Origin of the sequence: Pseudomonas sp. Irchel s3a12 (assembly GCF_900187485.1) — a bacterium.
Classification (GTDB): domain Bacteria; phylum Pseudomonadota; class Gammaproteobacteria; order Pseudomonadales; family Pseudomonadaceae; genus Aquipseudomonas; species Aquipseudomonas neuropathica.
This window is the reverse complement of record NZ_FYDN01000005.1, coordinates 285,923-343,593: the sequence shown is the minus strand read 5'-3', so window position 1 is coordinate 343,593 and position 57,671 is coordinate 285,923. Positions and strand designations below refer to the sequence as shown.

Sequence of the window (57,671 nt, the reverse complement as noted above, 5' to 3'; positions counted from 1 at the left end):
CAGAACAACTCGCCGGTATTTGCCGGGATTCGTTATCGCGCTTCAAGCACACAACATTGGTCCAAAGGTAACTTTGCGCAACTGAGTGAATTACGCGAAATGTCACATGTGTTCGCCCTCAACAATTTGAGTGCCGACACCGAATATGAATATCAGACCGGCTGGTTCAGCCCGATGAATCCGGTACATACGCCAGACAGCGTTGCCGAGTTGCCGTTGCAATGGCCACGGGAAATCTATCGCCTGCGCACCCGCTCCAGCAAAGCCCTGCAACCCAGAGCCTACATCGTCGGCTCCTGCCGCTACTTGCGCATGACTGCTGGCATTGCCTCCCTGCCGCAACTGGGTGACCGGATCTTTGCATCCATCAATCAGCTCATCGAGGGCATACAACCCCCGATCAGCGCGGTATTGATGACCGGCGATCAAATTTATGTGGACGACTTGAACCTGGTCGCACCGGATCGCGAATACAAAGACATCCTCAACAAGTACCGCGCCGCGTTTTCCCAACCAAACATTCAACGGTTGATGTCTGGCACGTCGACTTACATGATTCTCGATGATCACGAAATCGAAGATAACTGGCCTGCCAATGCCAGCAAGTCCGACGGCGACTTGTACCGTAACGCAATGGCTGTCTATGAGTTGTATCAGGCCAGTCATAGCCCGGTACATCCGCTGACAACTAACGGTGAAATAGATCACTCGACACTTGAGCACTACTGGTATCAATTCAGCGACGGCGATATCGAATGGTTTGTCACCGATAGTCGCACCCGCCGCAACTTGTCAGCCGATGACCGACGCATCCTCGACGAGGCACAGGAACAGGCCCTGCTCAAATGGCTGAGCCACAGCACAGCGCGGGTCAAGTTCGTGGTCACCAGCGTGATGTTCTATCCCGATCGCAAACGCCACGGCGATGACGCCTGGAAAGCCTTTCCCGAGCAACGCCTGCGCCTGCTGGAAACCATCCGCACCCGGCGAATCAAGAATGTCGTGTTCATTTCCGGGGACGTGCATGGCTCGCTGGCGGCTCGTTTGACACACAGCGAAGACCCGGACTTCGAAATCCACACGGTGGTGTCCTCGCCGCTGTGCAACAGCAAACTGCTGCCATATGCCAAAGCGTCCACGTTCATCCTGGATCAGCCGCTGGTGCACACGGCGGCGGGCGATTATCGGCATGAACTGACCAGCACGGTGGTGAGTGAAGACAATTTCGCCCACTTGGTGGTCGAGGCTGATCAGATTATGGTCAATTACCATGATCGGGATGGAAAACGGCTGCAGTCGATCGCCATAAAGCTGCGCTAAGCCTTAAAGATCGCAGCCTTCGACAGCTGCTACAGAGGGCGCATTCCCCTGTAGACACTGCCCAAGGCTGCGATCTTTTACTCTTTTCAACGACGTGCTGGAGAAATGCCCGACGCAGCCGACATATTCTTATAGCACTTGGCCTTCATGTCTCTTGTCAGTCAGTGCCGCAATGATGCAACCTTGCCGCAGGCAACAGTAAAGAGGGCGAGAGCCCGGCGCGTTCAGCATATTTCCAAGCGAGTTCCCTTCATGAAGAGCCAACCCGATGCCGCCAGCCGTATGGCGGCCGAGGTAGTGACGCAGTTGCCTGTGCCCTCGCGGCTCGGCATGCTGCGTTTCGAGCGCTTGAATGAAGCCAGTTGGGCGATGCTGTTTCTCGATCCCAACTGTGAACGCCAGTTCGGTCAGCCAGCCGTCGAGCTTTGCGCGCTGGTCGGCTCACCCTACGCCAGCCTGATGGAACCCGAAGCGCGCTATCAACTGCACGACGCGATCCAGCAGCAACTGCGCGACAGCCCGCATTATCTGGTGCGCTATACCCTGCACACCGCCGCAGGCAAGCTGAACATCCTCGAATTGGGCGAAGCGTATAAACAGCACAATCGTCATCTGCTGCGCGGCTATCTATTGGCGGTCGATGATGTGTTCGACGAAGTGCCGCAGGTGCCCTGCGTCGACCTCGAAACCCAGAATTCACGCCTGCAAATCGCCCTTGAACTCAATCAACGCGCGCAGCAGGAACAACTGCAGCACCTGGAACGCGTGCGCGCCCAGCAGGACCTGATTCTGCTGCTCGCGCGCCAGCGCTACAGCACGCACAACTCCTTGCAGGAAGCCGCCGAGCTAATCACCCGCTGCGCCTGCGATATCTATGAAATCGACTGCGCCAGCTTGTGGAACCTCGAAGGCCAGCATCTGGTGCCGATCTCCGCGTACCACCGCGCGACCCAGGAATACATCCTTCCGGACGTGATCGACATCAGTAGCTTCCCGGATTACATGGACGCCCTGCATGGCAGTCGCGCCATCGATGCGCACAACGCGATGCGCGACCCGCGTACCCGGGAGATGGCCGAAGCCCTGCGCCCGCGCGACGTCAACGCCATGCTCGACGCCAGTATTCGCGTCGACGGGCAAGTGGTCGGCGTGCTGTGCCTGGAACAGACCGGCGTCACCCGCGCCTGGCAGTCCGATGAAATCGCCTTTGCCGGTGAGCTGGCCGACCAGTTCGCGCAAGTCATCAACAACCACAACCGCCGCACTGCCACCAGCGCCCTGCACCTGTTCCAGCGTGCAGTCGAGCAAAGCGCCAACGCGTTTTTGCTGGTCAATTGCGACGGCGTGGTCGAGTACGTCAACCCGAGTTTCACCGCGATCACCCAATACACCACCGAAGAAGTCCATGGCCAGCGTCTGTCCGAACTGCCGGCGCTGGAAAACCTCAGTGAACTGTTGTTCGACGCGCCCTCGGCGCTGGCCAAGAGCAACAGTTGGCAGGGCGAATTCAAAAGCCGCCGCAAGAACCTCGAACCGTACTGGGGTCAGCTGTCGATCTCCAAAGTCTACGGTGACAACCGTGAGCTGACGCATTACATCGGCATCTACGAAGACATCACCCAGACCAAACTCGCACAGCAGCGCATTGAGCGACTGGCGTACACCGACAACCTGACCAACCTCGGCAACCGGCCGGCGTTTATCCGCAATCTGGACGAACGCTTCGCCCGCGACAGCGATACGCCGATCAGCCTGTTGCTGGTCGACATCGACAACTTCAAGCGGATCAACGACAGCCTCGGCCACCAGACCGGCGACAAGCTGCTGATCAGTCTGGCCCGGCGTCTGCGCAACAGCCTGAGCCCAAGTGGCAGCCTCGCGCGGTTCGCCAGTAACGAATTTGCCGTGCTGCTCGACGACACCGACCTGGCGACCGGTCAGCAGATCGCCAACCAATTGCTGGCGACCCTCGACAAGCCGATGTTCGTCGACAACCAGTTGATCAGCGTCACCGGTTCGGTCGGCCTGGCCTGTGCACCGCTACACGGTCGCGATCCGCAAACGCTGATGCGTAACGCCGGCCTGGCGCTGCACAAAGCCAAGGCCAACGGTAAACATCAGGTGCAAGTCTTCACCGAAGCACTGAACGCCGAGGCCAGCTACAAACTGTTCGTCGAAAACAACCTGCGCCGCGCCCTGACCCAGAACGAGCTGGACGTGTTCTACCAGCCCAAGCTGTGCCTGCGCAGCGGTCGTCTGCTGGGCATGGAAGCGCTGCTGCGCTGGAACCACCCGGAACGCGGCATGATTCGCCCGGACCAGTTCATCAGCGTCGCCGAAGAAACCGGCCTGATCATTCCGATCGGCAAGTGGATCGCCCGTCAGGCCTGCCGCATGAGCAAAGCGCTGACCGCAGCAGGGATGGGCAATCTGCAAGTGGCGATCAATTTGTCGCCGAAACAGTTCTCCGACCCGGATCTGGTAGCCTCCATCGCCAACATCCTCAAGGAAGAAGCGCTGCCGGCCAATCTGCTCGAGCTGGAGCTGACCGAAGGCCTGCTGCTGGAAGCCACCGAAGACACGCATTTGCAGCTCGACCAGCTCAAGCGCCTTGGGTTGACGCTAGCCATGGACGACTTCGGCACCGGGTATTCATCGCTGAGTTATTTGAAGAAATTCCCGATCGACATCATCAAGATTGATCGCAGCTTCATCCACGAAATTCCCGACAACCAGGACGACATGGAAATCACCTCGGCGGTGATCGCCATGGCGCACAACCTGAAACTCAAGGTTGTGGCCGAAGGCATCGAAACCGCCGAACAACTGGCGTTCCTGCGCCGCCACCGTTGCGATGTCGGACAGGGTTACCTGTTTGACCGGCCGATTCCGGGCGCAGAACTCATCCAAGCGCTGAAACGCTACCCGCGCGGCCCGCTCTGCCTCTGACCTCGCCGCTCCTACATTGGATAGTGCGAAGTCGGGCATCATTCGGCACACTGGCGGTCTGACTTTTCACATCCAACCTGACTGAGAGGAACGATCATGGTTCTGCGCTCGGAAATTCTGGTGAACAAGAACGTGCTCCCGACTAAAGAACAAGCTCTGCCCGGCCGCGAAACCGCGATGACCCTGCCTGAAAAGCACTTCGTGTTTGAAGAAACCCCGCTGCTTGGCCCGTTTTTCCAGGACGTCGACTTTGCGATCTTCGGTCTGGGCTGCTTCTGGGGCGCCGAACGCCGCTTCTGGCAGCGCGAAGGCGTGGTCAGCACCGTGGTGGGTTATGCCGGCGGTTTCACGCCGAACCCGACTTACGAAGAAGTCTGCTCGGGCCTGACCGGCCACGCCGAAGTCGTGCTGGTTGTGTATGACAAGGCCAAAGTCAGCTACGAAGAGCTGCTGGCGATGTTCTGGGAACTGCACAACCCGACGCAGGGCATGCGTCAGGGCAACGACATCGGTACGCAGTACCGCTCGGTGATCTACGCAACCTCGCCTGAGCATCTGGACGCGGCGCTGAAAAGCAAAGCTGTGTATCAGGCGGAACTGTCGAAGGCGGGTCTGGGGGAAATCAGCACCGAGATCGAACAGGCGCCGACCGTGTACTTCGCCGAGGCGTATCACCAGCAGTATCTGGCGAAAAATCCTGAAGGGTATTGCGGGATCGGCGGCACCGGCGTGTGCATGCCAGCGAGCCTGGCGGGTAACTGACCCTTAAAAGCAAAAGATCGCAGCCTTCGGCAGCTCCTACAGGAGATCAGTGATCGTCCGCACATTGGTGGACGACACCGAACCGTGTAGGAGCTGCCGCAGGCTGCGATCTTTTGATCTTGCCGTTGATCAGCTCTCGGCAATCAACCAATCCATCTGCCACCCACCCTGAGTCTGCCCCAGCTTCTTCGACAACCACGGCAGCAGCTCACGCAATTCCTCCTCCAGCCCCCACGGCGGATTGGCAATCGCCATGCCCGAACCGTTCAGGCTGTTCGGCGTATCCAGCGGATGCACCAGCAATTCCACGCGCAACAACTTCGGCGCACCGGTGCCGGCCAGATCCTGATAGAAGCGCCGCAACGCACGCTGATCCTTCACCGGATACCAGATCGCCGCTACGGTTTGGCGCATACGGCCAATCGCCTCTTTCAACGACGCCGCACAACGCTGCATCTCGTCGAGCTGCTCGAACGGCGGATCAATCAACATCACCGCACGCTTTTCCTGCACCGGCAGCATCGCTCGTGCAACGTGCCAGCCCTCGCCGAGATGAACTTTTACACGGCGATCACCGGCCATGTTGTCCTTGAGCAACACGCCGTCTTCGGGGTGCTTCTCGTTGAGCATCACCCGGTCCTGCGGGCGAGTCAGGCGCCGCGCCAGCTCCGGCGAACCCGGGTAGTAGCGCAGTTGGCCATCCGGGTTCATCTCGTGCAGCACCTTCATATAGTCGGCGGTCAACGCCGGCAGGTCCTGCTGATCCCATAAGCGCGCGATGCCTTCCAGGTACTCACCGGTACGGTTGGCCTGATCGCCCTGCAAGTCATACAGACCGATGCCGGCATGCGTGTCGAGATAGGCAAACGGCTGCTCCTTGCGCGACATCAGGGCGATGAGGCGGGTCAAGGTCAGGTGTTTGAACACATCGGCGTGATTGCCGGCATGGAAGGCGTGACGATAATTCATGGCTGCTCCTGCGAAGGGCGCAAAGTTTACCTTTTACCGGGCGGCAAGTCAGGGGTTCGCAGCCGAGTGGACAAAAACCTGTCCATCACCCTAGCCCTCTCCCGGAGGGAGAGAGGACTGACGGTGGTGATCTTGCGGCTTATGTCGACCTGAAAGATCAGCGCGAACTCAAGCCTGGCGAAGCAAAGTGCGCCGCTGAAGTCGCAGGTCGGCGTACCTCACCCAGACAACTCGATCAGTCCCCTCTCCCTCTGGGAGAGGGTTAGGGTGAGGGTTTTTGCTTTTACGCAGTTACACTTGCGAAAAATCAGAGACAGGAAGTCAAAAACTCATGCGATACCCGTTCATTTTCCTACTCGTCGTGCTAAGCCCATATCTAGCACTTGCCGACGAAAACCACATCGATCAAGCCAGACAAACGCTGAAGAACTATGGATTGAGCGAGTGCATTCTCAAGCCATTCAATCAAAAGTCTGAGCTGGAGCATGACATCGAAATGTCCGCCGGCGCCTACTCGCATTTTGGCAAAGGCATGCACACCGTCATGGAAAATGAAGACACGCACAAGGTTTTACACGATCCCTATAAAGAAACCAGAAACTATATGTTTGCGGCGTCTGACCAGATCTCTGCCAACAGAGAATACTCGGACAAAAAAATGATATTCCATGGTTGCGTACAGGTGTACAACTCAGAAGCGTTCGACCGTTTTATCCGGACTCAGGATGCTTACATCGTTGATGATTGACATCTTTTGATGTTGCTTTTAAGCATCAGGAAGGCATCTCGCGCAACCGCCTGCCGATGACATCAAGCACATCACAGCCGTCACGCAAAGGGATCACGCAGAGCTGGGCGAAGTCGCTGAGGATGACGGAGTCGCATTCGACCGAGCCGCGCATGCACATGTTTTCCAGCACCTGGATCACGGCGCGCAGGCGATGGTTGGCGGCGTCCATGAGGATGTCGAGAGGCACGTGGGTGTCGATGAACAGGGTCGGCATGTCGCTGCAATTGCCGGTCAGGGCCATGAAGCGGTTGTCGGGATGGGGGATGATTTTTTCGTAGGGTGGATCGGGTTTAAGCATAGTCATATCAGTTGTACCTCAATAGGTTTAGAGAGGCTGCCAAGTGACCTTCCTACGGGTATAGGTGGCAGCCGTACGCGAGAGTAGGAAACTGAGAAACCCACCAAACTCAGTCACGCCGAAGCGTTCCCGCGCACAGCTGCCGCAAACGATGCTACGGACACGTATTAAGTGCCGCAATCAAACGACAGCGCTGGTGCGCGGTGAATTTCACAGGGGTCCTACGCCCTGTCACCGCTCTCGCAGTGACAACGAAAAGACTATCCCTGCAACCCACCGCCCACCAGTTCATGAAAACCGCCGCAACTCGAAGGAATCGTCCGAGTCCTTCGCCCCGAAAACTCACTCTGACTCTGCCAGCAAAAACGCCAGCAACGCCGATTGCGACGAATCTTCCGACATTGAAACCTGAAAAAACCGCCTCACCTTGCAACACAAAACCGCCTCGGGAAAGGCCTCGAAAAGAACCGGATATTCTTCGCTCAACCACTGCAACGCATTAGCCGTTCGAACGTCATTACCCTGCTGCGCCAGCACCGATTCCGGCACCTGCCACCAAGGAAATATCCGCCCCGAAACCTGCGCCCTGCCACCAATTTCCAGCGCCTGACCATTGATCAAACAACGCCCGATCAGCGGAAACAGTTGCGCCGCATCCACCTCATCGGCCTGAAGAATCGGCAACAGAAACCGCCCGTCCCAGAAACGAAAAAACACCGTTTTGCCGCCCGGCATCAGCACTTGGGTGAGGCTGCGAAAATGCGCCACCACCTCTTCAAGACTCGCCGAAGACACCGCCAGCCAACCCCAATCCAGCGACTCGGTAGTGGCGACCCAATGCAGAAACTTACTGTCGGCGGCGAAAACTCCCACGTGAGGCATCACCGCATCCCACTCGGCATAGATCGTCTCGGCCCAGATCGCACTGGCCGCTTCTGGCCAAGCCTCAAGCGGCTTCGCCTCGCTGGCATTGCTGAACACCGCGAATAATTGCTCGGACGCTTTCAACGGCTCCCGCGCCAACCAATCGGCAGGCAATAGAAAATCAGGCTGCACAGAGACCATCCTTGCAACGTTCACACTCTTCGCAGAATGGTGCATCACCCTTGAAGCTCATGATTTGTGCAGCAGTGAGCATCGCTGCCGGCGCAGCGACCAGTTTCTCCGGTAATCCCGGGACAACCGGCGCGGCACTCATCGCCGCCATCGGCGCACCACCCACAACAATCGGCACGCTGCTGAAAATCCCACCCGGGCCGATGTTGATCCACTGCCCGCCGGCCTGAATCGTCGCACTCGCGCCACCGTCGATGACCACTTGCTGACCGGCGCTGACGTGGAATTGCCCACTGGCGCTGATCGCCTGATTGCTCACGCGGATATGCCGGTCGCCGCTCACGCTCAGATGATCGTCCTGCTTCACTTCGGTTTGGCGCTGGCCGTGGGTGATGCGCTGCTCATCAGCCTTCAATTCATGCCGCGCGGTGCCGGTGACGACGATGCTGCGCTGGTTATCAACCTGCACCTGTTGATCGTTCAACACATGCTGCGTCCAGTTACGCTGGGCGCGCAGATAGATTTCCTCAGCGCCTTTCTTATCCTCGATGCGCAGTTCGTTGTAGCCGCCACCGCCGGGGCTGCTCTGACTACGAAAAATGCTACGGGTCTTGTCCGCCGGAAGATCCAGCGGGATCGGCGTCGCGGCGTTGGGCAGGCAGCCCACGACCAAAGGTTTGTCGGCGTCGGCATCGATGAAACCGACCAGCACTTCCATGCCGACTCGCGGAATCAGCACGCTGCCGTAACGGTCGTGCGCCCAGTTAGTAGCAACGCGTAGCCAGCAACTGGAATGCTCGTTCAATTCGCCGTCGCGATCCCAGGCCAGTTGCACCTTGACCCGGCCGTACTCGTCGCAGTGGATTTCCGTGTCTTTCGGCCCGGTCACAACCGCCGCTTGATAGCCGAGCATGCGTGGTTTTTCCGGCCCCAGCGCCGGGCGGAAGAACACGTCCCACGGCGTGGCTAGAAAGCTATTACGGTAACCCTGAAATCCCTCGCCATCGCTGGTCACCGATTCCTCCAGCACCTGCGGCTGGCGGCCATGATGCTCGATGGCGGTCAGCAACCAGAGGTCATTCCAGTCGTGGCGCGGATGCTCGGTCAGTTGCAGGAAATGCCCGCAAACCAGTGCGGATTCGTCGCTGACGCCCTCAGCCTGACGGTAATCGGCGACATGTCGCTCAAGTGCCCGCTGGGTCAGGTGCTTGCCGGTTTCCCGATCATTGAATTGGCCGGGGAAGTGATAGTCCTCCAGCACCGGGCGCTGCTCGCCGTCGACACGGCTTTGCAACTGCAGCCGCGGCTTTTCGAAGTTGTAGTCGCGCCGGGTGACCACGCTGGTACGGGTTTCGACGCGAACGTTAAAGCGCTGTATCGCCCGCGCGCCAGCGGACATGCCACTGCCCGGCAGATAAACCGTCGACTCGACCAGACGCGGGAACACAGTCTGGTCATCGCCAAAAACCAACAGGTGACCTTGGGGACTGTGTTGAAAATGGTAATGAATGCCGACTTCGGCACACAGGCGCTGGATAAAGGCCAGGTCACTCTCGGCGTACTGCACGCAATACTCACGCACCGGGTAATCGCTGCCGAGGCGAAATTCAAAAGCATCACGCAGGATCGAATGATCCTTGAGCACTCGCGCGACAATTTGCGGCACCGTCAGATGCTGGAAGATCCGCTGATTGATCCGCTGGCCGAGGTAGGTCAGACGCGGGACGAGGCTGATGTGATAACGCGTCAGACGTTTCCCGGAATCGCCCTGCCCGACCTGATAAATCTGACCGTGAATACCGGAACCCTGAGCATCCAGGCTCAGAAACGCCTGACAGTGCAGCAGGCTTTCGAGGTCCAGGTCCGGCCGTTCACTGACCAGTTCCAGCTCGAAGCGAAAGGGTTGGCTGATGGCTTCCTTGCCCGTGAACTCAAGGACCTTGAGGTCATGTTGGGCGCCTTCGAGGGTCAACGTGAAACGCGGTTGATTGGCAGGCGCGAACATCCGATGTCTCTCTGCAGAATGAAGGGCGGGCGATTCTGCATGAGGGGCAAGGGGTGATGAATGGGTGACGGGAAAATCAGATTTGCCCTACTTTCATTGACGAAAAACCCTGCAAAAAGCGACGCCTTCAACTACAGACAAATCTCTCAAGTTCACCTCCATCCCTTGTAGGAGTGAGCCTGCTCGCGATAGCAGTGTGTCAGTCAACATTTTCGTTACTGATGAACCGCTATCGCGAGCAGGCTCACTCCTACAGGGACACGCGGTGAATCAGAGAAATCATGGGCACAAAAAAACGGCCCGTCTCCTGTAGGAAACGGGCCGTTTTCGGGTGAGCCTCAGCTCAGAACAATCACTTGTTCAGGTGGAAATCTTTTTCCGCCGCTTCGAAGCGCTGCACCATGCCTCTGCTCGGCTCGCCCATCTTGCTGACGATGTAGATGGCCAGGCTGGCGAAGATGAAGCCCGGGATGATTTCGTACAGACCCAGCAGTTCGAAATGCTTCCAGACCACCACGGTGATCGCGCCGACCAGAATACCGGCCAGTGCGCCGTCACGGGTCATGCCTTTCCAGATGACCGAAATCAGTACAACCGGACCGAACGCTGCACCGAAACCGGCCCAGGCGTAGGACACCAGACCCAGTACGCGGTTTTCCGGGTTGGCGGCCATCGCGATCGCGATCAGTGCAACCAGCAGCACCATGGCGCGGCCGACCCAGACCAGCTCAACCTGAGAAGCGGATTTACGCAGGAAGGTTTTGTAGAAGTCTTCGGTCAGGGCGCTCGAGCACACCAGCAACTGGCAGCTCAGGGTACTCATCACAGCCGCCAGAATGGCCGACAGCAGTACACCGGCAATCCATGGGTTGAAGAGGATCTTGGCCAGTTCGATGAACACACGCTCGTGGTTCTCGGTCACGGGACCGGCAACTTCCGGGTGCGCCGAGAAGTAAGCGATACCGAAGAAGCCCACAGCTACGGTGCCACCCAGGCACAGAATCATCCAGGTCATGGAGATGCGACGGGCGTTGGCAATCGACTTCACCGAATCCGCCGCCATGAAACGCGCGAGGATGTGCGGCTGACCGAAATAGCCCAGACCCCAGCCCATCAGCGAGATGATGCCGATGAAGGTGGTGCCTTTGAGCATGTCGAAGTTGCTTGGATCGTTGGCTTCGATGGCCAGGAACGTGGTGTCGACGCCGCCGGTGGCCAGCAGGACGATGATCGGCGTAAGGATCAGCGCGAAAATCATCAGCGTGGCTTGTACGGTGTCAGTCCAGCTCACGGCGAGGAAACCGCCAACGAAGGTGTAGGCAATCGTCGCCGCAGCACCGGCCCACAGCGCCGTCTCGTAGGACATGCCGAAGGTGCTTTCAAACAGACGGGCGCCAGCGACGATGCCGGAAGCGCAGTAAATGGTGAAGAACACCAGGATCACGATCGCCGAAATGATACGCAGCAGGCCGCTTTTATCTTCGAAGCGGCTGGAGAAGTAGTCCGGCAGGGTCAGGGCATCGCCGTTGTGCTCGGTCTGCACACGCAGACGGCCGGCAACGAACAGCCAGTTCAGGTAGGCACCGACGATCAGGCCGATGGCGATCCAGCTTTCGGACAGACCGGACATGTAGATGGCGCCCGGCAGGCCCATCAACAACCAGCCGCTCATGTCGGAAGCACCGGCAGACAGCGCGGTGACGACGCTGCCGAGGCTGCGACCACCGAGAATATAGTCAGAAAGGTTGTTGGTGGAGCGATAGGCCATGAAGCCGATCAGCACCATTGCTGCGATGTAGATCACGAACGTGATCAGTGTTGGATTGCTTACGCTCATTAAGTTACGCCCTGGCTTTGTTTTTATGTAGCAGCGGTGATGAACCGCGCGCAAACGATGATGTTTGGCAGACGATTCGGGATCCCGCGCATTTAGGACTGATGTTTCCCCAGGAAAGCCACCAGCCGATGCACCGGGTTATCCCGGTTGCACCTAGGGCGCGAATGCTATGCAACAAACCAAAAAAGGTGCAACCAGTTTCGCGCGAATTAGTTGCACCTAGTCGGATATTCCGAGAAACAGGCGGTTTTTGCTCCCTTTTAGCGCAGTCAGAGCGCGTTACTAGAAGCAAAAGCACCAAGCAAGTGCGGCACTTGCGTACCAGAAAATAATTCCTGACGAAGCGTTTATTTTTCCGACAAAAAAAGGGTTGCACCCGGTTGCACCTCTTTCGGCGCGCGGCTAATCTTGCGGCCAGCTGATGCCACGCAACTGTGGCAACCATGAGGATAAAAATATGGCTACCACCACCCTTGGGGTCAAACTTGATGACCCGACCCGCGAGCGCCTGAAGGCCGCCGCAACCTCGATTGATCGCACACCGCACTGGCTGATCAAGCAGGCAATTTTCAATTACCTGGAAAAACTCGAGGGTGGTGCAACCCTGACCGAGCTGAACGGTTTGACCGCCAAGGACGCCGATGAGGCAGGCGAGGTCCACACCGATCACGCGCACCAGTGCTTCCTCGAATTCGCCGAAAGCATCCTGCCGCAATCCGTTCTGCGCGCTTCGATCACCGCTGCTTACCGTCGCCCTGAGCCGGAAGTGGTGCCAATGCTGATCGAGCAAGCTCGCCTGCCGGTCGCCATGGCTGAAGCCACCAACAAACTTGCCGCCTCCATCGCGGAAAAACTGCGTAACCAGAAAAGTGCCGGCGGTCGTGCAGGCATTGTTCAGGGTCTGCTGCAGGAATTTTCCCTGTCGTCCCAGGAAGGCGTGGCGCTGATGTGCCTCGCCGAAGCGCTGCTGCGTATCCCGGACAAGGGCACTCGCGACGCACTGATCCGCGACAAGATCAGCACCGGTAACTGGCACCCGCATTTGGGCAACAGCCCGTCGCTGTTCGTCAACGCGGCCACTTGGGGCCTGCTGCTGACCGGCAAGCTTGTGTCCACCCACAACGAAGCTGGCCTGACGTCGTCCTTGAGCCGCATCATCGGCAAGAGCGGCGAGCCGATGATCCGCAAGGGCGTCGACATGGCCATGCGCCTGATGGGCGAGCAGTTCGTCACCGGCGAAACCATCGCCGAAGCGTTGGCCAACGCGAGCAAGTTCGAAGCCAAGGGCTTCCGTTATTCCTACGACATGCTCGGTGAAGCGGCCCTCACCGAACACGACGCGCAGAAGTACCTGGCGTCGTACGAACAAGCCATTCACTCGATCGGCAAAGCCTCCCACGGCCGTGGGATTTATGAAGGCCCGGGCATCTCCATCAAGTTGTCGGCACTGCACCCGCGTTACAGCCGTGCGCAGTACGAGCGTGTGATGGACGAGCTGTACCCGCGTCTGCTGTCGCTGACCCTGCTGGCCAAGCAATACGACATCGGCCTGAACATCGATGCCGAAGAAGCCGACCGTCTCGAACTGTCGCTGGATCTGCTTGAGCGCCTGTGCTTCGAGCCGCAACTGACTGGCTGGAACGGCATCGGTTTCGTGATCCAGGCTTACCAGAAGCGTTGCCCGTACGTGATCGACTACGTGATCGATCTGGCCCGTCGCAGCCGTCATCGCCTGATGATCCGTCTGGTGAAGGGCGCCTACTGGGACAGCGAAATCAAGCGCGCTCAGGTCGAAGGCCTGGAAGGCTATCCGGTCTACACCCGCAAGGTGTACACCGACGTTTCCTACATCGCTTGCGCACGCAAACTGCTGTCGGTGCCGGAAGTCATCTACCCGCAGTTCGCCACGCACAACGCCCACACCCTGTCGGCCATTTATCACATTGCCGGTCAGAACTATTACCCGGGTCAGTACGAATTCCAATGCTTGCACGGCATGGGCGAACCGCTCTACGAGCAGGTTGTAGGCAAAGTTTCCGAAGGCAAGCTGAACCGTCCGTGCCGCGTGTACGCTCCGGTCGGCACTCACGAAACGCTGCTGGCGTACCTCGTACGTCGCTTGCTGGAAAACGGTGCGAACACCTCGTTCGTCAACCGCATCGCCGACCAGTCGATTTCGATTCAGGAACTGGTGGCCGATCCGGTGGCGCAGATCGAGCAGATGGCGACCGTGGAAGGTGGATTCGGCCTGCCGCACCCGCGTATTCCGTTGCCGCGTGACCTGTACGGCGCCGAGCGAGCCAACTCCAGCGGCATCGACATGGCCAACGAACATCGTCTGGCTTCGCTGTCCTGCGCCCTGCTCGCCACGGCCCATACCGACTGGAAAGCTGCGCCGATGCTCGGTTGCGCGTCGAGCAACGAAACCCCTGCACCAGTGCTGAATCCGTCGGATCACCGCGATGTGGTCGGGCATGTTCAGGAAGCTACCGTCGAAGACGTCGACAACGCTATCCAGTGCGCACTGAACGCTGCACCGATCTGGCAGGCCACCCCGCCGGCCGAACGTGCGGCGATTCTGGAACGTGCCGCTGACTTGATGGAAGGCGAGATTCAGCCACTGATGGGCCTGTTGGCTCGTGAAGCCGGCAAGACCTACGCCAACGCCATCGCCGAAGTCCGCGAAGCGGTCGACTTCCTGCGTTACTACGCAGTACAAGCGCGCAACGATTTCAGCAACGACGCCCACCGTCCATTGGGTCCGGTAGTGTGCATCAGCCCGTGGAACTTCCCGCTGGCGATCTTCAGCGGCCAAGTGGCTGCAGCATTGGCTGCCGGTAACCCGGTATTGGCCAAACCGGCCGAGCAGACTCCGCTGGTTGCCGCTCAGGCCGTGCGCTTGATGCTCGAAGCCGGGATTCCGCAAGGCGTGCTGCAACTGCTGCCGGGTCGCGGTGAAACCGTCGGCGCCGGTCTGGTCGGCGATGAGCGCGTCAAAGGCGTGATGTTCACCGGCTCCACCGAAGTTGCGCGCCTGCTGCAACGCAACATTGCCGGTCGTCTCGACAACCAGGGTCGTCCGATTCCACTGATCGCCGAAACCGGTGGCCAGAACGCCATGATCGTCGACTCCTCGGCTCTGACCGAACAAGTCGTGATCGACGTAGTTTCGTCGGCCTTCGACAGCGCCGGTCAGCGTTGCTCGGCGCTGCGCGTACTGTGCCTGCAGGAAGATTCCGCCGATCGCGTCATCGAGATGCTCAAAGGTGCCATGGCGGAAAGCCGTCTCGGCAACCCGGAGCGCCTGTCCGTGGACATCGGCCCGGTGATCGACGCCGAAGCCAAGGCGGGCATCGACAAGCACATCCAGGGCATGCGCGACAAAGGTCGCAACGTCTACCAAGTGGCGATTGCCGACACCGAAGAAGTCAAACGCGGCACCTTCGTCATGCCGACCCTGATCGAACTGGAAAGCTTCGACGAGCTGCAACGCGAGATCTTCGGCCCGGTGCTGCACGTGGTGCGCTACAAGCGCAAAGAGATCGATCAACTGATCGGCCAGATCAACGCTTCCGGTTATGGCCTGACTTTGGGCGTACACACGCGCATCGACGAGACCATCGCCAAGGTGATCGACAACGTCAACGCCGGTAACGTCTACGTCAACCGCAACATCGTTGGCGCTGTGGTCGGCGTGCAGCCATTCGGCGGCGAAGGCTTGTCGGGTACCGGTCCGAAAGCCGGTGGCCCGCTGTACTTGTACCGCTTGCTGTCGACGCGCCCTACTGATGCCATCGAACAATCCTTCGCTCGCGGTGATGCTGCCGTGGCACCGGACGTTCGTCTGCGCGACGCCATGAGTAAACCGCTGACCGCGCTGAAAGCCTGGGCTGACAGCAACAAGTTTGCCGACCTGAGCACCCTGTGCGTGCAGTACGCTGCGCAATCGCAGAGCGGCATCACCCGCGTACTGGCCGGCCCGACCGGTGAGAAAAACAGCTATGCCATCCTGCCGCGTGAGCACGTGTTGTGCCTGGCCGAGGTTGAAGGTGATTTGCTGACGCAACTGGCGGCGGTGCTGGCGGTAGGCGGTTCGGCGGTATGGCCGGAGTCCGACATCAGCAAGGCCTTGTTCGCACGCCTGCCGAAGGAGATTCAGGCGCGGATCAAGCTGGTTGCCGACTGGAATAAAGACGACGTGGTGTTTGATGCGGTTCTGCATCACGGCCATTCCGACCAGTTGCGCGGCGTTTGCCAGCAGATTGCCAAGCGTGCCGGTGCGATCGTTGGGGTTCAGGGCTTGTCCCAGGGCGAGACCAACATTGCGCTCGAGCGCCTGGTGATTGAGCGGGCGTTGAGTGTTAACACCGCTGCGGCGGGGGGTAATGCCAGCTTGATGACTATCGGCTAAACCGGTCTAAATCCAGGCGACCGCAATAGTCGCCTGGAATGCAATTCCCTGTAGGAGTGAGCCTGCTCGCGATAGCGATCTATCAGACACATTTATTTGACTGACAGACCGCTATCGCGAGCAGGCTCACTCCTACATTTGATTAGTGTCGCCCTCACCTCTGCATCACTCTCATCAATCATCCTATCCAGCCTCTATTCCCCCACCTTAGACTCGGCCCAACCCCAATTTCAGGTAGGCCGCCATGTCCGAGACGCTGCTCAGTTCCCGCAATCTGGCTTTCGAGCTGTATGAAGTCCTCGATGCCGAGGGCCTGACCCGGCGTGAGCGCTTTGCCGAGCACAATCGCGAAACCTTCGACGCCGCCATCGGCACCGCACGCAGCATCGCCGAGAAGTACTTCGCACCGCACAACCGCAAAGGCGACGAGAACGAGCCGCGCTACGAGGACGGTAAGGCGATTCTGATTCCTGAAGTGAAACCGGCTGTGGATGCTTTCCTCGAAGCCGGATTCCTCAATGCCGCGCGCAGCTTCGACGCTGGCGGCATGCAACTGCCGACGCTGCTGTCCCAAGCCTGCTTCGCCCATTTTCAGTCGGCCAACGCTGCGTCGACTTCGTACCCGTTCCTGACCATGGGCGCGGCGAACCTGATCGAGAGCTTTGGCACTGAGGAGCAGAAACAACGCTTCCTGCAGCCCATGATCGATGGTCGCTTCTTCGGCACCATGGCGCTGACCGAACCGCATGCAGGTTCATCGCTGTCGGATATTCGTACGCGCGCCGAGCCGGCGTCCGACGGCACTTATCGCCTGAAGGGCAACAAAATCTTCATCTCCGGCGGCGATCACCCGCTCTCGGAAAACATCGTGCACATGGTCCTGGCCAAACTGCCGGACGCACCTGCGGGCGTTAAAGGCATTTCGCTGTTTATCGTACCGAAGTTTCTGGTTAACGATGACGGCAGCCTCGGCCCACGCAATGACGTGCTGCTGGCCGGGCTGTTCCACAAGATGGGCTGGCGCGGCACCACCTCCACGGCGCTGAACTTCGGCGATAACGGTGAGTGCGTCGGTTATCTGGTCGGTGAGCCGCATCGCGGTTTGAGCTACATGTTCCAGATGATGAACGAGGCGCGGATCGGCGTCGGCATGGGCGCAGTGATGCTCGGTTATGCCGGTTATCTGTATTCGCTGGAGTACGCCCGCGAACGCCCGCAAGGCCGGGTGCCGGACAGCAAGGATCCGACCACAGCGCCGGTGGCGATCATTCAGCACGCCGATGTACGACGCATGCTGTTGACGCAAAAGTCCTACGTTGAAGGTGCATTTGACCTCGGCTTGTATGCCGCACGCTTATTCGACGACACCACCACGCTTGAATCTGAAACCGAGCGCAAACAGGCGCATGAGTTGCTGGATCTGCTGACGCCGATCGTCAAATCCTGGCCATCGGAGTTCTGCCTCAAGGCCAACGAACTGGCGATCCAGATTCTTGGCGGCCACGGTTACACCCGCGAATACCCGGTGGAGCAGTATTACCGCGACAACCGCTTGAACCCGATTCACGAAGGCACCCACGGCATTCAGTCGCTGGATTTGCTCGGGCGCAAACTGGCGCAGAACGGGGGTGCCGGACTGAAGCAGTTGATTCGGTTGATCGCCACCACCGCTGAACGCGCTACGGCGTACGATTCGCTGACCGCACTGCGGGAGCCTTTAGAGAAACTGGTAGCTCGCCTGCAAACGGTGACCATCGGCCTGCTGACCGATCTGGCACAGGGCAAGGTCAACAGCAGCCTAGCAAACTCGGCGTTGTACCTGAAGGTGTTCGGCCACGCGGTGATTGGCTGGCGCTGGCTGGAGCAGGCGATTCGTGCCGAGGAAGGGTTGGCCATAGGGAACTCAGCGGATGCTGACTTCTATAAGGGCAAGCTGCAAGCAGCGAGGTATTTCCTGACGTGGGAAGTGCCGGGTTGCCACCATGAACTGGCGTTGCTGGAGGCGCGGGATGATACGTGCCTGGCGATGCAGGATGCGTGGTTCTGATTTCAGCGCCGTCACCTAGACAAAACACATTATCGGGCTTTCCACACCTGTCATGTTTGACAGGTGTGGGTATGAGTCCTGCGCGGTAGGCTGGTTTGGCCAGACATGTAGTTTGCAGTTTGCCCGGCAAGTTCGGACTTAACGTCCTCTTCTTACCCTACAAAAGAGCGAACAACATGGACAGCCAAACTGCCGACCAAACCATCAAACTTGCAGAACTGGTAACGCAGGACTATTGCGTCCTTGCTTCGATTTCGCAATTTGGATCGCGAAACGGAACGGTCTGGACTAACAAAAACGCCCCGGTTTCCACTGTAACCAGCAAAAATCACCATCGTCTTTCTGATGAGCGATCGCAGATCAGCATCACGACATCGCCGGACAACTCAGTACCGGCTGTCGAAACAACAGCAGCAGCAATGTTCGAGATCATTATGGCGGAGGACCGTTATGAGACGGTCAATCGCGTAGCTTACAAAGATTACACATTCATAGGTGCCACTCAGGTGCGAGCAGTAGTATATGGCGGCGCAGACGCGAAATTGCTGATTGATCCTAACGTCGTTCTGAGCGCAGAAGAGTTTGTTTTTGCGGCAAGAGTCAATGACGTAGTAAAAGATCCCACTGCAGAGCGCGTTACGGAAAAGCGTTACATCAAAAAAGGGGAAAATCTCTACCAGGCCATGGTTATCACTTCGCGCTCGAGTTATATCAGCAAGCAGGATTTCAATAGAGACGATATGTTCAGAACACTGGCAGCTGGCGACACTTACCACGAAGACCAGCAGGTGTGGACCGTCCGAGAGAAGCGAGTGTTTTATCTGGAGACAATTGGTGGCATCGATTTCTATGGGCGAGAAATCCTGCTGTTCTGAATGGCGAAACTAAAGTGAAACCGACGCGCCCTCAAGGCGCGTCGGTTCTGTACCAGAGTCACTCATTTCAATCGGAACCCACCCATCTGCCGCGCCAGATCATCCGCCAGTTTCTGCAACATCTGACAATCCTCGCGGCAGGCCCTGACCTCCCCCGCCGTCGCCCGCGCCAGATCAGAAATCCCCTGCACATTCCGGTTGATCTCTTCAGTCACCGCCGACTGCTCTTCCGTCGCCGTCGCCACTTGATGGTTCATATCGCTGATGCGCTCGACCTGACCGGTAATCGCCGTCAACGACGCTCCGGTGCGCTGGCTCGACTCAACCCCTGTGCCGGTCGCGGCCTGACCGGTGCGCATCGACGACACGGCGTTTTCCGCGCCTTGCTTGAGGCTGCCGATCATCTGCTGGATTTCGTCAGTGGATGCCTGCGTGCGGCGCGCCAAAGTGCGTACTTCATCGGCGACGACGGCGAAACCGCGCCCCATATCCCCGGCCCGCGCCGCTTCGATGGCGGCGTTGAGCGCCAACAGGTTGGTCTGCTCGGACACGCCACGAATCACCGCCAATACAGAATCGATCGAAGCCACCTGATGCGCCAGCTCACCGACCGCGCCCGCCGCCACGCCAATCTCATCGGACATGCTTTCAATATGCCGAATCGAGCCGCCGACCACCTCCCGCGCCTGCATTGCTTCATCCCGCGCGGTCTGCGAGGCCAGCGCCGCGTTACCGGCGTTTTGCGCGATTTCCTGCACGGTCAAACCCATCTCGTGAACCGCCGTCGCGACCATGTCGGTCATTTCCTGCTGGCGGCCCGAGCGTTCAGCCGTGTTCTCCACCACTTTCGCCACTTGCCCCACGGCCGTACGCAGTCGCTCGCTGGTGGTCAGTACTTCGCCGATCAATCCGCGCTGGCTATCGAGGAAACGATTGAAGCCGCGAGCGAGGTCGCCCAGTTCATCGGCACGGCTGGAATCTAACCGGTGGGTCAAATCTCCACCGCCGCTACCAATCGCTACCAGCGCCGCTGTTACCTGACGAATCGGCCGCACCAGCCCTTGCGCCAGCCACACCACCAAAGCGAGGCACACCAGCGCTACGGCCAGACCGATACCGCCGCTCATCCACATCGCTTTACGGGCTTCGGCGTAGATCTGCGATTGCGGCACTTCGGCCACCAGGGTCCAGCCCAGATCGCGCAGCGGCAGGCTGAAGGCGAGGAAGTCTTCACCCTCCCTTTGGAAGCTGCTGCTCACAGCATTTTTTTGACCCATGACGGCTTGAGCAGCGGAGGCGCCAATCTGCTCCGTCAGGGTGCGCTTACCGCTGAATTGCGCCTCGGGATGCACCTGGATCAAACCATCGGAACGCACGAGATAGACCTTGCCGCGCTCGCCAAAGCTGAAGTTGTGAATCAGCTCCGACAGCTCTTTCATGCTCAAACCGAGCCCAGCCACACCGACCACTTTACCGGCCTGCTCGACCTTCAAATCGATGAACAGCGCCAGTTCTCCGGTGGCGCCATCGTTGTCGATATTGAGAGTGCGCGGCTGATTGCTGTCGAGGAAGGAATAGAACCACGCGTCAGCCGGTTTTGAACGGCTGAGGGTGCGATCCAGGCCTTTTTCGGTGATGTAGTGATTGGATTCGGTGCCGATGATCAAAGCAGTGAAGGCTTTATGTTCGGCGCGGATGCCTTCCAGATACTGCGCGAAGCCAGCCGTTTTGCTGCTGTCTTCGCCTGAGGCGAGCCAGTCACGGACCATCGTATTACTGGCAATATCCTTGGCGGCTGTCAGCGGTTGCACAAGGATCCGTTCGATATCGTTGCGCGTCGCTTCGATGCTCGACGGCAGTGCTTGTTCGACCAGATAGCTCTGGGCGAGGCGGTTGACCACCAGGGTATAAATGCCAACCACGATCAGGATACTGACCAGCAGGGCGGTGCCCATGCTGAGAATCAGCTGCCATTGAATACTGCGTCGCCACAACTGCATGGAGCACCCCCAAAGAATAAGAGGCAGAAACACTGCAACTGTCGCGCCAGATGTATACAAAAATCACGCAAACAAGAGACAAACCCTAAAGCAGCGATCTTCGACCAGCAAGAAGCGGGCCGATTTCATAGGGAGAACACTGTCAACTCTGACAGGTTACAGGGCGCATCGCGTGGCATAGATTGCAGTTTCCCTGTCTGTGCCCAAGCATTCGCTTCACAGACTCATGCTGTACTAGCAGGAGAAAGATCATGGCTGATACAAGTCCAGCTGAAAGCTTTGTACAGACAATTTCTGACAACGATACGTTTGTGAAATCAGCGCAGGTCGGCGACTTTGTCGACGGATCCAGCATGCTATCGATGATCACCCGAAAACACTTCACCGAAGTCATGGTTTTCCCCGTAATCCATTACAAAGCTACGATCACTACGTTCTCAGGCGCGACGTTCAGTACAACTCAGCCGATCGCAGGATCAGAATATATAAACCTGCTTTCGCGCGGAGATGAAGTGACGATCGACGAGACGACCTACAGGGTCTCCCACGGAGAGTTTAAGAAGCAAACCAACGGAGAGTGGTTGAGGAAGATCTACTGGCAACCAGTGACTAAAACTCAATAAACACAGAGCCGTTCATATATGAGCGCCTCGTAGTACCGAGGCGCTGCAAAAACGCGCTTCAACCCTGATTGATGGTCTTGGCGATGGTGTCGACCGTGGCGCTGACTTGCTCTTGGTAACGGTCGAGTTCTTCCTGGTGTTGCTTCTTCATTTCGATCTGCTGCGAGCACAGATTCATCGCCGCCAGCACCAGCAAACGGTCACCGATCAGTGTCGGGTATTTGCGCTTGGTGTCATCCAGCGCTGCCTTGAGCATCATGGCCGCGTCCAGCAGGGTCTGTTCTTCCCCGGCCGGTGCCTTGATCGAATAGTCCTCCCCGAGAATGGAGACGACTTTTACCCCTGCTGTGTGGTGGTTCATGCGCTGACAGGACCTGCGTTGACGCGATCAACCAAGGCTTGAATGCGGGCCGCGGTGGCGCCGTGCTTTTCTTCCTGTTCCATCAGGTTCAGTTGCAGGCTTTCGTTTTCATCCTTGGCCTGGGCCAGTTCCGTGGACAGGGTCTGGTTGGTTTGCGCGAGGGTCTGGTTCTGTTGCACCAGGTCGCTGACGAGCTGTTCCAATTGGCTGAGGGATGCTTCCAACATTTTGATCTTCCAAGCGTTTTTCAAAGGGCGCGTACGATAAAGAAAAGTCACCACGGATGCCAGGGTTAAACCGGCGCAAAGCCTTGATTTTCCTGGTGGCGGACCGTTCCTGCGAGTTTTAAAGACTGTGATCTGCCGATCTGGTTCCTGCACTTCGTCGCCCAGGCCCTTCTGCGACAAATACGCACAGTGCCTCAAGACTTTAGTCGCATGACCGATAAGTCATCCATACAGCAGTCTCAGCCCGCATGGATGCGGCCCTCTCTTGGTATCCGCCCCATGTCCCTTCGCAATATGAATATCGCCCCACGGGCGTTTACCGGCTTCGCCCTGATTGGCGGCCTGATGCTGATTCTGGGTGTGTTCGCACTGAATCAGATGAGCAAAATCCGCGGTGCAGCCGAGAACATCTCGTCCACCAGCGTACCGAGCATCAAGAACCTCGACGAGTTCACCCAGTTGACCCTGCGCCTGCGCGTGCTGTCGTACCGCTTGCTGGTCAACCGCGAGCCAGACGTGCAGCAGAAAACCGTTGAGCTGCTGGACATGCGTAACCAGCAGATCCGCAAGGCCCAGAGCGATTACGAGCCGCTGATCGGCAGCCCCGAAGAGCGTGCTGCCTATGACCAGTACGTGCAGTTGCTTGGCCAGTACCGCCAGATCGAAGACCGCATGAAGAGCCTGTCGCGCAACAACCAGGTGGATGAGCTGCGCACCCTGCTCAACACCGAGTTGCTGAACAACTCCGAAGCGGTGAACACCGTGCTCAACCGTCTGATGCAGATCAACGGCGCGCAGATCAGCGAGACCAATCAGCGAGCGGCCGATCAGTACTCTTCGGCGTTTGATCTGGTGGTGACCCTGCTGGTGATCGCCACTGGTCTGACCTTCCTGTTCGCCTGGCTGCTGACGGTGAGCATCACTAAACCAATTTCCAAAGCACTGGACGCTGCGGAAACCATCGCCGAAGGCAACCTGACCCAGCCGATCCATGTTGACGGTGAAGACGAGGCCGGTCGCCTGCTCGCAGCCATGGCCAAGATGCAATCGAAGCTGCGTGACACCCTGCAACGCATTTCCGGCTCGGCCACTCAGCTGGCTTCAGCGGCTGAAGAGCTGAACAGCGTCACCGACGAAAGCGCGCGTGGCCTGACTCAGCAGAACAACGAGATCGAACAAGCGGCCACTGCGGTCAACGAAATGACCAGCGCCGTAGAAGAAGTCGCCCGCAATGCGGTGAGCACCTCCGAAGCCTCGAAGAACGCCACCACTTCGGCTGGCGACGGTCGTGACCTGGTCCAGGAAACAGTCAGCGCGATCGAACGCATGAGTGCCGATGTACAGAGCACTGCCAGCCTGATCGGCGATCTGGCCAATGAATCCCGTGACATCGGCAAGGTGCTCGACGTGATTCGTGGCCTGGCCGATCAGACCAACCTGCTGGCACTGAACGCAGCGATTGAAGCGGCACGTGCCGGTGAAGCGGGTCGTGGTTTTGCCGTGGTGGCGGATGAAGTACGTGCCCTGGCGCACCGCACTCAGCAGTCGACCAGCGAAATCGAGCGGATGATCGGCAGCATTCAGAGCGGTACCGAACACGCCGTGGATTCGATGCGTAACAGCACCGAGCGTGCCGAGTCGACGCTGAACATTGCTCGAGGTGCCGGCATGTCGCTGGACACCATCAACACCGCCATCGTCGAGATCAATGAGCGCAACCTGGTGATCGCCAGCGCCGCCGAAGAGCAGGCACAAGTGGCGCGGGAAGTGGATCGTAATCTGGTGAATATTCGTGATCTGTCGGTGCAATCGGCGACCGGCGCGAATCAGACCAGTGCGGCGAGTAATGAACTGTCGCGGTTGGCGCTGGACCTGAACAACATGGTTGGGCGGTTTAGCCTGTAAATTTTGAGATCAAGATCAAAAGCCCCTCACCCCAGCCCTCTCCCAGAGGGAGAGGGGGAAAGGGAGCAGATCTTCATGCTTTTCAAAACCTGCGCTCGACTCGGAATTTCAGGTCGGTGCAACTTGAACAAACACCGCGCTCGGTCCCCCTCTCACCCCGGGAGAGGGGGAAAGGGGGCAGATCTTCGTGTTTTCAAAACCTGAGTTCGACTCAGGATTTTCAGGTCGATGTACCTTGCACAAACACTGCGATCAGTCCCCTCTCCCTCCGGGAGAGGGCTAGGGTGAGGGCAGCAACCGACAGTCGAACCCAAACCTCGAATCCCCCAGCGCAAAAACCTTTTTGACAGCATCACATTTCAACAGGTTAGAATCGCTGGCACGCAGACTGCATGGTCAGTTTGTGCCCGTTTTTACGCTTCTGGAGTACTGCCTTTGAATGCGACGACCATCAACAGCCTGTTCTTGATCGGCGCGTTGCTGGTAGGCGCAAGCATTCTCGTCAGTTCGCTTTCTTCCCGTCTCGGCATCCCGATTCTGGTCATCATCCTCGCTGTCGGCATGGCCGCCGGGGTCGATGGCGGCGGGATCATCTTCGATAACTACCCGACGGCCTATCTGGTCGGCAACCTCGCCCTGGCGGTGATCCTCCTCGACGGCGGTTTGCGCACGCGGGTGTCGAGTTTCCGCGTGGCGTTATGGCCGGCGTTGTCGCTGGCCACGGTCGGGGTGTTGATCACCACCGGGCTGACCGGCATGGCCGCTGCCTGGCTGTTCGATCTCAATCTGATTCAAGGCTTGTTGATCGGTGCCATCGTTGGCTCGACGGACGCCGCAGCGGTGTTCTCGCTGCTCGGCGGCAAAGGCCTGAACGAACGGGTGACGGCCAGCCTGGAAATCGAATCCGGCAGCAACGACCCGATGGCGGTGTTTCTCACCGTGACCCTGATCGACATGCTCGCCAGCGGCCAGACCGGCCTGCACTGGAGCCTGTTGACCCACCTGATCCGCGAGTTCGGCATCGGCGGCGTGATCGGTCTCGGTGGCGGTTGGTTGATGTTGCAACTGGTCAACCGGATCAATCTGGCGGCGGGCCTGTATCCGATTCTGGTGATCGCTGGCGGTCTGGTGGTATTCGCCCTGACCAACGCCCTGCATGGCAGCGGCTTCCTCGCGGTTTATTTGTGCGGGCTGGTGATCGGCAACCGTCCGGTGCGCAGCCGCCACGGCATTCTGCACATGCTCGACGGCATGGCGTGGCTGGCGCAGATCGGTATGTTCCTGGTGCTGGGGCTGCTGGTGACGCCGCATGATTTGCTGCCGATCGCCCTGCCCGCTCTCGGTCTGGCGCTGTGGATGATTCTGTTTGCGCGACCGCTGTCGGTGATGGTCGGCCTGCTGCCGTTCAAAGCGTTCCATGGGCGTGAAAAAGCCTTTATTTCCTGGGTTGGCCTGCGCGGCGCGGTGCCGATCATTCTCGCGGTGTTCCCGCTGATGGCCGGGCTGCCGAATGCGCAGCTGTACTTCAACCTCGCCTTCTTCATCGTGCTGGTGTCGCTGCTAGTGCAGGGCACGAGCCTGCCGTGGGTCGCCAAGCTATTGAAGGTGACCGTGCCGCCAGAGCCGGCGCCGATTTCTCGCGCAGCGCTGGAAGTCCATGTCACCAGCGAGTGGGAGCTGTTCGTGTACAAGCTGGGCGCGGAGAAATGGTGCATCGGTTCGCCCCTGCGCGAACTGAAAATGCCCGAAGGTACACGTATCGCTGCGCTGTTTCGTGGCCAGCAACTGCTCCATCCGTCGGGTAGTACAGTGCTGGAAGTCGATGATCTACTGTGCGTTATCGGCCATGAACACAACCTTGGCGCCCTCGGAAAACTGTTCAGCCAGGCGCCGCAACGCGGCCTCGATCTGCGTTTCTTCGGCGATTTTGTACTCGAAGGAGACGCCCAGCTTAAAGCGGTTGCAGCGCTGTATGGCCTGCCGGCCGAGGGCATCGATCCGGACATGACCCTGGGCGCGTTCATTGCCCACAAGGTCGGTGGTGCACCGATCGTTGGTGACCAAGTGGAGTGGAACAACACTCACTGGACGGTTGCGGTCATGGACGGGAACAAGATCGGCAAAGTGGGCGTCAGATTCCCCGAAGGAAGTCGCCCGGGCCCCGGGCTCTTCCTCTAAACTGCGTCCACTATCACTTGTTTGACCGGTCTCTATGCCTACCCTGCGCTCCTTTTTCGTCGCGGCCCTGCTGGGCCTGAGTCTCACTGTCGGCCCGCTTTACGCCGCCGAACCGCCCTCCAGCGACGCCGTGCAGGCCAGCCTGGACAAACTCGCCGACAGCAAACTGCCGGATGCCGATAAGAAGGCCCTGCAGACCGTCCTGCAGAACACGCTCAATCAGCTGAACAATCAGCGTGATTACGAACAGAAACTGATCGATCTCAAGCAGCAACTGGCGACCGCCCCCAAGCAGACCATTGAAAACACTCGCGAGCTGGCCCGCCTCAAAGCCAACGCGGTGGTGTCGGTGGCGCAGCGTTTTCCCAAGGAGTCGATTCAGCAACTGGAGCAAATCCTCACCGATCGCTCGACTCAGCAAAGTGACCTGCAAAAAGCCCTCGCCGACGCTAACAGCCTGATCATCACTGCGCAGACTCGCCCCGAGCGCGCGCAAGCGGAGATATCCGCCAGCCAGACGCGCATCCAGCAGATCAACAACATCCTCAAATCCGGCAAGGACGCGGGTAAAACCGTCACCGCCGAGCAGCGCGACCAGTTGAACGCCGAACTGGCGGCGCTGAATGCGCTGATCCCGCTGCGTCGTCAGGAGCTGGCCGGCAATAGCCAGCTGCAGGATCTGGGCAATGCTCAGCATGACTTGCTTTCGGAGAAGTCCGATCGCCTCGACCGCGAGATCCAGGAACTGCAAACCCTGATCAACCAGAAGCGTCTGGCGCAGTCGCAGGAAACCGTTACCCAACAGTCGATCGAAGCGCAGAAGGCCGGTAGCAGCAGTCTGCTGGCCATCGAAAGCACGGCGAATCTCAAGCTCTCCGACTACCTGCTCAAAAGCACTGACCGCCTCAACGAAGTCACCCAGCAGAATCTGCAGACTAAACAACAGCTCGACAGCCTGACCCAGAGCGATTCAGCGCTGGACGAGCAGATCAGCGTGCTCAAGGGCAGCCTGCTGCTGTCGAAGATTCTCTACAAACAGAAACAAGCCCTGCCACGTCTCAAAGTCGACCGCGATCTGGCGGATCAGATCGCCGACATTCGCCTGTGGCAATTCGACGTCAGCCAGCAGCGTGAGCAACTGAGCAATCCGGCCGCCTATGTCGACAACCTGCTATCGACGCAGCCGCCGGAGCAGGTCACCCCGCAATTGCGCAAAAACCTGCTGGATCTGGCCAACACCCGCGCCGATCTGCTGGAGCGGCTGAACCGCGAACTGAGCGCCATGCTCAACGAGTCGATCACCCTGCAACTCAATCAGAAACAACTGCTGAGCACCGCGCAGGGTCTGCGTGCGACGCTCGATGAGCAGATGTTCTGGATTCCAAGCAACAAGCCGCTGGATCTGGAATGGATGCGCGCGGTGCCGGAGCGCCTGAAACGCCAGGTCGACACCTTGCCATGGGCATCCAGCCTCAGTGAACTGACTGACGGCCTGACTCAGCGACCGTTGCTGTTCCTGCCCTTGGCCTTGTTGATCGGCGCCCTGCTGTGGCGGCGCAAGAATCTGTACGCGCGGCTTAACAAGGTTCACCAGGACATCGGTCACTTCAAGCGTGACAGCCAATGGCACACCCCGCAGGCGATCCTGATCAATATTCTGCTGGCGATGCCGGTGGCGCTGGGCCTGGCACTCTGCGGTCTGGCGTTGCAAATCGATGCCCGTGGACAGAACGCCAATATGGGCGCGGCTTTGCTGCAAATGGGTCAGGCGTGGCTGGTGTTCTACACCGCTTACCGGATTCTGGCGCCGGGCGGCGTGGCGGAACTGCACTTCCGTTGGGAAAAGCCGCAGGTCGAGTTCCTGCAAGGCTGGATCCGTCGACTGGGCCTGGTGGTCATGGCGCTGGTGACCATTGTTGCCGTCGCCGAATTGCAGCCGGCCGCACTGGCAGACGACGTGCTCGGCATGCCGGTGGTGCTGACCTGCTATGCCCTGATGGCCTGGCTGCTCAGCCGCCTGCTGATCAGCAGCCCGGCCCACGAAAACACTTCGCTGTTCCGCAAAGCCGTCGGCGTGATGTTCACCCTGCTGCCGATCGCGTTGTTCGTGGCGGTGTGCTTCGGCTACTACTACACCGCGCTGAAGCTCAGCGACCGCTTGATCAACACCCTGTACCTGCTGATGTTCTGGCTGGTGATCGAAGCCACCTTCGTGCGCGGCCTGAGCGTTGCCGCGCGACGTCTGGCCTACCAGCGTGCCCTGGCCAAACGGCAGGCGGCGAAAGAGGCCGGCGACGGCGAAGCGGTGATCGAAGAGCCGACGCTGGACATCGAAAAGGTCAACGAACAGTCCCTGCGCCTGATCCGTCTGGCCCTGCTCGGCGGCTTCATCGCGGCGCTGTACTGGGTCTGGTCGGATCTGATTTCGGTGTTCTCCTACCTCGACAACATCACTCTCTACGAATACACCAGCGGCACCGGCGCCAACATGAGCATGGTGCCGATCAGCATCGGCGACATGCTCGGCGCGCTGATCATCATCGGCATCACCTTCGCCCTCGCGCGCAACTTGCCCGGTCTGCTCGAAGTGTTTGTGCTGTCCAAGCTCAATCTCGCTCAGGGCAGTGCCTACGCGACCACCACGTTGCTGTCGTATGTGATCGCCGGTGTCGGTTTCGTCTCGACCCTGTCGACCCTCGGCGTGAGTTGGGACAAGTTGCAATGGCTGGTGGCGGCGCTGTCGGTGGGCCTCGGTTTCGGTATGCAGGAGATCTTTGCGAACTTCATCTCCGGCATCATGATTCTGTTCGAACGCCCGGTGCGAATCGGTGACACCATCACCATCGGCAACCTGTCGGGCACGGTGAGCAAGATCCGCATCCGCGCCACGACCATCACCGACTTCGACCGCAAGGACATCATTGTCCCGAACAAGACGTTCATCACCGGGCAACTGATCAACTGGTCGCTGACCGACACCATCACCCGCGTCACGCTGAAACTCGGCGTCGATTACGGCTCGGACCTGGATCTGGTCAAGGAACTGCTGCTCAAGGCTGCCCGCGAGAACCCGCGCGTGCTCAAGGAACCCGAGCCGCACGTGTACTTCCTCAACTTCGGCGAAAGCACCCTCGACCACGAGTTGCGCATGCACGTGCGCGACCTCGGTGACCGCAACCCGGTGCTCGATGAGGTCAACCGCTTCATCAACCGTGAGTTCAAGAAGCAGCACATCAACATCTCGTTCCGCCAGATGGAGGTTTACCTGAAGAACCTTCACGGTCAGGAATACAAGATGGTGCCGATCGAGCCGGAAACCAAAACCATCGTGCCGATCGCCGACGATCAGAAACCGCTGCAAGAGCCACCGCCGGCCAAACTCGACTAACCGGTTTATTCCCAGCAGAATGCTCGGACATTCTGCTGGAGCCGGCCCTTGAAAGCCCTCGACGAACTGACCTTCGACAATCGCTTCGCCCGCCTGGGCGATGCGTTCTCCGCCCATGTGCTGCCCGAGCCGATCGATAATCCGCGTCTGGTCGTCGCCAGCCCGGCGGCCCTGGCCTTGCTCGATCTCGATCCGGCCGCAGCCGAAACTCAGGAATTTGCCGAACTGTTTGGCGGCCACAAGCTGTGGGCCGATGCCGAACCGCGGGCGATGGTCTATTCCGGGCATCAGTTCGGCGGCTACACGCCGCAACTTGGTGACGGTCGGGGCTTGCTGCTCGGCGAGGTCAACAACACTGCCGGCGAGCATTGGGACCTGCACCTGAAGGGCGCCGGACAGACGCCGTTTTCGCGCATGGGCGACGGCCGGGCGGTGCTGCGTTCGTCGATCCGCGAGTTTCTCGCCTCCGAAGCGCTGCACGCGCTGAATATCCCTTCTTCGCGCGCGGCCTGCGTGATCGGCTCCGACACCCCAGTCTGGCGCGAAAAGCAGGAGCGCGCGGCGATGGTGCTGCGCCTGGCGCCGAGCCACATCCGCTTTGGCCACTTTGAATACTTCTATTACACCAAACGCCCCGAGCAGCAAAAGCAGCTCGGCGAGCACGTGTTGGCCATGCACTTCCCCGAGTGCCTGGAGCAACCGGAACCGTATCTGGCGATGTTCCGTGAAATCGTCGAGCGCAACGCCGAGCTGATCGCCAAATGGCAGGCTTACGGCTTCTGCCACGGCGTAATGAACACCGACAACATGTCGATCCTCGGCATCACCTTCGACTTCGGCCCGTTCGCCTTTCTCGACGATTTCGACGCCAACTTCATCTGCAACCATTCGGATGATCAGGGCCGTTACTCGTTCAGCAATCAGGTGCCGGTCGGCCAGTGGAACCTAAGTGCGTTGGCTCAAGCGTTGACGCCGTTCATCAGCGTTGAAGCCCTGCGCGAAACTCTCGGTTTGTACTTGCCACTGTTTCAGGCGCACTACCTCGACCTGATGCGCCGCCGTTTAGGCCTCACCACAGCTGAAGATGACGACCAAACACTGCTGGAAAACCTGCTGCAATTGATGCAGAACAGCGGCGTTGATTACACGCTGTTCTTCCGCCGACTCGGTGCAGAGTCCGCCGTAGAAGCCGTCGCCCGTTTGCGCGACGATTTCGTCGACATCAAGGGCTTTGACGCCTGGGGCGAACGCTACATCGCCCGCGTTGCCCGCGATGGCGACGCCGATCAGGAACAGCGCCGCACCCGCATGCACGCGGTCAATCCGCTGTACATCCTGCGCAACTATCTGGCGCAAAAGGCCATCGATGCGGCAGAGCAAGGGGATTACTCGGAGGTACGCCGGCTGCATGCAGTGCTGAGCAAACCGTTTGAAGAGCAGCCGGGGATGGAGGCTTATGCCGAGCGGCCACCGGAGTGGGGCAAGCATTTGGAGATCAGTTGTTCGTCTTGAACCAGCATCAGGTAAACACATCGATTGGCACATTGAAGCGCTCTGCCAACCAACGAATCTGGCGCAAGTTAAGCTTGCGCTTGCCGTTCAAAATCTCCGAAACAACCGACTGAGTACCAACACCCGGCAAGTCGCTCTGAGTCAGGCCGTGCTCACGCATCATGTAACCGAGAACCTCTTCGCCACTTGCCTGGGCCATGGGGTGATGGGTGTGATCCCATTCTTCGATCCAGTCACCGATGATGTCGACCAAGCTCATCAACGGGTGCGACTCATCATCGCCGGTAATTTCCAGCAGTTCGTCGACTGCCAATACCAAAGCATCGTAGTCGTCTTCGTTTTTCGGTTTCCGAACCACTGGAGAGACAAATTCCCAGTGCTCGACAACCGTTTTAATCAAAGCATTCATACCCTACCCTCCTTCCATTTACCGCGGTCATATTCGCGGTGATCCATCACATGCTTTATGTAGAGTCTCTGAGAGCGGTAACTGACAAAAGCAATCAGTCTCAATTTATTGCCACCGATATCGAAGACATGAAACTCGCCAACCTTGTCGGTCGCAGGAAATATCGATTTCATCGCAGAAAAATCCTTTGGATAAATTCTGCTCGCCAAACGAAACCACTGCGCCAGAGCACTTGCTGCTTGTGGCCATTGCTCCTTGGCCTGTCGAATGGGTTTTTCACTGAACACATGCATGCAACATCCTTATCGCATTCTGCTATGGGGAGTTAATCACAAACCAAAAATATCGCAAGTTGCGATAACACTAGGCAGACCAATGGATTGGCCTGCTGCGTCTTCAGCCTAGGCACAACGCGAGAGCCTGCACGATTGAAAATATGAGCAAACGTCTCCAACTAGGTGTTATCAGATCAATTCCGGATTTCGCTCATGACCACCCCACTCCTCATCCCCTGCCCCTCCTGCAACGGCCTCAACCGCATCCCCGCCGAGCGCCTCGCCGACCAGCCCAAGTGCGGACGCTGCAAATCCGCCGTGCTGCTGAACAAACCCTTCGAACTCAAGCAAGGCGATTACGCCAGTCAGATCAAGGGTGATCTGCCGTTGCTGGTGGATGTCTGGGCGGAATGGTGTGGGCCGTGCAAGTCGTTTGCGCCGGTGTTCGAGCAGGCGGCGGCGCAGCTGGCCGGCAAGTGCCGCTTGGCCAAGCTTGATAGCGAGGCCAATCAACAGTTGTCGGCGCAGTTGGGGATTCGCTCGATTCCGAGTCTGATTCTTTTCAGGAACGGCCGGGAACTGGCGCGGCAGAGTGGTGCGTTGCCGTTGCCGCAGTTGATGGCGTGGCTGCGTAGCCAAGGCATCTGACACACCGTAAAGCAATGTAGGAGTGAGCCTGCTCGCGATAGCGTCCTGTCAGCCAACACTTGAGTGACTGAAAGGGTGCTATCGCGAGCAGGCTCACTCCTACAGGGTTCTGCGTAGCTCAGAAGATCAGTGATCTTCGAGCAAGTTGTGCAGTTCGACGAATTGCTGGGTCAGCTTATGGCGCGGGTCGAGGTGGATCAGCGGCATGCTGGCCTGATGCGATTCGCGCATGCGCACCGAACTGGTCAGGTACACCGGCAGCACCGGTAGACCTTCGGCAATCAGCTCATCGAGAATCTGCTGCGGCAGGCTCGCCCGGGCTTGGAACTGGTTGACCACGATGCCTTCGACTTCCAGGCCTTCGTTGTGGTCGTCCTTCAACTCCTCGATCTCCGCGATCAGGCCGTACAGCGCCTGACGGGAAAAGCTGTCGCAATCGAAAGGGATCAGCACGCGATCCGCAGCAATCAACGCCGATACCGCATAAAAATTCAGCGCCGGCGGCGTATCAAGATAAATCCGGTCGTAATCCTCGGACAGCTCATCGAGCAACTTCCGTAGTTTGTTGATCTTGTGTTTGGCCTCGAGCTTGGGCTGCAGGTCGGCCAGCTCGGCGGTGGCGGTAATGATGTGGAGGTTGTCGAACGGCGTTTCGTAGATGTCCGCCTGATTCTTCTTCGAGAACGGCCCGGAAGACAGGGTCTGCTTGAAGAAGTCGGCAATACCCATCGGAATGTCGTCGCCGGTGAGCCCGGTCAGATACTGAGTGGAGTTGGCCTGGGCATCGAGATCGACCAACAGCGTGCGATAACCCTCGCTGGCGCTGACCGCCGCCAGATTGCAGGCAATGCTCGACTTGCCTACGCCACCTTTCTGATTGAACACCACGCGCCGCATGACCAAACCTCCGTGTATCAAAGAATGACCGAGTGTAGATGCGCTCGACCTCGCTTCGCTACCTTCACGGACACGGACTACAAAGTCAGGTGCAAATATCCGCGGACGAATAGGGCAATCGCCGCCATTGATCGCCGAGATTCCCGACAGACAAGCCGCTCACGATCTGGATAATGGCCAAGTGACAGTTTTCTTGCGAACCACTCGGTACATTTCGTTGCGCAAAATGTAACCAGCATTTGCTACACACCCGTCGCACCGGGATAATGCGCGCCACCCGGCGCCATGCGCCACGTCAAGCCTGCTGCGGCTCTGGCCACTCAACGCGTCAACAAATGCCCGCAGGGGCGGGATGAATGTCCGTGATCAACTTCAACATCGCCCAATGGCGCGCGTGGGCTCCCGGGCTCGACAGCGTGGACGCCTGGCAGGCCTGGAGCCGACAACCGGTCGTACTCCAGAGCAGCGATGCCGCGCCCGATGTGTCGTTTTTGCCGGCCATGCAGCGCCGCCGTCTCAGCCGACTGGCACGCATGGCGTTCAGCGTTGGCTGGCCCCTGGCCGACGGACGGGAGAATCTGCCGCTGGTGTTCGTTTCGCGTCACGGCGAAACCCCGCGTACCTACGAGATCCTCACCGATCTGGCCAACGAACAGCCCCTGTCGCCGACGCAGTTCAGCTTGTCGGTACACAACGCGATTATCGGCCTGTGGTCGATCATACGCGGCGAGACCAGCGAAATGACTGCCCTCGCCGCTGCCGGCGACGGCCTCGAACACGGCATGCTCGAAGCCGCAGCCCTGCTCAATGAGGGCGCCCCGGCGGTGCTGCTGGTGATCACCGAAGAACAACCGCCCGAAGCGTATTCAGCGTGGATCGACGACGTGCCGTTTCCGTACGCGCTCGGCCTTTTGCTCACCCCCGGTACCGACTGGCGGCTGACCCTGAACAGCACCACAGAAACACGGTCAAAAGCGCACTGGCCCCACGCACTCACTCTGCTGCGAACCCTGCTTGGCCAGCAACCCCTTTGCCAACATGCCTGGAAAAATCGTGTATGGACCTGGCAACGCAACCCGTGACCGAAAAAAACCGCGACGCCTATTACTGGCGCCTGCTGGCCACCGCCGCAAGCTTCGCCCTGTTCGGGCTGGGCGGGCTGTGCCTGCGCGTACTGGTGTTTCCGTTACTCGGATGCCTGCCGGGTGATGCGCTGAAACATCGGCAACGCGCGCGGCAGACCGTCAGTCGGCTGTTCTGGTTTTTCGTGCGCTTCATGGCCCGTACCGGCGTGCTGACGTATGACATTCAAGGGGCCGAACGTCTTGGCCGCCCCGGGCAGATGATCATCGCCAACCACCCGTCGTTGATCGACGTAGTGTTCCTGATCGGGCTGGTGCGCCAGGCCAATTGCGTGGTGAAGAAAACCCTGTGGGAAAACCCCTTCACCCGTGGCCCGCTGCGCAGCACCGAATACATCAGCAACGACGGCAGCATGGACATGCTCGATGCCGCTGCCCAGTCCCTGCAAAACGGCCAGACCCTGATCATCTTTCCCGAAGGCACGCGCACCCAGCCAGGTCAGGCGCCGGCCTTTCATCGCGGGGCGGCAGCGATTGCCCTGCGCGGTGCGAAAATAGTCACGCCGGTGATCATCAAGGTCAACCCGACCACGCTGACCAAAGCCGAACCCTGGTACCGGATCCCCAGCCGCCGCGTGCACTTCAGTTTTCGCGTCGGGGCCGATATAGACCCACAAGCCTTCGCCGCGCAAGGCCCTGCACCGCAAGCCTCGCGCAAGCTCAACGATTATTTGCACTCATATTTTATTAAGGATCTCGCCGAAGATGAGCGATCTGAACACCCCTAGCCTGGTGCGTGACATCAAACTGCTGATCATCGACGCCCTCGGCCTCGAAGACATCAGCGTCGACGACATCGAAGACGAGCAAACACTGTTCGGCGAAGGCCTGGGCCTGGATTCCGTCGACGCGCTGGAACTGGGTCTGGCCATCCAGAAAAAATACGGCATCAAGATCGATGCCGACGCCAAAGACACCCGTAACCATTTCACCAACGTGGCCAGCCTTGCGGCGTTCGTCACGGCAAAACAGGCAGCTTGAGACCGGACCATGCAAACTCGTGACGATATTTTCAACACCCTGCGCGATGCCTTGGTCGAGCTGTTCGAACTGGATCCGGCCCGTGTGAGCCTGGAATCCAACCTGTATCAGGATCTGGAAATCGACAGCATCGACGCGGTCGATCTGATCGATCACATCAAACGCCAGACCGGCAAGAAAATCGCCGCCGAAGAATTCAAATCGGTGCGCACCGTCGGCGACGTGGTCGAGGCGGTCTACCGTCTGGTTCAACCGGCCGCATGAGCCGATTGATCGGCCTCGGCCTGCTGCTGGCCGGTCTGCTGTACCCCTTTGCGGTGTATTTCGGCATGGAGCATTTTGCCCCGTGGCAGTTCGGTCTGCTGCTGGGCAGCCTGTGGCTGGCGCGAGCGCTGACCGGTGAACGTAAACCCGGCAGCCTGTGGATGGCCTGTGTGGCGATCGCCTTTTGCCTGCTGCTGGCGCTGTTCGACAGTCCGCTGTTGCTGCGTTGGTACCCGGTGCTGATCAGCGGCTTCATGCTGGTGCTGTTCAGCCTGAGCCTGAAATACGGCCCGCCGATGGTGGAGCGCCTGGCGCGCTTGCGTGAGCCAGAACTACCGGATATTGCGATTCGCTATACGCGCAAGGTCACCGTGGCCTGGAGCGTGTTTTTCTTCTGCAACGGTTTATGCGCCGCCCTGCTGACCCTGTGGGCGCCGCTGAATTGGTGGATGTTGTACACCGGCCTGATCTCCTATGGATTGATCGGCCTGATGTTTGCCATTGAATGGCTGATACGACAACGGGTAAGAGGCCGTACATGAACTGGATAAAACTTGAGCAGCTGTTGCTCAAGCCTGTGCCGGCGCGGTCCATCAGCCACGCACCGGCCCTCGAACATGCGCAACTGTGCGAGCAGGCGCTGAGCGTTGCCGCCGGTCTGCAAGCGCAAGGCGTGAAACGTCTGGCTGTGCACCTGGAAGATGCCGCCGAACTGGCCATCGCATTGCTAGGTGCATGGCGTGCAGGTGTGAGTGTTCTGCTGCCCTCGGACCTGCAAGCGCAAACCCGCCAGCGCTGGTCGGCTGAGGTCGATCTGTGGCTGACGGATCAAGCCGATGACGCGCAACTGAGCGACGTTCAGCAGCCGCCGCTAGCAGGCGCCGCACTGGACCTCGACCAGTGCCGCCTGAGCCTGTGCACGTCCGGCTCCAGCGGCGAGCCCAAGCGCATCGACAAAACCCTGCGCCAACTGGCCAACGAGGTCGAAGCACTGGAACAGTTGTGGGGCGCGGATCTCGGTGAGGCCTGCATCATCGGCAGCGTCGCCACCCAGCATATTTACGGTTTGCTGTTTCGCGTGCTGTGGCCGCTGTGTGCCGGGCGCCCGTTTGTGCGCAAGCAACTGGCGTTCCCCGAAGACTTGCAGCGTGCCAGCCGCGAACATCCAGCCTTTGCGTGGGTGGCCAGCCCGGCGTTACTCAAACGCATGGGCGACAACCTCGACTGGCCGGCCCTGAGCGCCGTGCGCCGGGTGTTTTCCTCCGGCGGTGCGTTGCCGGTCGAAGCTGCGCAAAGTCTGCAGCAACGCTTGCAGCAATGGCCGACGGAAATCCTTGGCAGCTCGGAAACCGGCGGCATTGCCTGGCGTCAGGGCCAACTACTGTGGCAACCGTTCGCCGGTGTCCAACTGAGCCAGGACAGCGACGGCGCCCTGCTGATCGCCTCACCTTACTTGCCTGCCGGGCACGTCGAGCACACCGCTGACGCCGCGCGCATCGGCATCGATGGCCGCTTCGAACTGCTCGGACGGCTGGACCGGATCGTCAAACTGGAAGAAAAACGCATCTCGCTGCCCATGCTTGAGCAAGCCTTGGTTGACCACGACTGGGTCGCCGAAGCGCGCTTGGGCGTGGTCCAGGAAAATCGCGCCTCTCTCGGTGCTCTACTGGTGCTCAGCGAGGCCGGCCTGTTTGCCTTGCGTAAGCACGGTCGCCGCAGCCTGACCGAAACCCTGCGCCAGCATTTGCGCCAACACTGTGAAGCCCTGGCTTTACCGCGACGTTGGCGGCTAGTGCGGCAATTACCGTTGAACAGCCAAGGCAAACTGCCGCAGGCCGATATCGAAGCGCTGCTGATGGCCCCGCGAGCGAAAGCGCCGGAAGTGCTGTCGCAGGTCGAGACCGAGGGTGAATGGAGCCTGCAACTGAGTGTGCCGCCGGACCTGGCTTATTTCAGTGGTCACTTCCCTAAAGCCCCGGTATTGCCCGGCGTGGTGCAGGTGGAATGGGCACTGAACCTCGGTCGCCAACTGCTCAATCTGACCGGTCCGTTTGCCGGGATGGAAGTGCTGAAGTTCCAGCAATTGGTGCGGCCTGGGGATGAAATTCAGCTGCACCTGCGCTTTGATCCTGAGCGCGGCAAATTGTATTTCGCTTATCGCAATGACACGGCGACCTGTTCCAGTGGGCGGATTCTTTTGGGTGTAGAGCATGGTTGACCTTGGTGAGTGCTGCGCACTCAATCGCGAGCAGGCTCACTCCTACAGGGATCGCGGTCTTCCAGTGGAGAAAACGTATGCATAACCCTTGCGCCGTGATCCCGGTCTACAACCACGAAGCTGCGATCGGCACCGTGGTCGACGCCCTGCTCGCGCAAGGCCTGCCGTGCATTCTGGTGGACGACGCCAGCACGCTCTCTTGTGCCAGAGTGCTCGACGCACTGGCCGAGCGCGACAACGTGCATCTGGTACGCCTGACCGCGAATCAGGGCAAGGGCGGCGCGGTAATGACCGGTTTGCGCGAAGCCTCGCTGTTGGGCTTCAGCCATGCGCTACAGGTTGATGCCGACGGCCAGCACGACTTGCACGATGTGGAGCGTTTTGTCGCCGAGTCCCGTGCCCATCCCGAGGCGATGATCTGCGGTTATCCGCTGTTCGACGAGAGCGTGCCGAAAGGTCGTTTGTACGCGCGCTACCTGACCCACGTGATGGTCTGGATCAACACGCTGTCGCTGCAGATCCGCGATTCAATGTGTGGTTTCCGTGTCTATCCGCTCGCCCCGACGCTGGCGGTGATTGATTCGGCGAAAGTCGGCAAGCGCATGGATTTCGACTCGGACATTCTCGTGCGCCTGTCGTGGCGCAATCAGCCGATGCGCTGGCTGCAAACCAGCGTGCATTATCCGCTGGACGGTGTGTCGCACTTCCGTCTGTTCCATGACAACGCACTGATTTCCAGCATGCACACACGGCTGTTTCTCGGCATGTTGCTGCGCTTCCCGGTGATCCTCTGGCGGCGGTGGCGAACATGACCGGCGAAGCCGACAAAAAGCACTGGGCTGACCGCGAAGAGCGCGGCAGCTTCCTGCTGATGAAATTCACCGCGTTCGCCGCCAAGGTCCTGGGCCGACGCCTGCTCAGCCCGTTGCTGTACGGCATCGTCCTGTACTTCTTCCTGTTCGGCCGCACCGCACGGCGCAGTGCTTGGCAATACCAGCAACGCCTGGCCGCATGGAGTCAGCGCGACGTGTTGCGCCCGACGCATTGGCGGGTGTTCGGCCAGTTCATGGCATTCGCCGATTCGATGCTCGACAAGCTCGACGTGTGGAACGGCAAACTGCGTATCGAACAAATCGAAATCATCGACCCGGCGCTGCTGCGCAATCAGCTGCGCGGCAGTCGCGGACAACTGCTGGTCGGCGCGCACCTGGGCAATCTGGAAGTCTGTCGCGCACTGGCGGAGATCGGCGAAAAGGTCACCATGAACGTGCTGGTACACACCAAGCACGCCGAACAATTCAACCGTTTGCTGGGCGAGGCCGGGGCGACCAATCTGCGCCTGATTCAAGTCAGCGAACTCGACCCGGTGATCATGCTGCAACTGCACGAACGCCTGGAGCGCGGTGAATGGCTGGCGATTGCCGGCGACCGCGTCCCCCTGCATGGCGGGCGAAGCGTAACCGTGGACTTTCTCGGCCATCCGGCGCCGTTCCCGCAAGGCCCGTGGTTGCTCGCCGGCCTGCTCAAATGCCCGGTCAATCTGCTGATGTGCCTGAAACAGCCGGACGGTCACTATCGCCTGACTCTCGAACCCTTCGCCGATGCCGTGGTGTGGAAGCGCAGCGAGCGCGAGCAGGTCATTCATCAGTGGGCCACCCGCTATGCGCAGCGCCTGAGTCACTATTGCCTCGAAGCGCCGCAACAATGGTTCAACTTTTACCCTTTCTGGAAGACCGATGACGACGCCAACCCATGAGCCGGTAACCTTCGGCGAACGCCCTTTGCGCATCGAAGACGTGCTGGCCCTGGCCAACCGTCAGGCGCCCGTGCAATTGCAGAGCGACGCCGACTATCGCGAGCGCATCGCCAAGGGCGCGCGGTTCCTCGATTCGCTGCTGGACAAGGAAGGCGTGATCTACGGCGTGACCACCGGTTACGGCGATTCCTGCGTGGTCGCGGTGCCGCTGCATCACGTAGAGGCCCTGCCGCGTCACCTCTACACCTTCCACGGTTGCGGGCTGGGTAAACTGCTCGACGCGCAAGCCACCCGCGCGGTGTTGGCGGCGCGTTTGCAGTCGTTGTGCCATGGCGTCTCCGGGGTGCGCGTGGAGTTGCTGGAGCGTCTGCACGCGTTCCTCGAATACGACATCCTGCCGCTGATCCCTGAAGAAGGCTCAGTCGGCGCCAGCGGTGATCTGACGCCGCTGTCCTACGTCGCTGCAACGCTGTCCGGTGAACGTGAAGTAATGTTCCGTAGCGAACGTCGCCAGTCTGCCGATGTGCATCGTGAACTCGGCTGGACACCGCTGGTACTGCGCCCGAAAGAAGCGCTGGCGCTGATGAACGGCACCGCCGTAATGACCGGTCTCGCCTGCCTCGCTTTCGCCCGTGCCGACTATCTGCTGCAACTGGCCACGCGCATCACCGCGCTCAATGTGGTCGCGCTGCAAGGCAATCCGGAGCACTTCGACGAACGTCTGTTCGCCGCCAAACCACATCCAGGGCAAATGCAGGTCGCCGCGTGGCTGCGCAAGGATCTGGCCATCGACGCGCCGACCGCACCGCTGCATCGCCTGCAGGATCGCTATTCGCTGCGCTGCGCACCGCACGTGCTCGGCGTGTTGGCCGACAGCCTGAACTGGCTGCGTTCGTTCATCGAAACCGAGCTGAACAGCGCCAACGACAACCCGATTATCGACGCCGAAGCCGAACGCGTTTTGCACGGCGGGCACTTCTACGGCGGCCACATCGCGTTCGCCATGGACAGCCTGAAAAACCTCGTGGCCAACGTCGCTGACCTGCTGGACCGCCAGCTCGCGCTGCTGGTCGACGAGCGTTACAACCACGGTCTGCCAAGCAACCTCTCCGGTGCTCCGGCGGATCGAGCGATGATCAACCATGGCTTCAAAGCCGTGCAGATCGGCACCAGCGCATGGACCGCCGAAGCGCTGAAAAACACCATGCCGGCCAGCGTGTTCTCGCGCTCCACCGAGTGCCACAACCAGGACAAAGTCAGCATGGGCACCATCGCCGCCCGCGATGCGATCCGTGTGCTGGAGCTGACCGAACAAGTCGCTGCCGCCACCCTGCTCGCCGCCAACCAAGGCGTGTGGCTGCGTGCTCAAGCCGAAGATGCCCGGCCGTTGCCGCCATCGCTGGCGGCGATGCACGCAGAACTGGCCAAGGACTTCCCGCCGGTGATCGAAGACCGCGCCCTGGAAGGCGAGCTGCGTCTGTGCCTGCAACGTATCGCCGCACAACACTGGAGGCTGCATGCGTAGCGCCGGAGTGCTTCACGCCGACACCGAAATCCTCGTACCGTTTTTCGACGTCGACACCATGCACGTCGTCTGGCACGGCCATTACGTCAAATACCTCGAAGTGGCGCGTTGCGCGCTGCTGGACAAGATCGGCCACAACTACACGCACATGGTCGAGGCCGGTTATGCCTGGCCGATCATCGACCTGCAACTGCGCTATGTGCGCGGCGCGGTGTTCGGTCAGCGCCTAAATGTGCGCGCCAGTCTGGTCGAATGGGAAAACCGTCTGAAGATCAATTACCTGATCACCGACCTGCACAGCGGCGAACGCCTCACCCGTGCCAGCTCGGTGCAGGTTGCCGTCGAAGTGAGCAGCCGCGAGATGCAACTGGCTTCACCGAAGGTCTTCACCGATGCCGTGGAAAGGATGCTGCGATGAATGTTTTTGTTAAAGGCTTGAGTGTACTGGCGCTGCTGGTGATGTCCTCTCTGGCCAACGCCTTCGACCTGCAACAACTGAGCGAGCAACTGGCGAAACCGGACGTGATCCACGGTCAGTTCATTCAGGAAAAACACCTGCGTGCATTACCGCAGCCGCTGATCAGCAAGGGCAGTTTTGTTCTGGCGAAAAACCACGGCCTGCTCTGGCTGCTGAAGACCCCGCTGCAACAGGACTACCGCATCACCGCCAAGGGCATCGCCCGGCGTGACGGCAACGGCTGGCAACTGCTGCCGAACAAGAGCGCCGGGGCCGAGCAGAACCGCTTGTTCCTCGCCGTGCTGCAAGGCGACAGCAGCGGCCTGCAACGCGACTTCGAACTGGCCCTGAGCGGCGACGCACAGCAGTGGAAACTCACGCTGACCCCGCGCTCGCTGCTGCTCAAGCAAGTATTCAACCAGATCAATATCGACGGCGGCACGCTGGTGCAGACCATCGAACTGCTGGAAACCCAGGGCGACAGCACGGTGCTGCGCATGCAGGACAGCACCGCCGGGCAACCGTTGAACGACGCGGAGCAACATGACTTTGCCGAGTGAACGCAGGCTGCCCTGGCTGTTTCTGATTCTGCTGCTGGCGGTCGTCGCTCTGGCCGGTTGGCAGTGGCGTGACGGTGCGCCATTGTCGGCGAACCTGATGGAACTGGTGCCCGGCACCCACCCCGACGCCCTCGAACAGCGCGCCGAGCAGCGTATGCAGGAACCGCTCAATCGCGAAATGCTGGTGCTGGTCGGCCACGCCGACCGCCAGCTAGCGGTGGCCATGGCGCAGACGCTGGGCGAGCAATGGCAGGCCAGCGGGTTGTTCGAAAAGGTGCAGTGGAACCTGCAAGCAGACCTGCCAGCGCTGCGCACACAACTGCTGCAAGGGCGACTGGCGATGCTCTCGGCGGATGACCGGCAACTGCTGATCGAACACCCAGACGCATTCATTCAACAACGCGTGCAGGCCCTGTTCGATCCGTTCAGCGGTTTCAGTCTGGTGCCGAGTCAGGATGACTGGCTGGGCCTGACCGGGCGCATTCAGAACAGCCAGCCGCAGCACGGTTCGGTGCAACTGGACATCGGCAGCGGCGCGTTGATTGCCGATGCGGACGGCAAGAGCTGGGTGCTGCTGCGTGCACGCACCACCGGCAATGCTTTCGACATGGACCTGCCGCTGCAAGTCGCGGCATTGCTGCAAGCCAGCCGCGAGCAGGCGGCGAAATCCGACGTGCAATTGCTGGCCGCCAGCGGCTTGCTCTACGCGGCCAATGGTCAGCAGCAAGCCACGCGCGAAATGACCTGGGTCGGTGGTGGTGCGACGGTCGGCATTCTCTTGCTGCTGTTGCTCGCTTTCCGCCGCTGGCGCGTGTTGCTGGCGTTCGTGCCGGTGCTGGTCGGCATGTTGTTCGGTGCGGTGGCGTGTGTGGCGCTGTTCGGCCACATGCATGTGATGACGCTGGTGCTCGGCTCCAGCCTGATCGGCGTGGCCGTGGACTATCCGCTGCACTATTTGTCGAAGAGTTGGAGCCTGAAGCCTTGGCGCAGTTGGCCGGCGTTGCGTTTGACGCTGTCCGGGCTGACCCTGAGCCTGATCACCAGCGCCATCGGTTATCTGGCACTGGCGTGGACGCCGTTCCCGGCGTTGACGCAAATCGCGGTGTTCTCCGCCGCTGGCTTGCTCGGCGCCTATTTTTCGGCGGTGTGCCTGTTGCCGGCGTTGCTGAAAAACGTCGAACTACGCCCCGCGCAATGGCCGCTGCATCTGGCCGAGCGCATGGTCAACCTGCGCGAAAAACTCCTCGAACGCGTACGCACGCCGGTGTTGCTGGCACTACTGATCGCCTTCTGTGTGGGCGGTCTGGTGCAGCTGCAAAGCAAGAATGACATCCGCCAATGGGTCGGCGCACCACAACATCTGACCGACGAAGCGCAGGCCATCGCGCGCATCACCGGCTATCAGCCGACCAGCCAGTTTTTCCTCGTGCGCGCCGACAATCAGCAGCAATTGCTCGAGCGTCAGGCCGCGCTGAGCGAGCGTCTGGAGCAACTGGTCAACCTCGACAAGCTGCAAGGCTATCTGGCCCTCGATCGACTGGTCAGCCCACCGAAACAGCAAGAACAGGTACGTCAGGCACTGAACAAACTGCCGCAATACTGGCAGCCACTGCTCGACCTCGGCGTACCGCTCGCCGCGCTGCAAACCGAACTGCAACAGTTGCAGACCGTACCCGCCGAAGACATCGACGCAGCATTGGCCGGCCCGCTCGGCGAACCATATCGCACACTCTGGCTCGGCCCGACCGAAGACGGCGTAGCGGCAATGACCAGTCTGCAAGGCCTGAACAACCCGGCACTGTTGCGCGTGCAGGCGCTGGATTTGCCGGGGGTGACGCTGGTCGATCGTCTCGGTGAGTTGAACGAGGTTTTCGCCGCGACGCAGATCAGCGCTGCTGAACTGAAACTCGCTTCCTGCGCGTTGATCGTGCTGGTGCTGATGTTGCCGTTCGGTCTCGGCGGGGCGCTGCGTATCGTTGCCCTGCCGTTGCTCGCTGCGCTGTGCAGTCTGGCCAGCCTTGGCTGGCTCGGTCAGCCGTTGACCCTGTTCAGCCTGTTCGGCCTGCTGCTGGTGACGGCGATCAGCGTCGACTACGCGATTCTTATGCGCGAGCAAGTCGGTGGTGCGGCGGTGAGCCTGCTCGGCACCCTGCTGGCCGCTGTGACGACGTGGCTGTCGTTCGGTTTGCTGGCGGTGTCCAGCACGCCGGCGGTGAGCAACTTCGGTCTGTCGGTGAGCCTCGGTCTGGCGTTCAGCTTCATGCTCGCACCGTGGGCGGGGCGTCACGAACACACCGCGACAGTCGTGGAGCCGGCAGCATGATGGTCGTCGCCTTCTGGTTCATGGCCCTGGCGTTGTTCGCCGTGGCCACTCGCATCGGGCGCCACTTCGGTCTGATTCCGATTGTCAGTCAGTTGCTGCTGGCGAGCTTCGGCTTGCCGCTGCTGATGTACTTCTGGATCGAGCCGGGCTGGCAGCTCAGTGGCGCGCAACTGATTGCGCCTGACTGGCTGAAAAACCTCTACAGCCTGAGTTTTGCCCTGCTGCTCGGGCATATCCTCAGTGATGTGATCGATCTGAAACTCGATCGCCAGAGCGTGAAAATCGCTGTGCCGAGTTTCCTCGTGCCGTTTGCCTGTGGCCTGGCCGCTGCCTATTGGCTGCTGCCGGCGCAACCGTGGCTCAACTCGCTGGCCATCGGCCTGGTGTTCGCGATTACCGCGATCCCGGTGCTGTACCTGTATCTGCGCCACATCGATTATCCGCCCGCCGCCACTCGCCGGTTGGTGCAGACCGCGATCCTCATCGATCTGACCTGCTGGACGCTGTTCGGCCTCGCCCAGGGCAGTCTGCATCTGAGCAGTCTGCTGCTGCCGCTGGCTCTCGCCCTTGTGCCGTTGCTGTTGCATCTGTTGCGTGCGCGTCGACCGCTGACCTACAGCCTCGGTTTCTTTGCGCTGTTGGTAATGGCCGAGCACTACAAACTCAACGCGCTGATCTTCGGCATCGGCTACCTGCTATGCATGGCCGCGCTGAAAGTGCCGCTGGTGCTGCCATTACCGGCGCGCTGGATGAGCCGTTTGCAGACGTGGCTGGCGATCCCGCTGATCCTGACGTTCGGCATCGTCCAGATCGACGTGCACAGCGCCCTCTCCAGCCTGGGTCCGCTGCAATGGGCGGCGCTGCTGCTGTTGCCGATTGCCAGTAAACTGCTCGGCAACTGGCTCGGCCTCGGCTGGGCCGGCGCCTCGTTCGAAGGCGCCAGCCGCTGGCGCGAAAGTGTGCTGCTGAATATTCGCGGCCTGAGCGAAATCGTCTTTCTCAATTTGTTGTTGCAACAACAGCTCATCACCCCGGCGCTGTACTTCGCGCTGATGCTGATGGGCCTGATCGCGACGCTGCTACCGGCCCTGATCGGCCTGCATCGCGCGCCATTGAATCTGCAACATCCTTTACCCCGGAGCTCACGTGCCAATCGTTGAAATGGAATCCCGTCAGGTCGTGATCATCGGCGCCGGTCCCTCCGGCGCCATCGCTGCGGCGTTGCTCAAGCGCAAGGGCAACGATGTGCTGGTGATCGAGCGCCAGCATTTTCCGCGCTTTTCGATCGGTGAAAGCCTGCTCAGCCATTGCCTGGATTTCGTCGAAGAAGCCGGCATGCTCGACGCCGTCAATGCCGCCGGATTCCAGCGCAAGACCGGCGCCGCATTCGCCTGGGGCGAGCGTTACAGCGCCTTCGATTTCGGTGACACCTTTACCGGCGGCAAACCGACCACGTTTCAGGTGCAACGCGCCGATTTCGACAAACTGCTGGCCGATCAAGCGGCGCTGCAAGGCGCGGAAATCCGCTACGGCGATGCCATCGTCAGCGTCGATTTCGACCGGACGAAACCGCACCTCGACGTGCGCCGTGAGGACGGCAGCGACTATCGCGTCGAAGCGGATTTCGTCCTTGATGCCAGCGGCTACGGCCGCGTGTTGTCGCGGCTGCTGGATCTGGAAGCGCCGTCGAACTTCCCGGTGCGCCAAGCGGTGTTCACCCACGTCGAAGATCACATCGACAACCCGGCGTTCGACCGCGAAAAAATCCTCGTCACCACCCATCCAGAGCATCGCGATGTCTGGTTCTGGACGATCCCGTTCAGTAATGGACGCTGTTCGGTGGGCGTGGTCGCCGCCGAGGAACATTTCAAGGGTCGCGACAACGATCTGGATGCCTGTCTGCGCAGCTTCATCGCCGAAACCCCGAGCCTTGCCGGCGTTCTGAACAATGCTGTGTGGGACACCCCCGCACGCACGCTCGGCGGTTACGCCGCCAATGTGAAATCCCTGCACGGGCCGGGCTTCGCCTTGCTCGGCAACGCGGCAGAATTTCTCGACCCGGTGTTCTCCTCCGGCGTGACCATCGCCATGCGCTCGGCGAGCATGGCGGCAGCGGTTTTGCACCGTCAGTTGCAGGGCGAAACCGTCGACTGGCAAAGCGAATTCGCCGAGCCGCTCAAGCGCGGCGTCGACACCTTCCGCTGCTACGTCGAGGGCTGGTACGCCGGCACCTTTCAGGACGTGATTTTTTATGAAGACAGCCAGGCGGAAATCCGTCGGATGATCTGTTCGATCCTCGCCGGCTACGCCTGGGATGAACGCAACCCGTTCGTCAGCGAAGCCCGCCGCCGCTTGAAGATGATTTCCGAACTCTGTGCAAAGGACGCCACATGAACTACTTGAGCGACAGCTACGTCGAGGAAACCCGCTTCGGTTTCTGGTTCCTGCGCAGCCACACCTGGCAGCACCATGTGTTGCGGGTGGCGATCAATGATTTGCGCGGTTTGTTCAGTGAAGCACTGCCGCAGAACCCGGTACTGCTGGACGCCGGTTGTGGCCAGGGCAAGTCGTTCGCTCATCTGCGCCAGACCTTTGCGCCACAGCGTTTGATCGGTGTTGATGCCGATCCGCACAGCCTGGAGTTGAGCGCTGAAGAAGCGACGCGTCTGGGCCTCGATGTAGAGCTGATCGGCAGTGATTGCGCGACGCTCAATGTGCCGGACGCCAGTGTTGATCTGCTGTTCTGCCATCAGACTTTTCATCATCTGGTCGAGCAGGAAAAAGCCCTCGCCGAGTTTTATCGAGTGCTGAAACCGGGTGGCTATCTGCTGTTCGCCGAATCCACAGAGGCTTACATTGATACGTGGGTGATCCGCTGGTTGTTCCGCCATCCGATGCATGTGCAGAAGAGTGCGGCGCAGTATCTGCAGATGATTCGTGGGCAGGGTTTCGAGTTTGCCGGGAAGAATGTCTCGTACCCGTATCTGTGGTGGAGCCGGTCGAAGGATTTCGGTTTGCTGGAGCGGTTTGGCTTACGCAAACCCAAGCCGTTCGGGCAGCGTGAGGAAACGCTGGTCAACGTGGTAGCGCGCAAGCCGCTGCAAGGTACTTTCTGATGCAAAGCTATCGACCTGCACACCCGAAACCCTGTGGGAGCTGGCTTGCCAGCGATAGCGGTGTGTCAGTCAACAAAAATGCTCGATGTGCCGACGCCATCGCTGGCAAGCCAGCTCCCACAAGGTTTGTGGCGTGGCTAATGTTGGTGGTATTTGTCCTCCTGAGTGCCTGCGCCAGCCAGGCGCCGTTGCCGGCGGGCAATCCAACACTCCCGCTGCCGCTGCAACTGCACATCGAACGCCAACAAGCCGAACAACGCCAGGACTGGCTGCTGGTGATCCAGCGCGAAGGCCCGGGCATTCGCTGGTCGATGATGGACCCGCTGGGCATTCCCCAAGCGCGGCAGCAACTGATCGACGGCCATTGGCAGGCCGATGGGCTGCTGCCGCCGAACCCCGAAGCCCGAGAACTGTTTGCCGCGCTGTTGTTCGCCCTGACCCCGTCCGGCGAGCTGCTGCGCAATTACCCCACCGCACTGCAACAGGGCCAGCAACGCGCCCTGCCGGCGCGCTGGGATATCCGTTATTCACAACCGTTGAGCTTCGAATTGAACCTGCCTCAAGGCCCGCACTACCGCGTTTCTCCGTTGGGTGAACCGACGCCATGACCGCTTACCTGAATGCCCTCGGCGTGATCTGCGCGCTGGGCCGCGACAAACAAGCCGTCGCGCGCAACCTGTTCGCCGGCGACTGCTCGGGCATGCGCCGCGAGTCCGGCTGGGTGGCGGAGCGTGAGTTGCCCGTCGCGGCCGTCCAGGGCGAACTGGCGCCGATCCCGGCAGAACTCGCCGATCAGCGCAGCCGCAACAATCAGCTGCTGCTGGAAGCGGCGTTGCAGATTCGCGATGACATCGATCAAGCGATCCAGACCTTCGGTCGTGAGCGCATCGGGGTGGTCCTCGGCACCAGCACTTCGGGCATCGACGAGGCCAGTCGAGGTCTGGCGCACTACATCCGCGAGCAGCAGTTCCCGGCTGAATACGATTATCGTCAACAGGAACTCGGCGCCCCGGCCAATTTCCTCGCCGACTGGTTGCAACTGAGCGGCCCGGCCTATGTGATTTCCACGGCATGCACCTCCAGCGCCCGGGCACTGATGAGCGCTCAGCGTTTGCTCGATCTGGGCCTGTGCGACGCGGTGCTGTGCGGCGGCGTCGACAGCCTGTGCAAACTGACCCTCAACGGTTTCTCGTCACTCGAAGCGATGTCCGACGAGCGCTGCAATCCGTTCTCGGCCAACCGCTGCGGCATCAATATCGGCGAAGCGGCGGTGCTGTTTGTCATGAGCAAACAACAGGGCAAAGGCCCGGCCATTGCCTTGCTCGGCGCCGGCGCCAGCTCCGACGCCCATCATATTTCTGCCCCTGAACCGACCGGGCGCGGCGCCCTGCAAGCGATGCAGAAAGCCTTGAGCCGCGCTCATCTGCAAGCAACGCAGATCAACTACCTGAACCTGCACGGCACCGCTACCCAACACAACGACGCCATGGAAAGCCTGGCGGTTACCGCGCTGTTTCCCGAAGGCGTCGCGTGCTCGTCGACCAAACCGATGACCGGCCACACCCTTGGCGCGGCCGGTGCTCTGGAAGCGGCGTTCTGCTGGCTGAGCCTGAGCGCCAACAACCCCGATCACGCCTTGCCGCCGCACGTCTGGGACGCTCAGGCCGATCCCGCGCTGCCACCGCTGAAGTGGGTGACCGCGAGCGAGCGCCTGACGTCCATTGCACCCCGCTATCTGATGAGCAACTCGTTTGCCTTCGGCGGCAACAACGTCAGCCTGATTATCGGAGACGCCCCATGATCCCCTGGCCGCTCGCCGAACTGCTGCCCCATGCGGGCGACATGATTCTGATCGACAGCATCTCAAGCTTTGACGAGGAGCAGATCTACACCCGTCTGACGGTCCAGCCTGATGGCCTGTTCAACCTGCCCGACGGCAGCCTGCCGGCCTGGGTCGGCATCGAACTGATGGCGCAGAGCGTCGCCGCATTTGCCGGTTGCCACGCGCGGCAGAAAGGCAATCCGGTGGAGCTGGGCTTTCTGCTCGGTACGCGCAAGTTCGAGTGCAACGTCGAAGCGTTTCCCGCCGGCAGCGAACTGACCATCCATGGTCTGCGTTCGCTGGAAGATGAAAACGGCATGGGCGTCTTCGAATGCCATATCAACGGCGCCGGCATTCACGCCAGCGCGCGCCTGAACGTGTTCCGTCCGCCTCAGGTCAATCAATATCTGCAACAGACACAGGAGTCGAACGATGACTGAATCCGTACTGGTCACCGGCTCCAGCCGTGGCATCGGCCGCGCCATTGCCTTGCGCCTCGCAAAGGCCGGGTACGACATCGTCCTGCACTGCCGCAGCGGCGTAGCCGAAGCGCAAGGCGTTCAGGCAGAAATCGAAGCACTGGGGCGCAAGGCGCGCATCCTGCAATTCGACGTTGCCGACCGGGAAACCTGCAAAACCATTCTGGAAGCCGACGTCGAAAGCCACGGCGCCTATTACGGCGTGGTGTTGAATGCCGGGCTCACCCGCGATGGCGCATTTCCAGCTCTGAGTGACGACGATTGGGACGTGGTGTTGCGCACCAACCTCGACGGTTTCTACAACGTCCTGCACCCGGTGATGATGCCGATGATCCGCCGCCGTGCCGCTGGTCGCATTGTCTGCATAACCTCGGTGTCGGGGCTGATCGGCAACCGTGGCCAGGTCAACTACAGCGCCTCCAAGGCCGGCGTGATTGGCGCGGCAAAGGCGTTGGCGATCGAGCTGGGCAAGCGCAAAATCACCGTTAACTGCGTCGCACCGGGCCTGATCGACACGGCGATGCTGGATGAAAACGTGCCGGTGGAAGAGTTGATGAAGATGATCCCCGCGCAACGCATGGGCACCCCGGAAGAGGTCGCCAGTGCGGTGAATTTCCTGATGTCGGCGGAAGCCTCGTACATCACCCGCCAGGTTCTGGCGGTCAACGGAGGCTTGTGCTGATGAAGCGCGTCGTCGTCACCGGCATGGCCGGCATCACTTCGCTGGGCAGCGATTGGGAGACCATCGCCGGCAACTTCGCGGCTAACCGCAGCGGCATCCGCCGCATGGCCGAGTGGGATCGTTTCAGCGAACTCAACACGCGCCTGGCCGGGCCGATTGATGACTTTGCAGTGCCTGCGCACTGGACGCGCAAGCAATTGCGCAGCATGGGCCGGGTGTCGCGGCTGGCGGTCGGCGCAGCAGAAAAAGCGCTGGCTGACGCCGGTCTGCTCGGCAATGAATCGATCAAGGATGGGCGCATGGGCGTCGCTTGTGGTTCGTCCACCGGCAGCACCGACGAGATCAAAGCGTTCGGCAACATGCTGCTCAACTCGGTGGCCGAAGGCCTCAACGCCAACTCCTACGTGCGGATGATGCCGCACACTACCGCCGCCAACATCAGCATCTTCTTTGGTCTCACCGGGCGGCTGATCCCGACGTCCAGCGCCTGCACCAGCGGCAGCCAGGGCATCGGTTACGCCTACGAGGCGATCAAGTTCGGCCGCCTGCCGTTGATGCTCGCCGGTGGCGCCGAGGAGCTGTGCCCGACCGAAGCCATGGTCTTCGACGCGCTCTACGCTACCAGCCTGAAAAACGAGGCGCCACAGACCAGTCCACGCCCGTACGACAAGGGCCGCGATGGCCTGGTGATCGGTGAAGGTGGCGGCATGCTGGTGCTTGAAGAGCTGGAACATGCTTTGGCGCGTGGTGCGCACATCCACGCCGAGATTGTCGGTTTCGGCAGCAACGCCGACGGCCAGCACACCACACGCCCGGAACAAGTGACCATGCGCCGTGCCATGGAACTGGCGCTGGAAGACGCCGGCCTGACGCCGGAGGCCATCGGTTATGTAAATGGCCACGGCACCGCTACAGAACAGGGCGACATTGCCGAAACACTGGCGACCAGCAGTTTGTTTGGCGAACGCATGCCGATCAGCTCGCAGAAGAGTTTCCTCGGCCACACCCTTGGCGCCTGCGGCGCGCTGGAGTCGTGGTTCAGCATCGAGATGATGAACCGCGACCTGTACGTGCACACGTTCAACCTCGACGAGGTCGATCCGCACTGCGGCAAACTCGATTACCTGCGCGGTGAGTTCCGCCAGATGCATCACGACTACGTGATGAACAACAATTTCGCTTTTGGTGGCGTCAACACCTCGTTGATTTTCCGCCGCTGGCACTGACCGCAACACGTTTGGAGTGAAGGGAATGACTCAGTTTCACCGCATCGCCGCTCTGTTGGCATTGGCTTTTGTGCTCGGCGGTTGCACCAGCAAACCGGTTTACAACGCCAAGGAAGAGTTCTCGCCCAACCTCGGTTTCACCCAGCAACAGATGAGCCGCGCCATCGTCACTGCGCTGAACGATCGCCAGTGGGTCGTGCAATCGGTACGTCCGGGCATGATCAAAGCGGCGATCACCGTACGCGGTCGCCATCACGCCGAAGTCGATATTCCGTTCACCCCGACTTCGTTCGAAATCGACTACCGCAGCAGCTACGGCCTCGATGCCAAGGACGGCAAGATCCACGGCAACTACAACCGCTGGGTCAACCGCCTGCGCGACAACGTGCTCAAAGAGCTGTCGATCAACCCGGACATCGAGTTCGTCAACGACCTGGGCATCGTCAAACAAGGCGCCGACGAGCCGACCTACCTGAGCTTCCGCGAAGGCGTCAAACGCGCCACCGACGCCGGCCTGCTCGACGGCAGCGTGAAGTTCTACCTGGCCGGTGAAACGCTGCCAAAACAGGTGCGTAAACTCGACACCGTGAGCAGCAGCCGCAAAACCAACGGCTCGAACAAATCCAACGAAGACGCCTGCTTCTGGGCCCTGCAATCGGCCTTGGCGACTCTGCAGAACGCCGCAAAAAAAGCCGACGCCAACGCGGTGATCAACATCGCCAGCGTCGACCAGCGTGATCTGTACAAGGACACTGAGAAATTCCAGTGCAGTGCCGGGCTGGTGGTGTCGAGCGTGGCGCTGCGCGGGGACTTGGCGCACGTGGATTGATGGGATTGCAGAAACGACAAAGGGCGCCATTCGGCGCCCTGCTCATTTCAGCTCTACACTCGTCCGGACAGGCCGTCGCACCGCGCCTGATGGAACGGCGAGCCTATCAGCCCTGCACTCGCGGTTCTCTTTCACAGTCAAGGAGATGACCATGCAAGTGAAAGCCCTGATCGCCGCTGCGCTTTTCGCGCTACTGCCCAGCGCCAGCCACGCCACCAATCTGATGTACATGCCCTTCGAAACCGTGCTGTCGGACGCGATTCGCGCCGGACGGCTGGATGGCAGTGTGAAGTTCTATCTGCTCGGCAATGGGCCGCAGGGCACTCAGCAGTTACTGCGCCGGGGGGTGGTCAGTGATTTGAAGACCAATGGCTTCAACAAGAGTGACCACAACTCCTGCGAGTGGGTGTTGCAGTCGAATCTGATCAAGTTGCAGGCTGATGCCAAGCGGGTGGGAGCGAATGCGGTGGTGAATATCGTCAGTTACTACGACCAGCATGTGCGCAAGGACTTGAATACCTACGAGTGCCGGGCGGGGATTTTCGTCACGCGGGTGGCGTTGAAGGGGGATTTGGTGCGGTTGCCCTGAATTGGGTGGTGCTTGAGCGGACGCCTTCGCGAGCAGGCTCGCTCCCACCTTGGAATGCGTTCCCCTGTGGAAGCGAGCCTGCTCGCGATTTGATTGCGCAGCAATCACGCCTTTGAAGGTTCGACCTTGCGCGTAAGAAGGTCGACAAATGCTTTGGCCATCGGCGATTTCTGATCCTTGCGCTGCACCAGCCACACCGCCGACACCGCCTCCGGATCGAGCAACGGGCGATAGACCACGCCGTCGATACGCATCCGCTGATAGGACGCCGGCAGCACCGAAACCCCCAACCCCGCTGCGACCAGGCCGATGATGGTCATGGCTTCCCCCGCCTCTTGGGCGAAGTGCGGGCTGAACCCGGCATCGCGCGCCAGACTCAGCAATTGCGCATACAGCCCGCTGCCGTAACTGCGCGGAAAGAACACGAACGGCTCCAGCGCCAGCGCCGAGAGGAACAAGCCCTCCTCCGATCCCTGGGCCAGTGGATGCTTGGAACCGAGCACCGCAACCAACGGCTCGCGCATCAACTCGACCACGCTGAGCGAATCCGGCAAACCCAGCGGGCGCATGATGCCAACCTCTATCGACTCATCCACCAAACCCTCGGCGACTTGCGTGCTGCTCATCTCCCGCAGATTGAGGTGCACCGCCGGAAAACGCTGGCGAAAGGAAAAGATCGCCTGCGGAATAGTCGAGTTGAACGGTGCCGAAGAGGTGAAACCAATCTTCAACTCGCCCAATTCACCGAGTTGCGCACGTCGGGCAACATCCGCCGCTTTATCAACCTGCGCCAGCACCAACCGCGCCTCCTCCAGAAACAACCGCCCGGCCTCACTCAACTCGACCCGACGATTGGTGCGCTCGAACAGACGCGCGCCAACCTCTTGCTCCAGCGCCTGAATCTGCTGGCTCAGTGGTGGCTGAGAAATCCCCAGCACTTGTGCGGCGCGGCCAAAATGCAGCTCTTCGGCAACGGCGATGAAGTAGCGCAGATGACGCAATTCCATGGAAACCTCATTAGGTCGTTAAAGCTATCAAACAGGTCGAACAATATATTGGATAGAAACATTAGCCAGCTATATGATTTTTTCATTGCCTGCCTGGCCGTGCCCTCCGAGGTCTGAAGTGAAAACTGCTGTCGCGCCCCTTGCCCATGAAGTCCCGCCCGCCGCTGCGGACGATGTCGTCGCCGAGCTGCAAGAGATCTACATCGAAAAAGGCACGCCGATGTTCATGCGCACGGTGCTGGCGCTGTTCAGCGGCGGTTTTGCGACGTTTGCCCTGCTGTATTGCGTGCAGCCGATGATGCCGCTGTTGTCCCACGAGTACGGAATCAACGCCGCGCAGAGCAGCCTGATCCTCTCGGTGGCGACCGGCATGCTCGCCATCGGCCTGCTGATCACCGGGCCGATTTCCGATCGGGTTGGGCGCAAACCGGTGATGGTGACCGCTCTGTTCGCAGCAGCGCTGTGCACCATGGCCAGTGCGATGATGCCGAGTTGGGAAGGCGTGCTGATCATGCGCGCGCTGATCGGGCTGTCGTTGAGTGGGCTGGCAGCGGTGGCAATGACCTATCTGAGTGAAGAGATCCATCCGCAACACATCGGTCTGGCGATGGGTTTGTACATCGGTGGCAACGCCATTGGCGGGATGAGCGGGCGCTTGATCACCGGCGTGCTGATCGATTTTGTCAGCTGGCACACGGCGATGCTGGTGATTGGCGGTCTGGCGATGATTGCCGCAGCGGTGTTCTGGAAGATCCTTCCCGAGTCGCGCAACTTCCGTTCACGCTCGCTGCACCCGCGCAGTCTGCTCGACGGCTTCACCATGCACTTTCGCGATGCCGGTCTGCCGCTGCTGTTTCTTGAAGCGTTCGTGTTGATGGGCGCGTTTGTCACGCTGTTCAACTACATCGGTTATCGCTTGCTGGCCGCACCGTACAACCTTGATCAGGTGTTCGTGGGCTTGCTGTCGGTGGTGTATCTGTCGGGGATCTACAGCTCGGCGAAAATTGGCTCGCTGGCAGACAAACTGGGGCGACGCAAAGTGTTGTGGGCGACCATTGCGCTGATGTTCGCCGGCCTTGCCTTGACGATGTTTACGCCACTGTTACTGGTGATTGTCGGCATGTTGATTTTCACCTTTGGTTTCTTTGGTGCGCACTCGGTGGCAAGTAGCTGGATCGGTCGACGCGCGACCAAGGCCAAGGGCCAGGCGTCGTCGTTGTACCTGTTCAGTTATTACGCCGGGTCGAGCATTGCCGGCACGGCGGGCGGGGTGTTCTGGCATCTCGGAGGCTGGAACGGGATTGGTTTGTTTATTGGTGCGCTGTTGCTGATCGCGCTGTTGGTGGCGTTGAAACTGGCGAAGTTGCCGCCACTCAGCGGTGTCAAAGCCTGAAGCGCAACCCATGTAGGAGTGAGCCTGCTCGCGATAGCGGTGTGTCAGCCAACATATTGGGCGACTGGCTCACCGCTATCGCGAGCAGGCTCACTCCTACAATTGATCTGCGTACGACGTTGAATCGTGGAAACAAAAACGCCCGGCATTTAGCCGGGCGTTTTTTATGGTGTGGCGATCACTCGTGATACTGCGCCGACAGCTCATGCACCGCGCGCAGGAACGCACCGGCATGTTCCGGATCAACCTCAGGCGTGATGCCGTGACCGAGGTTGAACACATGGCCACTGCCCTTGCCATAGCTGGCCAGAATGCGCCCGACTTCAGTGCGGATTGCTTCCGGTTTTGCGTAAAGCACGGTCGGGTCCATGTTGCCTTGCAGCGCAACCTTGTCGCCGACACGGGCGCGGGCGTTGCCGATGTCGCAGGTCCAGTCCAGGCCCAGGGCGTCGGCACCCGCCTCGGCGATGCTTTCCAGCCACAGGCCGCCGTTCTTGGTGAAGAGGATCACCGGCACTTTGCGACCGTCGTGCTCGCGGATCAGGCCGCTGACGATCTTCTTCATGTAGGCCAGCGAGAACTCCTGATACGCCGCCGCCGACAGGTTACCGCCCCAGGTGTCGAAGATCTGCACCGCTTGCGCGCCGGCCATGATCTGACCGTTGAGGTATGAGGTCACCGACTGCGCCAGTTTATCCAGCAGCAGGTGCATGGCTTGCGGGTTGTCGTAGAGCATCGCCTTGGTCTTGCGGAAGTCTTTCGACGAACCGCCTTCAACCATGTAGGTCGCCAGGGTCCACGGGCTGCCGGAGAAACCGATCAACGGCACACGGCCGTTCAGCTCGCGACGGATGGTGCTGACTGCGTCCATCACATAGCCGAGGTCTTTGTGCGGATCAGGGATTGGCAAGGCTTCGATGTCAGCGAGGGTGCTGACGACTTTCTTGAAGCGCGGACCTTCACCGGTCTCGAAGTACAGGCCCTGGCCCATGGCATCGGGGATGGTGAGGATGTCGGAAAACAGAATCGCCGCGTCCAGTTGTGGATAGCGGTCGAGCGGTTGCATCGTGACTTCGCAGGCGAATTCCGGATTCATGCACAGGCTCATGAAATCACCGGCCTGGGCGCGGCTGGCGCGGTATTCCGGCAGGTAGCGGCCGGCCTGGCGCATCATCCACACCGGGGTGACGTCAACGGGTTGCTTGAGCAGGGCGCGGAGGAAACGGTCGTTCTTCAGGGCAGTCATGTCGGCATCCGGAAAAAAAGTGCGGGCATTTTCTCAGAGCGCGACGCAAAAGGCACGGATGCAGGTCAGCCTTTTGTCTATCGGGTCAATTTATTGCGTTGGAATGCTGATTTTGCAGCAACACAACGCACTGTGGGAGCTGGCTTGCCAGCGATGCAGACACCTCGTTTTGTCAGATTGACCGAGGTGATGCTATCGCTGGCAAGCCAGCTCCCACAGGTATTGCATTGCAGTCAGCTAGACGGGTTTAGACGCCCAGGTAATCAAGGATCCCTTCGGCAGCATTGCGCCCTTCGAAGATTGCCGTCACCACC

General features: G+C 59.9%; 50 protein-coding genes and 1 pseudogene (2 of these 51 running past the window's edge). 37 read left to right on the top strand and 14 right to left on the bottom strand.

Going from position 1 to position 57,671, the window contains the following annotated elements:
- The 3 genes from CKW14_RS11390 to msrA all read left to right on the top strand — a co-directional run.
- Positions 1-1,320: the 3' portion of an alkaline phosphatase D family protein gene (locus tag CKW14_RS11390; RefSeq protein ID WP_095125328.1), read on the top strand. 78 nt of this gene lie to the left of the window's left edge; only the last 1,320 of its 1,398 coding nucleotides appear in the window; the start codon falls outside the window, past its left edge; the stop codon is at positions 1,318-1,320.
- 252 nt (positions 1,321-1,572) lie between these two features.
- The gene (locus CKW14_RS11385) at positions 1,573-4,269 is read left to right on the top strand and encodes a bifunctional diguanylate cyclase/phosphodiesterase (RefSeq protein WP_093430121.1); all 2,697 of its coding nucleotides are present in this window, start codon (positions 1,573-1,575) and stop codon (positions 4,267-4,269) included.
- A 96-nt stretch (positions 4,270-4,365) separates the two neighbouring features.
- A complete protein-coding gene (msrA, locus tag CKW14_RS11380) occupies positions 4,366-5,031 on the top strand; it encodes a peptide-methionine (S)-S-oxide reductase MsrA (protein ID WP_095047250.1) in 666 nt (221 codons plus the stop codon).
- A 129-nt stretch (positions 5,032-5,160) separates the two neighbouring features.
- Here the strand turns inward: msrA and CKW14_RS11375 are convergent, their stop codons facing one another.
- The gene (locus CKW14_RS11375) at positions 5,161-6,000 is read right to left on the bottom strand and encodes a 23S rRNA (adenine(2030)-N(6))-methyltransferase RlmJ (RefSeq protein ID WP_095125327.1); all 840 of its coding nucleotides are present in this window, start codon (positions 5,998-6,000) and stop codon (positions 5,161-5,163) included.
- Between the two features lie 331 nt (positions 6,001-6,331).
- Here CKW14_RS11375 and CKW14_RS11370 point away from each other — a divergent pair, with 331 nt between their 5' ends.
- Positions 6,332-6,748 (top strand): hypothetical protein, encoded by a 417-nt coding sequence (locus tag CKW14_RS11370; RefSeq protein WP_095125326.1) that lies wholly within the window; start codon positions 6,332-6,334, stop codon positions 6,746-6,748.
- A 25-nt stretch (positions 6,749-6,773) separates the two neighbouring features.
- On the opposite strand, the gene CKW14_RS11365 is transcribed toward CKW14_RS11370, so the two are convergent.
- The 4 genes from CKW14_RS11365 to putP form a co-directional block, all read right to left on the bottom strand.
- Positions 6,774-7,094 (bottom strand): hypothetical protein, encoded by a 321-nt coding sequence (locus CKW14_RS11365; RefSeq protein ID WP_095125325.1) that lies wholly within the window; start codon positions 7,092-7,094, stop codon positions 6,774-6,776.
- A 336-nt stretch (positions 7,095-7,430) separates the two neighbouring features.
- Complete coding sequence (locus tag CKW14_RS11360; protein ID WP_095125324.1) at positions 7,431-8,144, bottom strand: DUF4123 domain-containing protein; 714 nt, start codon at positions 8,142-8,144, stop codon at positions 7,431-7,433.
- Positions 8,134-10,149: a type VI secretion system tip protein VgrG gene (locus CKW14_RS11355; protein WP_095125323.1), complete on the bottom strand. Its 2,016-nt coding sequence runs from the start codon at positions 10,147-10,149 to the stop codon at positions 8,134-8,136. Before CKW14_RS11355 ends, CKW14_RS11360 begins: the two co-directional genes overlap by 11 nt.
- A gap of 352 nt (positions 10,150-10,501) precedes the next feature.
- The gene (putP, locus tag CKW14_RS11350) at positions 10,502-11,986 is read right to left on the bottom strand and encodes a sodium/proline symporter PutP (RefSeq protein ID WP_095047245.1); all 1,485 of its coding nucleotides are present in this window, start codon (positions 11,984-11,986) and stop codon (positions 10,502-10,504) included.
- 457 nt (positions 11,987-12,443) lie between these two features.
- Here putP and putA point away from each other — a divergent pair, with 457 nt between their 5' ends.
- The 3 genes from putA to CKW14_RS11335 all read left to right on the top strand — a co-directional run bounded on the left by putA (position 12,444) and on the right by CKW14_RS11335 (position 19,319).
- A complete protein-coding gene (gene putA / locus CKW14_RS11345; RefSeq protein ID WP_095047244.1) occupies positions 12,444-16,397 on the top strand; it encodes a trifunctional transcriptional regulator/proline dehydrogenase/L-glutamate gamma-semialdehyde dehydrogenase in 3,954 nt (1,317 codons plus the stop codon).
- 244 nt (positions 16,398-16,641) lie between these two features.
- Positions 16,642-18,444 (top strand): acyl-CoA dehydrogenase, encoded by a 1,803-nt coding sequence (locus CKW14_RS11340; RefSeq protein ID WP_095047243.1) that lies wholly within the window; start codon positions 16,642-16,644, stop codon positions 18,442-18,444.
- A gap of 176 nt (positions 18,445-18,620) precedes the next feature.
- A complete protein-coding gene (locus CKW14_RS11335; RefSeq protein ID WP_095047242.1) occupies positions 18,621-19,319 on the top strand; it encodes a hypothetical protein in 699 nt (232 codons plus the stop codon).
- Between the two features lie 62 nt (positions 19,320-19,381).
- Here CKW14_RS11335 and CKW14_RS11330 read toward each other — a convergent pair whose 3' ends face one another.
- Positions 19,382-21,319: a methyl-accepting chemotaxis protein gene (locus CKW14_RS11330; protein ID WP_095047241.1), complete on the bottom strand. Its 1,938-nt coding sequence runs from the start codon at positions 21,317-21,319 to the stop codon at positions 19,382-19,384.
- 251 nt (positions 21,320-21,570) lie between these two features.
- Between CKW14_RS11330 and CKW14_RS11325 the strand changes: the two genes are divergently transcribed.
- Positions 21,571-21,942, top strand: coding sequence for a hypothetical protein (locus tag CKW14_RS11325; RefSeq protein WP_095047240.1), 372 nt, complete (start codon positions 21,571-21,573; stop codon positions 21,940-21,942).
- A 58-nt stretch (positions 21,943-22,000) separates the two neighbouring features.
- On the opposite strand, the gene CKW14_RS11320 is transcribed toward CKW14_RS11325, so the two are convergent.
- Both CKW14_RS11320 and CKW14_RS11315 read right to left on the bottom strand, forming a co-directional pair.
- Positions 22,001-22,303 (bottom strand): cell division protein ZapA, encoded by a 303-nt coding sequence (locus tag CKW14_RS11320; RefSeq protein WP_016987569.1) that lies wholly within the window; start codon positions 22,301-22,303, stop codon positions 22,001-22,003.
- Entirely contained in the window at positions 22,300-22,530 is a 231-nt protein-coding gene (locus CKW14_RS11315) for a hypothetical protein (protein ID WP_007909525.1), read from the bottom strand. Before CKW14_RS11315 ends, CKW14_RS11320 begins: the two co-directional genes overlap by 4 nt.
- Before the next feature lie 210 nt (positions 22,531-22,740).
- Between CKW14_RS11315 and CKW14_RS30445 the strand changes: the two are divergent.
- The 5 genes and pseudogenes from CKW14_RS30445 to selO form a co-directional block, all read left to right on the top strand.
- A pseudogene (locus CKW14_RS30445) lies at positions 22,741-23,532 on the top strand (MCP four helix bundle domain-containing protein); the annotation flags it as partial.
- A gap of 30 nt (positions 23,533-23,562) precedes the next feature.
- Positions 23,563-24,435: a methyl-accepting chemotaxis protein gene (locus CKW14_RS30440; RefSeq protein WP_371042268.1), complete on the top strand. Its 873-nt coding sequence runs from the start codon at positions 23,563-23,565 to the stop codon at positions 24,433-24,435.
- A gap of 435 nt (positions 24,436-24,870) precedes the next feature.
- Complete coding sequence (locus tag CKW14_RS11305) at positions 24,871-26,613, top strand: potassium/proton antiporter (RefSeq protein ID WP_007909521.1); 1,743 nt, start codon at positions 24,871-24,873, stop codon at positions 26,611-26,613.
- A 34-nt stretch (positions 26,614-26,647) separates the two neighbouring features.
- Positions 26,648-30,001, top strand: a complete 3,354-nt coding sequence (gene mscK / locus CKW14_RS11300; RefSeq protein WP_095125321.1) for a mechanosensitive channel MscK — start codon at positions 26,648-26,650, stop codon at positions 29,999-30,001.
- 48 nt (positions 30,002-30,049) lie between these two features.
- Positions 30,050-31,513, top strand: a complete 1,464-nt coding sequence (selO, locus tag CKW14_RS11295) for a protein adenylyltransferase SelO (protein WP_095125320.1) — start codon at positions 30,050-30,052, stop codon at positions 31,511-31,513.
- Positions 31,514-31,520: 7 nt separating this feature from the next.
- Here the strand turns inward: selO and CKW14_RS11290 are convergent, their stop codons facing one another.
- Together CKW14_RS11290 and CKW14_RS11285 are read right to left on the bottom strand one after the other, a co-directional pair.
- Positions 31,521-31,922: a type II toxin-antitoxin system HigA family antitoxin gene (locus tag CKW14_RS11290; protein WP_095047236.1), complete on the bottom strand. Its 402-nt coding sequence runs from the start codon at positions 31,920-31,922 to the stop codon at positions 31,521-31,523.
- The gene (locus tag CKW14_RS11285) at positions 31,919-32,215 is read right to left on the bottom strand and encodes a type II toxin-antitoxin system HigB family toxin (RefSeq protein WP_095047235.1); all 297 of its coding nucleotides are present in this window, start codon (positions 32,213-32,215) and stop codon (positions 31,919-31,921) included. Before CKW14_RS11285 ends, CKW14_RS11290 begins: the two co-directional genes overlap by 4 nt.
- A 195-nt stretch (positions 32,216-32,410) precedes the next feature.
- Here CKW14_RS11285 and trxC point away from each other — a divergent pair, with 195 nt between their 5' ends.
- On the top strand, positions 32,411-32,845 hold the full coding sequence (gene trxC / locus CKW14_RS11280; protein WP_095047234.1) for a thioredoxin TrxC: 435 nt from the start codon (positions 32,411-32,413) through the stop codon (positions 32,843-32,845).
- 126 nt (positions 32,846-32,971) lie between these two features.
- Here trxC and CKW14_RS11275 read toward each other — a convergent pair whose 3' ends face one another.
- A complete protein-coding gene (locus CKW14_RS11275; RefSeq protein WP_034152927.1) occupies positions 32,972-33,742 on the bottom strand; it encodes a ParA family protein in 771 nt (256 codons plus the stop codon).
- Between the two features lie 356 nt (positions 33,743-34,098).
- Here CKW14_RS11275 and CKW14_RS11270 point away from each other — a divergent pair, with 356 nt between their 5' ends.
- The 22 genes from CKW14_RS11270 to CKW14_RS11165 all read left to right on the top strand — a co-directional run bounded on the left by CKW14_RS11270 (position 34,099) and on the right by CKW14_RS11165 (position 53,711).
- Positions 34,099-34,824: a beta-ketoacyl synthase chain length factor gene (locus CKW14_RS11270; protein WP_095125319.1), complete on the top strand. Its 726-nt coding sequence runs from the start codon at positions 34,099-34,101 to the stop codon at positions 34,822-34,824.
- Positions 34,800-35,612 carry a 1-acyl-sn-glycerol-3-phosphate acyltransferase gene (locus tag CKW14_RS11265; protein WP_095125318.1) on the top strand — a complete coding sequence of 271 codons (813 nt, stop codon included), beginning with the start codon at positions 34,800-34,802 and terminating at the stop codon, positions 35,610-35,612. The genes CKW14_RS11270 and CKW14_RS11265 overlap by 25 nt, the downstream gene beginning before the upstream one ends.
- Complete coding sequence (locus tag CKW14_RS11260; RefSeq protein ID WP_093430104.1) at positions 35,590-35,865, top strand: phosphopantetheine-binding protein; 276 nt, start codon at positions 35,590-35,592, stop codon at positions 35,863-35,865. Before CKW14_RS11265 ends, CKW14_RS11260 begins: the two co-directional genes overlap by 23 nt.
- Positions 35,866-35,874: 9 nt before the next feature.
- On the top strand, positions 35,875-36,129 hold the full coding sequence (locus CKW14_RS11255) for an acyl carrier protein (protein ID WP_007909503.1): 255 nt from the start codon (positions 35,875-35,877) through the stop codon (positions 36,127-36,129).
- On the top strand, positions 36,126-36,671 hold the full coding sequence (locus tag CKW14_RS11250; protein ID WP_093430103.1) for a hypothetical protein: 546 nt from the start codon (positions 36,126-36,128) through the stop codon (positions 36,669-36,671). The genes CKW14_RS11255 and CKW14_RS11250 overlap by 4 nt, the downstream gene beginning before the upstream one ends.
- Complete coding sequence (locus CKW14_RS11245) at positions 36,668-38,347, top strand: acyl-CoA synthetase family protein (RefSeq protein ID WP_095125317.1); 1,680 nt, start codon at positions 36,668-36,670, stop codon at positions 38,345-38,347. Before CKW14_RS11250 ends, CKW14_RS11245 begins: the two co-directional genes overlap by 4 nt.
- 77 nt (positions 38,348-38,424) lie before the next feature.
- On the top strand, positions 38,425-39,159 hold the full coding sequence (locus tag CKW14_RS11240; RefSeq protein WP_095125316.1) for a glycosyltransferase family 2 protein: 735 nt from the start codon (positions 38,425-38,427) through the stop codon (positions 39,157-39,159).
- Positions 39,156-40,103 (top strand): glycosyl transferase, encoded by a 948-nt coding sequence (locus tag CKW14_RS11235; RefSeq protein WP_095125315.1) that lies wholly within the window; start codon positions 39,156-39,158, stop codon positions 40,101-40,103. Before CKW14_RS11240 ends, CKW14_RS11235 begins: the two co-directional genes overlap by 4 nt.
- Positions 40,084-41,628, top strand: coding sequence for a histidine ammonia-lyase (gene hutH / locus CKW14_RS11230; RefSeq protein ID WP_095125314.1), 1,545 nt, complete (start codon positions 40,084-40,086; stop codon positions 41,626-41,628). The genes CKW14_RS11235 and hutH overlap by 20 nt, the downstream gene beginning before the upstream one ends.
- Positions 41,621-42,046, top strand: coding sequence for a thioesterase family protein (locus tag CKW14_RS11225; RefSeq protein ID WP_095047227.1), 426 nt, complete (start codon positions 41,621-41,623; stop codon positions 42,044-42,046). The genes hutH and CKW14_RS11225 overlap by 8 nt, the downstream gene beginning before the upstream one ends.
- A complete protein-coding gene (locus tag CKW14_RS11220; protein WP_095047226.1) occupies positions 42,043-42,645 on the top strand; it encodes an outer membrane lipoprotein carrier protein LolA in 603 nt (200 codons plus the stop codon). The genes CKW14_RS11225 and CKW14_RS11220 overlap by 4 nt, the downstream gene beginning before the upstream one ends.
- Positions 42,629-44,968: an MMPL family transporter gene (locus CKW14_RS11215; protein ID WP_095125313.1), complete on the top strand. Its 2,340-nt coding sequence runs from the start codon at positions 42,629-42,631 to the stop codon at positions 44,966-44,968. Before CKW14_RS11220 ends, CKW14_RS11215 begins: the two co-directional genes overlap by 17 nt.
- A complete protein-coding gene (locus CKW14_RS11210; RefSeq protein ID WP_095125312.1) occupies positions 44,965-46,128 on the top strand; it encodes a sodium:proton antiporter in 1,164 nt (387 codons plus the stop codon). The genes CKW14_RS11215 and CKW14_RS11210 overlap by 4 nt, the downstream gene beginning before the upstream one ends.
- The gene (locus CKW14_RS11205; protein ID WP_095125311.1) at positions 46,115-47,362 is read left to right on the top strand and encodes an NAD(P)/FAD-dependent oxidoreductase; all 1,248 of its coding nucleotides are present in this window, start codon (positions 46,115-46,117) and stop codon (positions 47,360-47,362) included. Before CKW14_RS11210 ends, CKW14_RS11205 begins: the two co-directional genes overlap by 14 nt.
- Positions 47,359-48,084 (top strand): class I SAM-dependent methyltransferase, encoded by a 726-nt coding sequence (locus CKW14_RS11200; protein WP_095047222.1) that lies wholly within the window; start codon positions 47,359-47,361, stop codon positions 48,082-48,084. The genes CKW14_RS11205 and CKW14_RS11200 overlap by 4 nt, the downstream gene beginning before the upstream one ends.
- 140 nt (positions 48,085-48,224) lie before the next feature.
- Positions 48,225-48,692 (top strand): hypothetical protein, encoded by a 468-nt coding sequence (locus CKW14_RS11195; protein WP_095047221.1) that lies wholly within the window; start codon positions 48,225-48,227, stop codon positions 48,690-48,692.
- Positions 48,689-49,885 (top strand): beta-ketoacyl-[acyl-carrier-protein] synthase family protein, encoded by a 1,197-nt coding sequence (locus tag CKW14_RS11190; protein ID WP_095125310.1) that lies wholly within the window; start codon positions 48,689-48,691, stop codon positions 49,883-49,885. Before CKW14_RS11195 ends, CKW14_RS11190 begins: the two co-directional genes overlap by 4 nt.
- Positions 49,882-50,346: a hotdog family protein gene (locus CKW14_RS11185; RefSeq protein ID WP_095047219.1), complete on the top strand. Its 465-nt coding sequence runs from the start codon at positions 49,882-49,884 to the stop codon at positions 50,344-50,346. Before CKW14_RS11190 ends, CKW14_RS11185 begins: the two co-directional genes overlap by 4 nt.
- Entirely contained in the window at positions 50,339-51,067 is a 729-nt protein-coding gene (gene fabG, locus CKW14_RS11180) for a 3-oxoacyl-ACP reductase FabG (RefSeq protein ID WP_095047218.1), read from the top strand. Before CKW14_RS11185 ends, fabG begins: the two co-directional genes overlap by 8 nt.
- Positions 51,067-52,293, top strand: coding sequence for a beta-ketoacyl-ACP synthase (locus CKW14_RS11175; RefSeq protein ID WP_095047217.1), 1,227 nt, complete (start codon positions 51,067-51,069; stop codon positions 52,291-52,293). Before fabG ends, CKW14_RS11175 begins: the two co-directional genes overlap by 1 nt.
- A 25-nt stretch (positions 52,294-52,318) precedes the next feature.
- Positions 52,319-53,122: a hypothetical protein gene (locus CKW14_RS11170; protein WP_095125309.1), complete on the top strand. Its 804-nt coding sequence runs from the start codon at positions 52,319-52,321 to the stop codon at positions 53,120-53,122.
- A 151-nt stretch (positions 53,123-53,273) separates the two neighbouring features.
- On the top strand, positions 53,274-53,711 hold the full coding sequence (locus CKW14_RS11165) for an excinuclease (RefSeq protein WP_095120715.1): 438 nt from the start codon (positions 53,274-53,276) through the stop codon (positions 53,709-53,711).
- 104 nt (positions 53,712-53,815) lie between these two features.
- On the opposite strand, the gene CKW14_RS11160 is transcribed toward CKW14_RS11165, so the two are convergent.
- Positions 53,816-54,718, bottom strand: coding sequence for a LysR family transcriptional regulator (locus CKW14_RS11160; protein WP_016983863.1), 903 nt, complete (start codon positions 54,716-54,718; stop codon positions 53,816-53,818).
- Positions 54,719-54,836: 118 nt separating this feature from the next.
- Here CKW14_RS11160 and CKW14_RS11155 point away from each other — a divergent pair, with 118 nt between their 5' ends.
- A complete protein-coding gene (locus CKW14_RS11155; protein ID WP_095047211.1) occupies positions 54,837-56,111 on the top strand; it encodes an MFS transporter in 1,275 nt (424 codons plus the stop codon).
- Between the two features lie 178 nt (positions 56,112-56,289).
- On the opposite strand, the gene hemE is transcribed toward CKW14_RS11155, so the two are convergent.
- Both hemE and CKW14_RS11145 read right to left on the bottom strand, forming a co-directional pair.
- On the bottom strand, positions 56,290-57,357 hold the full coding sequence (hemE, locus tag CKW14_RS11150) for a uroporphyrinogen decarboxylase (protein ID WP_008077242.1): 1,068 nt from the start codon (positions 57,355-57,357) through the stop codon (positions 56,290-56,292).
- Between the two features lie 247 nt (positions 57,358-57,604).
- Positions 57,605-57,671, bottom strand: partial view of an FAD-dependent oxidoreductase gene (locus CKW14_RS11145; RefSeq protein WP_007909438.1) — the 3' end only. 1,352 nt of this gene lie beyond the right edge of the window; 67 of the gene's 1,419 nt are visible here — the last part of the coding sequence; its start codon lies beyond the right edge, outside the window; it ends in the stop codon at positions 57,605-57,607.

Coding starts and splice junctions, on each gene's coding strand:
- CKW14_RS11385 (WP_093430121.1), top strand. CDS start 1,573: ATGAAGAGCCAACCCGATGCCGCCAGCCGTATGGCGGCCGAGGTAGTG.
- msrA (WP_095047250.1), top strand. CDS start 4,366: ATGGTTCTGCGCTCGGAAATTCTGGTGAACAAGAACGTGCTCCCGACT.
- CKW14_RS11375 (WP_095125327.1), bottom strand. CDS start 6,000: ATGAATTATCGTCACGCCTTCCATGCCGGCAATCACGCCGATGTGTTC.
- CKW14_RS11370 (WP_095125326.1), top strand. CDS start 6,332: ATGCGATACCCGTTCATTTTCCTACTCGTCGTGCTAAGCCCATATCTA.
- CKW14_RS11365 (WP_095125325.1), bottom strand. CDS start 7,094: ATGACTATGCTTAAACCCGATCCACCCTACGAAAAAATCATCCCCCAT.
- CKW14_RS11355 (WP_095125323.1), bottom strand. CDS start 10,149: ATGTTCGCGCCTGCCAATCAACCGCGTTTCACGTTGACCCTCGAAGGC.
- putP (WP_095047245.1), bottom strand. CDS start 11,986: ATGAGCGTAAGCAATCCAACACTGATCACGTTCGTGATCTACATCGCA.
- putA (WP_095047244.1), top strand. CDS start 12,444: ATGGCTACCACCACCCTTGGGGTCAAACTTGATGACCCGACCCGCGAG.
- CKW14_RS11340 (WP_095047243.1), top strand. CDS start 16,642: ATGTCCGAGACGCTGCTCAGTTCCCGCAATCTGGCTTTCGAGCTGTAT.
- CKW14_RS11335 (WP_095047242.1), top strand. CDS start 18,621: ATGGACAGCCAAACTGCCGACCAAACCATCAAACTTGCAGAACTGGTA.
- CKW14_RS11330 (WP_095047241.1), bottom strand. CDS start 21,319: ATGCAGTTGTGGCGACGCAGTATTCAATGGCAGCTGATTCTCAGCATG.
- CKW14_RS11325 (WP_095047240.1), top strand. CDS start 21,571: ATGGCTGATACAAGTCCAGCTGAAAGCTTTGTACAGACAATTTCTGAC.
- CKW14_RS11320 (WP_016987569.1), bottom strand. CDS start 22,303: ATGAACCACCACACAGCAGGGGTAAAAGTCGTCTCCATTCTCGGGGAG.
- CKW14_RS11315 (WP_007909525.1), bottom strand. CDS start 22,530: ATGTTGGAAGCATCCCTCAGCCAATTGGAACAGCTCGTCAGCGACCTG.
- CKW14_RS30440 (WP_371042268.1), top strand. CDS start 23,563: ATGGCCAAGATGCAATCGAAGCTGCGTGACACCCTGCAACGCATTTCC.
- mscK (WP_095125321.1), top strand. CDS start 26,648: ATGCCTACCCTGCGCTCCTTTTTCGTCGCGGCCCTGCTGGGCCTGAGT.
- CKW14_RS11290 (WP_095047236.1), bottom strand. CDS start 31,922: ATGAATGCTTTGATTAAAACGGTTGTCGAGCACTGGGAATTTGTCTCT.
- CKW14_RS11285 (WP_095047235.1), bottom strand. CDS start 32,215: ATGCATGTGTTCAGTGAAAAACCCATTCGACAGGCCAAGGAGCAATGG.
- trxC (WP_095047234.1), top strand. CDS start 32,411: ATGACCACCCCACTCCTCATCCCCTGCCCCTCCTGCAACGGCCTCAAC.
- CKW14_RS11275 (WP_034152927.1), bottom strand. CDS start 33,742: ATGCGGCGCGTGGTGTTCAATCAGAAAGGTGGCGTAGGCAAGTCGAGC.
- CKW14_RS11270 (WP_095125319.1), top strand. CDS start 34,099: ATGTCCGTGATCAACTTCAACATCGCCCAATGGCGCGCGTGGGCTCCC.
- CKW14_RS11265 (WP_095125318.1), top strand. CDS start 34,800: ATGGACCTGGCAACGCAACCCGTGACCGAAAAAAACCGCGACGCCTAT.
- CKW14_RS11260 (WP_093430104.1), top strand. CDS start 35,590: ATGAGCGATCTGAACACCCCTAGCCTGGTGCGTGACATCAAACTGCTG.
- CKW14_RS11255 (WP_007909503.1), top strand. CDS start 35,875: ATGCAAACTCGTGACGATATTTTCAACACCCTGCGCGATGCCTTGGTC.
- CKW14_RS11250 (WP_093430103.1), top strand. CDS start 36,126: ATGAGCCGATTGATCGGCCTCGGCCTGCTGCTGGCCGGTCTGCTGTAC.
- CKW14_RS11245 (WP_095125317.1), top strand. CDS start 36,668: ATGAACTGGATAAAACTTGAGCAGCTGTTGCTCAAGCCTGTGCCGGCG.
- CKW14_RS11240 (WP_095125316.1), top strand. CDS start 38,425: ATGCATAACCCTTGCGCCGTGATCCCGGTCTACAACCACGAAGCTGCG.
- CKW14_RS11235 (WP_095125315.1), top strand. CDS start 39,156: ATGACCGGCGAAGCCGACAAAAAGCACTGGGCTGACCGCGAAGAGCGC.
- hutH (WP_095125314.1), top strand. CDS start 40,084: ATGACGACGCCAACCCATGAGCCGGTAACCTTCGGCGAACGCCCTTTG.
- CKW14_RS11225 (WP_095047227.1), top strand. CDS start 41,621: ATGCGTAGCGCCGGAGTGCTTCACGCCGACACCGAAATCCTCGTACCG.
- CKW14_RS11220 (WP_095047226.1), top strand. CDS start 42,043: ATGAATGTTTTTGTTAAAGGCTTGAGTGTACTGGCGCTGCTGGTGATG.
- CKW14_RS11215 (WP_095125313.1), top strand. CDS start 42,629: ATGACTTTGCCGAGTGAACGCAGGCTGCCCTGGCTGTTTCTGATTCTG.
- CKW14_RS11210 (WP_095125312.1), top strand. CDS start 44,965: ATGATGGTCGTCGCCTTCTGGTTCATGGCCCTGGCGTTGTTCGCCGTG.
- CKW14_RS11200 (WP_095047222.1), top strand. CDS start 47,359: ATGAACTACTTGAGCGACAGCTACGTCGAGGAAACCCGCTTCGGTTTC.
- CKW14_RS11195 (WP_095047221.1), top strand. CDS start 48,225: ATGTTGGTGGTATTTGTCCTCCTGAGTGCCTGCGCCAGCCAGGCGCCG.
- CKW14_RS11190 (WP_095125310.1), top strand. CDS start 48,689: ATGACCGCTTACCTGAATGCCCTCGGCGTGATCTGCGCGCTGGGCCGC.
- CKW14_RS11185 (WP_095047219.1), top strand. CDS start 49,882: ATGATCCCCTGGCCGCTCGCCGAACTGCTGCCCCATGCGGGCGACATG.
- fabG (WP_095047218.1), top strand. CDS start 50,339: ATGACTGAATCCGTACTGGTCACCGGCTCCAGCCGTGGCATCGGCCGC.
- CKW14_RS11175 (WP_095047217.1), top strand. CDS start 51,067: ATGAAGCGCGTCGTCGTCACCGGCATGGCCGGCATCACTTCGCTGGGC.
- CKW14_RS11170 (WP_095125309.1), top strand. CDS start 52,319: ATGACTCAGTTTCACCGCATCGCCGCTCTGTTGGCATTGGCTTTTGTG.
- CKW14_RS11165 (WP_095120715.1), top strand. CDS start 53,274: ATGCAAGTGAAAGCCCTGATCGCCGCTGCGCTTTTCGCGCTACTGCCC.
- CKW14_RS11160 (WP_016983863.1), bottom strand. CDS start 54,718: ATGGAATTGCGTCATCTGCGCTACTTCATCGCCGTTGCCGAAGAGCTG.
- hemE (WP_008077242.1), bottom strand. CDS start 57,357: ATGACTGCCCTGAAGAACGACCGTTTCCTCCGCGCCCTGCTCAAGCAA.